The following is a 44,339-nucleotide window of genomic DNA, read 5'->3' on the forward strand; positions in this document are numbered from 1 at the left end:
GATCAAATCGCTCTGGGTCACGCAACATAACACCTTGCTCAAGCAACGTATGTGCATTCATACGCTGGTATGCTCGTTCAAGCTTGGCTAATTGAGCGCGATCATTCACACCTTCTACTTCGATTGGATTCGCTGGATGAACCGCTTCTACTGCACGACCTTCATCGTGAGCTGCAGCAATAACGTCCGTCAGGTAATACTCGCCTTGCGCATTTTCGTTCTTAAGATTCGCTAACCAACGTTTCAGATCACCGCCCGTCGCCACCATAACACCAGTATTGATTTCTTTGATCAGCTTTTGTTCTTCCGTCGCGTCTTTTTGCTCAACAATCGCCACTACTGGACCATTTTTACGCACAATACGCCCGTAGCCCATCGGGTTGTCTAACACCACGGTTAACAAGGCAATACCACCGTGAGGCTGTGCTTCTAATAGGTTTTCAACCGTTTGAGAAGAAATAAGTGGAACGTCTCCGTACAACACCAGTATTTTCTCATCATCGGCAAACTCAGATGACGCTTGATTGACCGCATGCCCTGTACCTAACTGCTCAGCTTGCAGCACCCAATTGACTGGCTCTTGCGACAACGACGCTTTCATTTGATCACCACCGTGTCCATAAACAAGGTGAATATTTTGAGCACCCAGTCCATTGCAGGTATCAATAACGTGTTTTGCCATTGGCTTGCCTGCTAGTGTATGTAGCACTTTAGGCTTATTAGAATACATGCGAGTGCCTTTACCCGCAGCGAGGATAACCGCGCTGAATTTCATAAATAGTGGTTCCTAAAAGACGTTGTCGTTTAAGTGGTAGATTTTAGCTTGAATTAGCCGAAGAGTTAAAGATTCAGAGTGGTTTTCATGCCAAATGATGACTTGGTTTAACAAAAGTAGGACAACAGCGCTTAAGGCGGTAATGAAATAGGTTGAATTAATCAGGAATTAAAGCCAGAAAAAACAAAGGCGACCCTAAGGTCGCCTTAATCGCTGCGCTAATGATTAGCGTACTTTTTTGGTCAGTTCGATTACTCGAAGCTGAGCAATGGCTTTAGCCAGCTCACTGGCCGCTTGTGCAAAGTCCATGTCGCCATGCTGATTATGGATATTCTCCTCAGCCTTGCGCTTGGCTTCTTCTGCCTTAGCTGCGTCTAGATCTTCACCACGGATAGCTGTGTCAGCCAATACAGTCGCTGTACCAGGCTGAACTTCCATCATGCCACCAGAGATGTAAATCACCTCTTCGTGACCGTGTTGCTTCACAATACGCACCATTCCAGGCGTAATAGCGGTCAGCAGCGGTGTATGCCCAGGATAAATTCCTAGCTCACCTTCGCTACCGGTCACCTGAAATGTCTCAACAAGTCCTGAGAAAAGTCTTTTCTCTGCACTTACAACATCCAAGTGAAAGGTCATTGCTGCCATATCGCCTCCTAAATAGCCTTATAGCTTCTTCGCATTCTCGATAGCATCATCGATAGTACCGCAGTACATGAACGATTGCTCTGGAATGTCATCGTATTCACCAGATAGCAGACCTTTGAAACCACGTAGGGTTTCTTTCAGAGGTACGTATACACCTGGGTCGCCTGTAAATACTTCAGCTACGTGGTAAGGCTGAGTTAGGAAACGCTCAATCTTACGCGCACGAGATACGATTTGCTTATCTTCTTCAGAAAGCTCATCCATACCTAGGATAGCGATGATGTCTTTCAGCTCTTTATAGCGCTGAAGTGTCGACTGAACGCCACGAGCAATGTCGTAGTGCTCTTGACCAACAACCAATGGATCAAGCTGACGTGACGTCGAATCCAATGGGTCGATCGCAGGGTATAGACCCATAGCTGCGATGTTACGGTTAAGTACAACCGTTGCATCCAAGTGAGCAAACGTTGTTGCTGGAGATGGGTCAGTCAAGTCATCCGCAGGTACGTATACCGCCTGAACAGAGGTGATAGAACCTGCTTTCGTTGACGTGATACGTTCCTGTAGAACACCCATTTCTTCAGCAAGTGTTGGCTGGTAACCTACCGCAGATGGCATACGACCTAGAAGTGCTGATACTTCAGTACCTGCTAGTGTATAACGGTAGATGTTATCAACGAACAACAGTACGTCACGACCTTCGTCACGGAAACGCTCTGCCATTGTTAGACCAGTCAGTGCAACACGTAGACGGTTACCTGGTGGCTCGTTCATCTGACCGTAAACCATTGCTACCTTAGATTCTTCAGGATTCTCAACGTTTACAACGCCCGCTTCCTGCATCTCGTGGTAGAAGTCGTTACCTTCACGAGTACGCTCACCTACACCAGCAAATACTGATAGACCAGAGTGTTGAAGCGCGATGTTGTTGATAAGTTCCATCATGTTAACGGTCTTACCTACACCTGCACCACCAAACAGACCGATTTTACCACCCTTAGCGAATGGACAAACCAAGTCGATTACTTTAACACCTGTCTCTAGTAGAGCAGTTTCGTTAGATTGCTCTTCGTAACTTGGTGCTTGGCGGTGAATTGCATAGTGCTCTTCTGCACCGATTTCACCACACTCATCAATCGCGTCACCTAGAACGTTCATGATACGACCAAGAGTCTTAGTACCTACTGGTACTGAGATTGGAGCGCCAGTGTTTTCCACTGTCAGTCCACGACGTAAACCATCAGAGCTACCCATAACGATTGCGCGAATAACGCCACCGCCTAGCTGCTGTTGAACTTCAAGAACGAGACGCTCTTTTGCTTCAACAACGTTCAGAGCATCATATACACTTGGTACTTCGCTCTGTGGGAACTCTACGTCGACTACCGCACCGATGATCTGTACGATCTTACCTGTAGCCATCGTTAATCCTCTAACTTATTAGTTTTACCTATGCTTAAACCGCGGCAGCACCACCAACGATTTCCGACAGTTCTTGTGTGATAGCCGCTTGACGCGCCTTGTTGTACACAAGCTCTAGATCTTCAATCAGGTTGGTTGCGTTGTCAGTTGCAGCTTTCATTGCGATCATTCGAGCCGCTTGCTCACAAGCAAGATTCTCGACCACACCCTGGTACACTTGTGATTCAACGTAGCGAATCAATAGAGTATCTAGAAGTGGTTTTGGCTCAGGCTCATAAATGTAGTCCCAAGCATGTTCGCGCTGCATCTCTTCGCTGTCCGATTTTGGCAGAGGCAGTAATTGATCGATCGTTGGTTCTTGTACCATAGTGTTTACAAAGTGGTTGTACACTACATACAGACGATCCAACTCGCCTTCATCATACTTCTTCAACATCACGCTTACTGAACCGATCAAGTCTTCAAGACTTGGGCTATCGCCCAGACCAGAAACTTGAGCTGCTACTTTTGCGCCGCTGTTGTTAAAGAACGCTGTCGCTTTCGAACCAACAATCGCCAGTTCAACGTCTGCGCCTTTATCCGACCATTCTTTCATGTCTAATGTCGCTTTCTTGAACAAGTTAATGTTCAAACCACCACACAGACCACGGTCGGTAGAAACGATGATGTAACCAACACGTTTGGCTTCACGTTCCTCAAGATAAGGATGCTTATACTCAAGGCTACCGTTCGCCACATGACCGATCACTTTACGCATTGTTTCAGCATATGGACGAGAAGCTTGACGCGCGTCTTGTGAACGTCGCATCTTAGAAGCCGCTACCATTTCCATCGCTTTCGTAATTTTCTGCGTGCTTTTAACACTACCGATTTTATTACGTATCTCTTTTGCGCCGGCCATCGTATTACTCTCCGTTTATGGTAATAGGTGACCTTACGGCCACCGACCAATTACCAAGTCTGGGTTGCCTTGAAATCGTCCGCTAACTTCTTAAGCTGCGCTTCGATGTCATTGTTGTAAGCACCCGTTGCATCGATCTCTTTTACAAGATCAGCGTATTGACTGCGAGCATACGACAGTAGAGCTGATTCAAAATCAGCAAGCTTATCAAGAGCGATATCTTCAAGATAACCGCGCTCTGCCGCGAAGATAACTAGTGCTTGGTCAAATACAGACATAGGAGCGTATTGCTTCTGCTTCATCAGTTCTGTAACTTTTTGACCGTGATCTAGCTGCTTCTTAGTCGCTTCATCAAGGTCAGACGAGAACTGAGCAAACGCTGCAAGTTCACGGTACTGTGCAAGAGCGGTACGAATACCACCTGACAGTTTCTTGATGATTTTAGTTTGCGCTGAACCACCTACACGAGATACTGAAATACCTGGGTCAACCGCTGGACGTACGCCCGCGTTGAACAGTTCAGTTTGTAGGAAGATCTGACCATCAGTAATCGAGATTACGTTCGTCGGTACGAAGGCAGATACATCACCTGCTTGCGTTTCGATGATAGGTAGAGCAGTCAAAGAACCAGTCTTGCCTTTCACTTCACCGTTAGTGAACTTCTCTACGTACTCTTCGCTTACACGAGCTGCACGCTCTAGTAGACGTGAGTGAAGGTAGAAAACATCACCAGGGAACGCTTCACGACCAGGTGGACGCTTAAGCAATAGAGAGATTTGACGGTAAGCGACAGCTTGCTTAGATAGATCATCATAAACAATCAGTGCATCTTCACCGCGATCGCGGAAGTATTCACCCATCGCACAACCAGCGTATGGTGCTAAGTATTGTAGCGCCGCTGATTCAGAAGCTGATGCAACAACAACGATAGTGTTAGCTAGCGCGCCGTGCTCTTCTAGTTTGCGAACTACGTTAGCGATAGTCGATGCTTTTTGACCGATAGCTACGTAGATAGAGAAAATACCTGAATCTTTCTGGTTAATGATCGAGTCAATCGCCATCGCTGTTTTACCAGTCTGACGGTCGCCGATAACAAGCTCACGCTGACCACGACCGATTGGGATCATTGAGTCAACAGATTTGTAACCAGTTTGTACAGGTTGATCAACCGATTTACGGTCGATTACGCCTGGTGCGATAACTTCTACAGGAGAAGACAGTTTCGCTTCAATTGGACCTTTACCATCAATTGGCTCACCAAGTGTGTTTACAACACGACCTAGTAGTTCAGGACCAACTGGTACTTCAAGAATACGACCAGTACCTGTTACTTTCATGCCTTCCTTAAGGTCGGCATATGGGCCCATTACAACTGCACCAACCGAGTCACGCTCAAGGTTAAGTGCGAGTGCATAACGACCACCCGGTAATTCAATCATTTCACCTTGCATCACGTCCGCTAGGCCGTGAATGCGAATGATACCGTCGCTTACCGATACGATAGTACCTTCATTACGAGCTTCACTTACAACGTTGAAAGATTCAATACGCTGTTTGATCAGTTCGCTTATTTCCGTGGAATTAAGTTGCATGCTCCAATCCCCATCAAGACTGCAATGCATCGCTCAGGCGGTTCAAACGTCCACGCGCTGAGTTATCAATGACTAGGTCTCCGGCTCGAATTATAACCCCACCAAGTAGGGTCTCATCTATGCTGCAATTCAGCTTTACTTTGCGCTCTAGGCGTTTTTCAAGTTTGCTGCTGATTTCTGCTTGTTGTTCTTCAGAAAGATCGGTTGCTGCAATAACATCAACTTCGATTTCTTTCTCATGCTCTCGTTTAAGAGCAAAGTAACCACTGCAGACTTCAGGAAGGGCCTTTAAGCGACCATTCTGAGCCAATACCTTAATTAGGTTTTGGCCGTATTCATCAAACTGTTCGCCGCAAATCGCGATAAAAAGCTCAGAAAGCTTTTCAGCTGTCATTGACCCGTCTAGCAAGTCAGCAACATCATCATTTTTTGCGACTTCCGCTGCGAAAGTCAGCATCTGTCCCCATTGGTCCAGTGCGTCTTTCTCAACAGCAAAGTCAAAAGCTGCTTTAGCATAGGGGCGTGCGATTGTAGTCAAATCAGACATATGCTGCCCCTTGCATTAAAGTTTTGCAGTAATGTTGTCAAGAATATCCTTGTGCGCTGCATCATCGATAGAGCGCTCTAAGATCTTCTCAGCACCAGCTACAGCCAGAGTAGCAACTTGTTTGCGCAGGTCATCGCGCGCGCGGTTGCGTTCCGCTTCAACTTCTGCTTCTGCTTGAGTCAAGATTTTATGGCGTTCAGCCAAAGCATCTTCACGAGCTTCATCCAGAATTTGAGTCTTACGCTTGTTCGCTTGGTCGATGATCTCAGTTGCTGTGCGCTTAGCTTCTTTAAGTTGATCAGAAGCATTGGCTTGTGCTAGATCCAAGTCTTTAGCAGCACGTTCAGCCGCTTGTAGACCGTCAGTAAGTTTCTTCTGACGTTCTTCGATCGCTTGCATAATTGGCGGCCATACATACTTCATGCAGAACCACACAAACAGTGCGAACGAGATTGCTTGACCTAGCAGAGTTGCGTTCATATTCACAACAGCTACCCCTCTTATTAGACTTAGTGTTAATCAGTGACAAGCTAGTGCTTGTCGCTCAAAACCAATGATTAACCAGCTAATTGACCAACGAATGGGTTTGCGAAAGTGAATAGCAGCGCGATTACGATACCGATCATTGGAACCGCATCCAATAGACCAGCGATGATGAACATCTTAACTTGAAGCATTGGCGCCATTTCAGGTTGACGTGCTGCACCTTCAAGGAACTTACCACCCAGAATTGCGAAGCCAATTGCAGTACCAACTGCACATAGACCTACGATGATTGCTACTGCGATTGCTGAGAAGCTTAATACAGTTTCCATTACTATCTCCAATATATAGCGATTAACTAAAACTACTTAGAATAAAAAATTTTAATGATCATTGTCTTCGTGTGCCATGGACATGTAGACAATAGTCAACATCATGAACACGAATGCTTGAATCGTGATTACCAGAATATGGAAAATAGCCCACGGTAGTGAACCCATCCATTGTAGATACCATGGTAGCATTGCGGCACAAAGAATGAATACAACCTCACCAGCGAACATGTTACCAAACAAACGCATACCAAGAGATAGAGGTTTCGCCAGTAGCGATACCACTTCAATTAGAAGGTTGAATGGAATCATGGTCCAGTGATTAAACGGGTGTAAAGCCAGTTCTTTTGCAAACCCACCTAGACCTTTCACTTTGATGCTGTAATAAATCATCAGAGCGAATACGCCTATTGCCATAGCCATGGTGATATTAACATCAGCAGATGGTACTACTTTCAAGTAAGGAATACCGAGCCAATGCTCTGCTGGGTAAGGAAGGAAATCGATTGGAACTAAGTCCATCAAGTTCATTAGGAATACCCAACAAAAGATAGTCAGTGCCAAAGGTGCTATCAGAGGGTTGCGTCCATGGAACGTATCTTTGACGTTTTCGGCGACAAATTCTACGATCATTTCAACAAAACACTGCAGCTTCCCTGGTACACCTGCTGTCGCTTTTCTAGCTACTGCGTAAAATACTCCGAGGAAAATTAAACCAGTAAACCATGAAAAGAACAGGCTATCGATATGTACATTCCAGAAACTCGTCTCTTCCGCCACTAATCCCAACTTGTGAGTTGAAAGATTAGAAAGGTGGTGAGCAATGTAACCAGAAGGTGTTAACGCTTCGCCTGGCGCAGCCATAACTCGTCCTATTTTTTGTTGTTAATGAATAGCGCTGGAGCAAAGATATTTATCCCTAAAACCAGCAAATAGGTTAGTTTCAGGGGAACAAGTTCCACCTGTATATACATGTAGGCAACGGAAAACAACACTACTGTAATGAGAATTTTCAGTGCTTCACCCGTGTAGAAGGAAGCGGCGACGTATTTAGCTGCTCGCGCTCCAACAAACAAGAATGCACATATTGCGAAAACGGCATTGGCAACAACAAAGATGCTACCACCTATCAGCGCTGATATTCCCCATTCAACATCTACAGCAATTGTCGTTCCTGCTGCCACAAACATAACCGCGCCAACCTGGATCATTAACAATTGCTTTGCAAGCTCTCGTCCTGGTCTAGCTAACGCCGCTATCATGTATTCGTACCTCTAATAAACACTCGCATCACACCTAAACCGCGAGCGAAGAGAAATTGCCGAAAATTATACGGTGAGTCGCTTTTAATGCAATTAAAACGCAGCAAAAACTTACATTTTTGTTTACAAACCGACAACTTTCGCTCAAAAAAAACATTTTTTATAATTGACCTAAATCAATTATCTCACTTAACCTTCCAATATTGCAACGAGTTGCTCTAATTTGTGAGGTTCATCAACACTGATTGTCAGTTTTGCCTTGCCATTCGAAGATCGAACAATTGACACTTGAGAGCCCCATTTTTCACTCAATCTTTCAGATAAAGCTTGCGCTTCAGGGTCATTTTTGGCTTTTTTGGTGTCAACTTGTGGTGAAAGGTGTTTTTTCACTAACTGCTCGGTTTGGCGAACATTGAGTTTCTTCGCAATAACCGTTTCAGCGATATCAAATTGGTCGTCTTGCTCAACAGCAAGCAGAGCACGTGCATGCCCCATTTCTAGCTTCCCTGTTTGGACAAGTCGTTTCACATCCCCATTTAATTGGTTCAGCCTTAATAGGTTAGAAACGGTGGTGCGAGATTTTCCGATAACCTCTGCAACTTGCTGGTGCGTGAGTTCAAATTCGTCTTGTAATCGCTCTAGAGCTTGAGCTTCTTCAATCGCATTCAAATCTTCGCGTTGAATGTTTTCAATCAGCGCCATGGCGACAGCTGCGCGATCTTGCACCTTTTTCACTAAGCAAGGTACTTGTTTTAGACCGGCTTGTCTGGCTGCTCGCCAGCGACGTTCACCGGCGATAATTTCGTATTGTTGCTCACCCACTTGTCTAACAACGATAGGTTGGATGATGCCTTGAGATTGGATAGATGCAGCCAGTTCGCTCAGAGCTTCGGGTTCCATCTCTTTACGTGGCTGATACACGCCTGCCTGCAATTGTGCCACTGACAAGTCTTTCAGTTCCCCTTCAGAGGACAAAGACTGACTATGGTTGATTGTCTGTTGCTTTTCTCTCGCCATAGAGCTGGTCGCAAGCAACGCATCGAGGCCTTTTCCTAAGCCGCGTTTGGACATGACGCTTTCCTTCTAAATTGGATTATGCAGGCATTTCTTCACGACGAAGCATCTCACCCGCCAAAGCAAGGTAAGCTTTGGCTCCAGCGGAGTATTTGTCGTAATACATTGCAGGTTTACCATGGCTTGGGGCTTCTGCCAATCGAACATTTCTAGGGATGACGGTTCGATACACCTTGTCACCAAAATGCTTTTTCAATTGATCCGATACTTCATTTGACAAACGATTGCGTGGGTCATACATCGTTCGGAGCAAACCTTCGATTTTCAAATCTTCGTTAACGACAGCCGCCAGCTTACTAATGGTATCCATCAATGCTGTCAAACCTTCCAAAGCGAAATATTCGCATTGCATCGGCACTAAGACAGAATCAGAAGCCGCCATCGCATTGATTGTAAGGAGGTTTAATGAAGGTGGGCAATCAATAAAGATGAAATCATAGTTGTCACAGACCGTAGCCAATGCATTCTTTAAACGCATTTCACGAGCAAAAACTTCCATCAGTTTAATTTCAGCGGCGGTGACATCACCATTCGCGGCAATGAGATCAAAACCACCGGTCGTTTTGCTAACAACCACATCGTCAAAATGCGTATCTTCGACCAACAAATCATACGCAGAGGCATCAACGGAGTATTTGTCTACACCGCTTGCCATGGTCGCATTGCCTTGTGGATCAAGATCAATTACCAGTACTTTTCGTTTTGTCGCTGCCATAGATGCAGCCAAATTGACACACGTTGTGGTTTTGCCCACACCACCTTTCTGGTTGGCAATTGAAATGATTCTTCCCACGGATGACCTCGCTATTATCCCTTGCGCGATAAGATTACAAGATGTCGCTCACCTTCAAGCTCTGGAACGTTCAAAGCTTTGATGTCGATCACAGAACACCAGTCCGGAAGCTGAGCAAGCTCTGATTCAGGTTTTACCCCTTTCAGTGCTAAAAATACGCCGGATTCTGGTTTTGGTAAATGTTGACACCACTCTACCATGTCTAAAACCGAAGCAAACGCACGACTTAGTACTCCATCGAAGCCAATTTCAGGCTGGAATTCTTCCACTCGACTTTGTACAGGAGTGACATTTTCGATTTTTAGCTCATGAAGAACTTGTTTTATAAACCTAATACGCTTACCTAGGCTATCAAGCAGAGTAAAAGATTTTTCAGGATTCATGATAGCCAATGGAATGCCCGGTAAACCCGGTCCAGTACCAACATCGATAAAACGCTTACCTTCAAGATGGGTACTGACGACGATACTATCCATAATGTGTTTCACGATCATTTCTAGTGGATCTCGAACGGACGTTAAATTATACGCTTTATTCCATTTGTCGAGCAGTGTGACATAGCCAATCAACTGTGCTTTCTGCGTATCTGAAACGTCCAACGACGTTTCTTCCAATAACGCGTCCAGTTTGACTCTTAACGCTTCCACTAGGCTGCTCCTTTCTTCAATTGACCATTTTTCTTTAGGTAGACCAATAAGATCGAAATAGCCGCTGGGGTGATCCCTGAAATGCGAGACGCGATCCCAATGGTCAACGGTTTAGCATCAGACAGTTTTGCTACCACTTCGTTAGAGAGACCTTTCACACTGGAGTAATCAAAATCAGAAGGGATCTCTGTATTTTCATGGCGCAATGACTTTTCAATTTCGTCTTTCTGACGCTGAATATAGCCTTCGTACTTGACCTGAATTTCAACTTGTTCTGCTGCTTGCGAATCTTCTAACGCAGGAGAAAAAGCATCCAGTTGCGTTAATTGCTCGTAATTCAATTCGGGACGGCGAAGTAAATCTTCACCACTGGCTTCACGCGACATAGGCGTTTTTAGTAGCGCATTCAGGTCTTCAACTCCCTCAGACTTAGGATTCATCCACGTGTCTTTTAAGCGTTGACGCTCACGTTCCATGTTATCCACTTTCTCGTTAAAACGCGCCCAACGAGCATCGCAAACCAACCCTAACTCACGACCTTTTTCTGTTAATCGAAGATCGGCATTGTCTTCACGCAGTAACAGTCGATATTCAGCTCGAGACGTAAACATGCGGTAAGGTTCTTTGGTGCCCATGGTAGAAAGATCGTCGATCAACACGCCAACATACGCCTGATCACGACGAGGGTTCCAGCCCTCTTTTCCTTGGGTTTGTAAGCTAGCATTCAACCCAGCCATTAACCCTTGAGCCGCAGCTTCCTCATAGCCCGTAGTACCGTTAATTTGTCCAGCAAAGAACAAGCCATTAATAAACTTAGTTTCGTAGTTCGGCTTTAAGTCTCTAGGGTCGAAGAAATCGTACTCAATGGCATAACCAGGGCGAACAATATGCGCGTTTTCAAACCCTTTCATTGAATGCACAATCTCGACCTGAACATCAAATGGCAGACTTGTAGAGATCCCGTTAGGGTACAACTCATGTGTGGTTAGACCTTCTGGCTCGATAAAGATCTGATGGCTATTTTTATCGACAAAACGCATCACTTTATCTTCGATCGACGGACAGTATCGAGGACCGATCCCTTCAATCACACCAGCATACATTGGGCTACGATCAAGGTTCTGTCGGATCACGTCATGAGTTTTCTCATTGGTGTGAGTGATAAAACACGGAATCTGTGTTGGATGCTGGGTTCGATTACCCATGAATGAAAATATCGGTGTCGGATCATCACCATGCTGAACATCAAGTTCACTAAAGTCGACTGTGCGAGCATCAATGCGAGGAGGAGTACCTGTTTTTAAGCGATCGACACGGAAAGGCATTTCTCTCAAACGATCAGCCAATGCTATCGAAGGAGGATCGCCTGCACGACCTCCAGAGAAGTTTTCCATACCAATATGTATCTTACCCCCTAAAAACGTACCGACGGTCAGTACAACTGCGTCAGCTTTGAATTTCAGCCCCATTTGAGTCACTACACCCGTGACTCGATCGTTCTCAACAATAATGTCATCCACCGATTGTTGAAAAAGCGTTAGGTTGGGTTGATTTTCAAGTGCGTGACGAACAAAGGCTTTATACAAAGCACGATCCGCTTGCGCTCGAGTCGCTCGAACTGCTGGGCCTTTTGACGCGTTTAAGGTACGGAATTGAATACCTGCATGATCAATGGCTTGTGCCATTAATCCACCCAAAGCATCCACTTCTTTGACCAAATGTCCCTTACCGATTCCACCAATAGCGGGGTTGCAAGACATTTGTCCTAGGGTATCAATGTTGTGAGTGAGTAACAGGGTGCGTTGACCCGTACGAGCTGATGCGAGTGCGGCTTCCGTTCCTGCATGTCCGCCACCAACAACAATGACGTCAAAAGTTTCGTGATAAAGCATGAACCGACCTCAGGTATCCAATGAGTTTAGAGAGCTTAGTAAAAAGGAGCGATATTCTACCCTCTTTAGGGCAAGGAGAGAAACGATTTTGGATCGAACCAGAGGCTTTAATATATATAAGATCTTTATATAGATCTTTTATTAGATCTACTATTAAGGAAGCCCGATCTTGTGGGTAAGTCAAAAATGATCAACAAGATCATACTTTTTTATACGATCGTTTCTTGTGATCTACCTTTGATCTGATCGAGGATTAGCTGGGATCAAAATGCGTACTTATACACAAGGGGTGAAATGGTACGATCTTATTCTTGGGATAACTATAGGTTAATAACGGGATAGATCATCATTTATCCACAGATGATTTGGTTGAAAAAGCATCACTTGAAACACGTAAAAGGTCAAAATGTTATTCACAGGACGTAAATTTTTATGGAGAAGGTGAAAAAAAGGCGGGATTCCCGCCTTTTTATTAGAATTTAGATATGTGTTCTTGTAGCCATTCTTCGGCTGCATCTTCAGGGACAGGGGTTTCCAGAATGTTGATCGTTAGGCAATCAGTTATCGGAGTGCCACCAATGTCTTCAAGAAGTGCATAAGCATGTTTCCCTGCTGCACAGAAAGTATCGTAGCTAGAGTCTCCAATCGCTATTACCGCGAACTTTACCTCTGCCATCTTAGGGGGGGTATTTTGAAGAGCTTCAATGAACGGTTGAATGTTATCTGGGTATTCACCGGCACCGTGAGTTGACGTAATAAGAAGCCAAGTCCCGTTAGCGGGGATCTCTTCGAGTTTAGGTTCATTATAAATGGTCGTTTGGTGACCTTTTTCTCTAAGTAGATCACTAAGGTGGTCACCAACATATTCAGCTCCACCGAGAGTACTGCCGGTCATAATGTGGATCATAGACGCATCCTTTTCTTGTGAGGCATTTTTCGCCCCCTATTGGTTATTTGAAATAAGCTAACGTGTAATTTCTGCTAATAAACAGAGGTATGGTATCGGATTCGATTGTGGATAAACAGATGATAGAATGTGTGGTTAAACTAAATTGAGCGGTGCCTAGGCCCTTTAAACCTAGGATCCACAAGCGTTATAACGTATTTATTATTTTGTTCATTATATGTGTATGGATCGCGTTGACTCTAGGATCCTATTAGAAAGAAAAATTGATCGGAACCGTTAGGGATAGCTTAAGACCTGAAACCGAGCTGGGAGGCTTGACCAGCGGTTGGGCTCGAAACACAAGATCGATAGCCTCTTGATCCAGTGATTGGGTCCCCGAGCTTCTTATTAAGATGACATCCAGCACGTTTCCTTCTCGATCCATTGTGAATCGGATCACTGGCATACCTTGTTTGCGTAAACGCTTGGCTTTCCTTGGGTATCGCTTTTCTCTTTCTAAGTGAGCATGAAGTAACTGTTGCCACTGAAGCTTTGCTGCTTTCTCATGCTGGCTGGTTTTTCCTTGTTTTGGGGAGGAAGCAATTGCTGCTTTTATTGGTGCTTCTATGCTAGGTGTTGATGCCATTTGTGATGGAGACGAAGTCTGTGGTTTCTCACTTTCTTCTTCTTTCTCTTTTTCAGGCTCCGGTTTTGGTTGCTCAGCTTTTAGTGGTACTGGTTCTAAAGGCACTGTCTTGTCAGGTAGTGCAGGTTTTTGTGTTTCTGGTACTTTCTTGGGATTCTTGGTTTCTTTGTATTCAGGCAAATCCGAAGGAACAGGTGCTTTTTCTGCAATTAAAGGTGGCTTCGGTGTGATGGGGTTGGGATTGCGCTGATTCGTTGTCGATTTTAAAATTTGCTCGGGTTGATGGGCATTGGCTTGCTGCGCATCATTATTTTGTTCTGCAGGGGCTGCGAGGGGCGCGACCAGAGAGACTGAAATGGGGGATGCAGCCGGCGGCGGAGTGAAGTCAAAACTCGGTGTCCATAAATAAGCTGTAGCGGCACCAAGATGAAGTGCGATACTTGCTATCACGCCACATACTAACCAAGAAGAACTGTGGCTTTTTGTCGTTTTGTCGCCAGCTAGTAGGTTCACGGGTCGTCCCGTTTCGGTTGCTCTAGCCCCACTAAAGCAATTTGCGTATAGCCTGCCGCTGCCAGTTTATTCATTACCCTTAGAAGATCTTGATACACCAGCGCTTTATCTGCTCTTAGGTAAATCCTCTGCTCGTTTTCAGGCAGATTTGTCTTTAAAGCCGCTGTTAGGCTAGCTAAATCCACGGTATTACTCTCACCGATCACGATCGTTAAATCTTTTTGAATCGTCAGATAGACAGGATCGTCCTTCATTGGGGTAGGGCTGGCTGATGAAGTGGGTAAGTCAACAGGGACATTAACGGTGGCAAGCGGCGCGGCAACCATCACAATGATGAGAAGTACCAACATCACATCAACAAAAGGCGTGACATTTATTTCGTGGTTTTCTGCCATGTCCTCGTTAGATTGACTGGTTTTAAATGCCATGACTTACACCGCCTCTTTGAGCGGTGCTTTGGTATCGAGTTGTGCGGTTTGTATTGTTCGTCGGTCAAGATCGCGGCTGACTAAGATCATGATGGCGACGGAAAGGTCTGCTAATTGATTCTTATAGCGTCCTATCTGCCGCGTGAAGTGATTGTAAAATATGACCGCGGGTATGGCGGCAACTAAACCGATCGCTGTTGCCATTAACGCTTCTGCAATACCAGGTGCAACCACCGCTAGCGTGGTACTTTGCGATTTAGCAATACCAATGAAGGCATTCATTATCCCCCAAACGGTTCCAAACAATCCAACAAAGGGACCGACAGAGCCAACCGTGGCGAGAATTCCTGTGCCTGTGGTCATGTGCGAACTCATTGATACTCCGACGCGCTCTAAGCGAAGTTGAACACGTTCTTTTATGCCGTCTTCGCTGGCCGATCCTTGTGCTGATAATTTCAGCTCATGCTGGGTCGCAGAAAGTAACAATTGAGCCGGACCTTGTAAGTCTTCACACAAAGTTTCTGCCTCAAGTAGGTTATCGGACTGGGTTAGCGCATGAAGTTGGCGATGGGCTTTTTTGGATGCCAATGAGAGTTGCCACTGCTTTGCAAACAATACACCCCAAGTTAATACCGAGGCGATCACTAAACTTATCATCACCGCTTTTACGACCCAATCTGCTGCATGATACATACCCATAGGGGAGAGATCGTGCGCATTGAGTGGATTCGTCGGTGGGGTTAGCTGAGTCTCTGAAACCAAGGGGGTTGCCAGATCTTGATCCGGCGCTTTTTCAGCAAAGGCGAGGGGAGACATGAACAGAAACAGGGTAATGATCATGCTCAGATAAAGTGATTTACTCATTCGATTGCTCTTAGTTGGGCGTTCTTGCGCGCTTTTTGTCGAGTGTCTTTTCTTAATTCCTTATATGAATACCGAATGAGAGAGGAAAATCCGTAACAAAAAACGGGAGAAAATTTTAAATTAATTTTTTATTGTTAATAATCAGCTTCTTATGATTATTTTACACTAAAATCTTTTTTCCAGTTTGATGCTATATTCGTTTTGGCTGTAGCTGTATATCGCATCCAGTGTGCTGTCGACTTTTTGGTATTGCCAGGTAAATGTGGGGGTTAGCCCCCAAAACTCCAGCGGCTTCGCACTGATCAGTAATGTGTGGTTTTGCTCTTTATCTTCTCTTTTTCCGTTGAGAATTTTGTTGAATCCGTCGTGCTTTCGTTTTTTAACCGACGAAAACAGGCTGATGTTCCAGCCATCAAAGAATGTACGGTTTACACCCAGCCGTCCACCTAGGGACTGATAGGCAAAGAGTTCTATTTCACTTTGTTTTTTGTTCCAGTCGATGCCCCCGAAAACCAGCCATCTTTCGGGTAGCTGATACCAATAAGTTCCAGAAGCTGTCCACAGCCAGTCGCTGTTATGGTCAAGATCTGGATCTTTGTAATCTTGATACTCGGCTTTCAGTTCAACCTTCGCCGCGCTTTTATTATTGATGCTATAAAAGCCATCCATCTTCAACCCTGGAGCGATGTAAAGCGTGCGATCGCCAGAGTTGTTGTATTCAGCTTGCGGACCAATAGAAAATTGAACTTTGGCACTTTGATAGCTGTAGTTAAGACCCGTAATAAGGGTATGTTGGTTGTATTTTTTCTTACCATCATTCAGCAACCCATACGCTAACGTATTGAACTTTACTCCATGGTGGCCCGACAGTGAGAATCGTTTGTTCAGGCTGGCGTCGTAATCCATTCCAAAGCCGGATTCTTTATCTGGCGTTGTTTGGCTTATCCAACATTGCCCATTAGGCAGTGTCGCTAGGCAGACCGAACTTTCGGATGAGCTATTCAGATTATCATTGTATGAAGGACCAAAGCTAAAAGCCCCTTGCCAGCTGTCACGAACTTCGAGTGCTTCACTGAACGTATCAATGGTTCGGATAACCCCCGATGCTCTTGGATTGTCTTGTGGAATGCTGTGTTTGATTTCTCTAAACAGATCTAGGGAGTCTCGGTTTTTTTGATTTTCAAACTGTACTCGTGCCAGTTCCAGCTTGGCTGGCATGAATTTCGGAGTGAGGGCAAGAAGGGACTGATATTCCGCTTCTGATTCTGTAAGCTTTCCTTTCACTCTAAAAAGTGCGCCCTGAGCATAGTGCGCCAGTAAGGGATCATATCCTTCCAACGCTTTGTAGCGGGTCAGAAAACCTTGTGCCTGTTCCCATTGTCTTGTTTTCACCGCGATATGCAGGGCAGGGCCGAGTTCATCTAATGTGTCGCTCACCTCATAGGTGACGCCATCCACGGTTAACGATTGCTCTCTTTCCCGTTCTTCTTTCAAAAGTTCCTGTTCTTTTTCCAGCGCTGAAAGGGCATCTCGTTGTTGAAGACGCTGGTTTTTGTCTTGATCGGCTAACGTATGCGCGCTAAATAGAAACGTGAGCGCTAAAGGTGAAAGAGCAAAAAGGGATTTAAGCAAAGGAATAACCAAATGGTAAAGAAAGAAAAACAGAAGCAACGTAGGCTGCTTCTGTATGAGGGAGGTTCAACAATTAGTTTTTGCTGCCACCAAATGCTGTGTCTAGGTCTTTGTTAGTGAAGGTCGCAATACCTGCAAGAGCAGATGCGTTTGCACCAAAGAAATGACCTTGAGACGTACCATTTGTCGCTGCACCGCCATTTACTGAAGCGGTAGCAGAACCAGTAAATGCTGCAGTAGAAGCATTAATTGATGCGTTTACGCCGACAGACAGTGTGGAGTTTGCTATGTTGCCAGTAAGCGTTTGAGTACCAAAGTTCGCTGTAAACGTACCATTCAACTTGTTAGAACCAGAGAACTTGTTGATACCGGCTACTGAGTACGTCGCTACACCAGTCGTTGGAACCGTTGTGCCTGTATCATCACCGACGTAGTAAACGACGCGGTTGTTAAAGCCAGAATCTTGATCGCCTTCATACCACTCACCGAACCATACATCTTGATTCGCGGCTTTAGCAAAGTTGTAGTGTGTGTTACTCAAGTGATAGTTACCTGACGTATGGATACCATTACGCGTCGTACCAAAAATACCTGAAGCGCGATTTGCTAGGCTTTGGAAATCGACACGCTTACCGCCAGCTTTACCAATACCTGCTTTACCTTTTTGGTGGAAAAATGGGACATAAACTTCAGATACACCAACCTGGCGAACTGTATTGTCGCTGCTTGCGCCATCAAAACCTGCGTGTGCCATTGAGCTAAGACCAAGCATTGCCGCTGCAATCCATGAAAGTTGAACTGGTTTCATTTTCTCTTCCTTTATATGGTTTGAATTAGTACTAAGAAAACAACCAAAGAGCCTCTGGTGCGCACGACAGATCTCCTGTGTTGTCTTACTATTCCTACCGGATGAAAAAGCAAAACCCGTAATCTCGTGGGCTAAAAAATAAATAAGCCAGCTTATTAGCTGGCTTCAGTAGGAGTAAATAGTGGTTAGGCGAGTAGCTTTTAGTCGCTGGTGAAATGGTATCGGGCTCTGAAGAGCTCAGCTTTCGTGAATTTCCCCGGTCCTTTGATTCCCCAGTGAAACTCAAACTTAAGGTCGGCTTGCTGACCATTGGTCGAAGGTGCAATCAATTCAAAAGATAGACTTTCTCCTTTAGCTAGGGTGACCAATTTTGTTTCCTCTAGCCCCTTAAAGTATGGGGTAATAACACCATTGTTGTCTTGGGTGTGAATGTCTTGGATGCTTACATCGGCACCAACCGCCGTCAGGGTATAGCGCCCAAGGACATGGAGAGAACCTTGGCTACCACGTTTATCTACCGTAAATGTATTTTTGTAAGGCATATTTTCTGGCATTGAATGAGGGTGCTCATAAATGCGAAGTTGTGGATCGGAAGGGGTGAGGGCGATGGAGTATTCAGAATAGGGTGGATCGCTGTCGAGTTGACCATCGTTAACCGTTAAAGAGTATCTATATGTTCCTGCTAGATCTGCTACAAATGAGGGTTTTACGGCTGTCGTGTCATCAAAAGCCGCTTGGCTTCCTTCCGGTTTAGATAATAGCGTCCATTGGTAGGTTAATTGTTCACCGTTCCCATCGCTGCTGGCCGATCCGTCTATTTGGACTTGATGACCGACGTATGTGTAGAAAGGAGGTTCAAAGTAGGCAAGAGGTGCTACGTTTTCATAGAAAAAATAGAAAGTTGATGTAGAAGAAATAACTTCTACTCCATCGGAGGCGGTCACTTTTACCGTGTAGTCGCCTTCTACATCTGTTTTTAATGAAGAAGTACTTCCATTGTCTGTAAGTATGGGATTACTGTGTTGTGGCTTCTCTATTATTTCCCAAGAAAAATACAGCTCATCATCATCAATATCGTTTGCACCACTATCGATATGTAAGTAGTACCGTAAATTATTACGTTTTCCTTGAGTAAGGCTCAAAGTAGGCGCTGAGTTTTCACCGACGGTAACAGCAACAACTTTTACCTGATTAGTACGACTGTTTGCTTTGCCGTCATTAACCACGAGGTCGATTAAATAAGTGCCTGCGAGATCAGCATTGAAATCGGGTCTGGTTGAATTAGATGAATTTAAGTAAGCGGTGCTGTTTTCCGGTTTTTCTACCAGCGTCCATTGAAAAGACAGTGCGTCATTGTCTCGGTCTACGCTATTTGATCCATCCAATGTGACTAAATCACCTACCTTCACTTGTTGATTTATTCCAGCAATAGCTATGGGTGTACGGTTGCCACTGGCACTGTCTATCGACTCTGCCTCTCCACCGTTGCATCCGGTCATCAAAATAGCCAGAGTAGAAACAAAGCCTAGGTAGATGTTTTTCATTCTTTTTATTCCATAATCGAACTAAAGGAAAAGGTGCGGATTCCGCACCTCTTTGAGTTTAGTTTGTGATAAATGTATGACCTGTTGATACTAGGATTTCAGGGTTTAGACTGAATGCAAAACTGAAAACAAGCATTTTCATCGCGCCATTTGTTGGTTTTGCTTGCAAGCTGACTTCTATAACATCGCCTGCTCGAACCACTGTTCCTGTTTCCAGCCCTTCAATTCTTGGTGTGAAAGCTATCGCTGATGGATCTTGAGCGTCTAACTCCATAGTACTTGATTCAATAATTTTGAAGTCCGCGTTAATCGCTTCGAGTCGATACGAACTGACCTCAACAAAATCAGGGGTAGTTCCATTAAGAGATTTCGTAATCATATCGGTTGGCTTTTGTGGCCAGGTTAGCTCATTTCCATCTTTATCAAACAATTTGATTTGGCTAGAGTCAGTTTCAGTTGCCGAAACACGCACAAAGGCTTTTTCACTGTTCTCTTCTCCATCGTTAACAGTAAGTGAGAAGGTATATTCACCGATTACATCCGGAGTAAAGGTGGGTTTTTCTGCAGTGTTGTCGCTAAGTGCTGTTTTACTATCACTTGGTTTGGATACAACAGACCACTGATAAGTATGTATGTCTGTAGTATTGGCATCGTAGCTCTGAGAGGCGTCGAGTGTTGCCTCACCCCCTAACTCAAATGTTGCCGCGTTGGATCTATTAACGGGCTCGGAGGTATTCTCTACTGGTGTTGTAAAAGCAAATGCCTTAGCAATAGGGGCAACGTTGCCATCATTAACATTTACAGTAATGGTTTTACTGACAGTGTCAGTGCCGTCAGATACTGCAACTTGAACTTGGTATTCACCAATAACGTTACCCGTGAAAGCCGTACTCTCGCTTGTTTCGTTCGTTAAAGTTGGTGTAGCGCCTTCAGGTTGTTTTAAAACCGACCAAGCGTAGGAGAGTTGGTCTCGCGCATCGGCATCCTTCGCATTTGCACTTAGGTTGATGGCGGTGTCGGTAACCGCATTGACATTTGTAACAGGGAAGACGTTTGGAGCGGTATTCACCGCATCGGTAGATACGTTAAACGTTACCGAGGTCGCTTTACTGGTCTTTGAACCATTGCTCACTGTTAAGTCAACAATGTATGTCCCTGCAACGTCAGGATCGAACGTTGGAGAAATCGCATCGGCTTTACTCAGTGCCGCGTTGCTGCCATCTGGTTTAGTCGAGATAACCCAGTTATAAGTCAGTACACGACCCTCAAAGCTGTAACTGCTAGAGCCATCAAGACGAACTCTGGAATTTACCTTCGCATTCTCACCTTGGTTTGTAACGGCAAATAGCGTTGGTTTTGGCTCTATAACTGAAGGCTTGGTGTTATCTTTTGGTGAATCCGATGACCCTGAACCACCGCAGGCTATTAGGGCTGGAATCGTCAATGACAGAAGTGTCCATTTAATTTTTGAATTCATTGTTTCGTCCTGAGTATTTTTCTTGGTGCAGACGTTATGTGGGTATCTGCTAACAAGTTGGAATTAATGTCTCACCCCTTACACCGAGTTACTGCGTAAAACCCGTAAAAATTTTCTACCTTGATAGGTTGGGAATGGCGAAACGTTATTTGAACTTCAATTCAAAGTTAAAAGCTACCTTTCAGTTTTAGGCTTATAGTGCGTCCTGGGGCTGGCATTCCAGAGACTGAGCCAGGTTCTAGGTAGTACAAATCTAGAAAGTTTGTGCCCACTAGTTCTGCGTCGAGCCCTTTGTAGATTTCGTACTTCACATAAGCATCGAAGGTTAAAGTGTTATTTCGATTGACGACTTCGTCTTCGTGACTGCCAGATTGGTAGTTACCGCGCACACCCGTTTCCAATGCTTGATTGAAGAAACGAGAGCCTAACAACAGACTGGTGGAATATTCAGGTGCAGCATGAGCAGATAGGTAACTGACTTGCGAGAATCCGCCTCTCATGCATTGATTTGTTTGTGGTTTTTCACCATCAATGAGATCAACAACAAACTCTTGCGCCGCAGAGTTCTCATCGCAGACCTGATTGCGGAAGTTGTATGCGGCAGACAACTCGCCGAAATAGCGTTCATTGTCATAGGCAGCCTGCAATTCGATGCCACTTGTGCGCTGGTAGTTGAGGTTTGAAAACGCCATGTCACGGCGATCTCTATCCATAACGTCATCTATTTGTTGATCAAAATAAGCGATCTTGATGTTGGCGGTATCGAAGTATTGTATGTAGCCCAATTCAAACAGTTGAGCTCGTTCAGGTTGAAGGGGCGCGGATGCTGTTGGCGTAGCTGAAAAACCGCTTGTGCTCTCAAAAAGGCTAGGGAAGCGAAGCGTTTCTGCGTAGCGTGCGTATGCACGTTTATCATCGCTGATAAGCCAAGTGGCGGTAAGTGAAGGCATCCAACCGCTGCCTTTGGTTTCGTAGTTCGGATTGTAGGCTGGTATATCAGCAAGTCGAGCTATCTTACAACTCCCTTGAATGTAAGTTGGTTTTGTCATGGCTTGCGCGCAAACGTTGTTAGAAAGGCTCAAGTCATTGTTGCTGTCCGTTACCCAATCGTGAGAGTGTTCTTGAATATAGGTCTTATCATTTTGGGCAGTCGTGACACTCTCTCTGATCTTTTTCTCAAGTAGTGCATCAAAGTTGGTGAGTTCCAACAGGGCATTGGTTAGACGACTCTGGTATTTAGAAGCCTGATCAGGGAACAGTGCGATCAGATTTTGCAGGCGAGAAATTTCTTTTCTTAAATTATCGCGAGTAAAGGTTGTGCGTACTTCATGCTCCGCATTAGCAACTTTTTGTGCCATTTCTGCGGGATCGTAGATCTCTTTTGTTTGGTAGGTTAGCCTGTAGCCTTCAGTTTTGTACTCGCGCAGAGATTCTTTGTCTCCAGCTTCTACTCTATTTTTAATGTAGTGATCGATTGATTTGTATTTTCCATAGCGTAAACCTGCATTGAAGATCCACGAGTCGTTGGCTCGCCATTCCAGCTTGGCAGCACCGTTGTATTCTTCTCGTTCACCAGAGCGAACAGCACCGCCATAGAAGTCGATCATGTGCTGTAACCCTTCTTTTGGCACCAATTTATGATCTTGATAGTGACCTGATAGAGTGAGATCCCAGTTATCTGCCAGCAGCATTTTGTTTTTGAAATTAAACCCTATGCGCCGTTCTTTATTGAATACGGTGGCGGTATTGATGATGATATCTGGGTTAACGGGCTGAAAATGTGCAAAATTTGGGAACCCATATCCCGTATTGGTTTTTGAATCTGAAAACGTTGTCCACAAGTTGGTGCTTAAGTCGATATATGGATTGTCTGGATTGGTCCGATATTTAAAGCTGTAAGCTTGAATTTTCACCTTAGCCAATGGCCATTGCGGCATACCATCTGAGGTACGATAGTCTGAACGGCTCGCTAGAATCTCTCCGTGGATGCTTTCGGTGTAGCGCGCATTGAACTGAATTTTTTCAAAATCTGAAAACTTGTAAGTGGTTTTTAACAAGTATGAGTGCATTTCTGATGAAGTGTTGGAGACTTCATGTCCTGGAAGGTGATTTAAGGCGACGTGCTCCGGTTGCAGGTAAGGTATCCGTCCAAAGTTAGTGCCAGGGTCTTCTTCGGAATAAGGCTGTTGATAAAATTCCGCTTTTTGAGTACCAGAGTAGTAATTTCCGCGCTTGCGATAGGCGTAGGCACCTAACCATTCAAAATTTTGTTCTATACCAGACATCGCCAATCGAAATGCTACATCTTCACCGGCTAATGGGTTGTCGTTCTTGTTGTCTCGCGTTTGAAAGCGAACTTCGGGGTCTTGGTACAAAGGAACGCCACCAAGTTCATTGTAAATAGGAATATCTTGCCAATGTTTACCAGTATGAAGGCGTGCGACGTTGGGAGCGACAGAGTTGCTGCTGCCCTCTACCACAAATTCCATGCCAAAGGTTTCCCCTTCTTCGATGATATCTTGCGGTGACAATGTGGTGACTTCTACCGCTCCCCCCACTGACGTATTGATGTCTGAATTGAGCTGCGCCCCTTTGTGGACCTTCATGCCACCAATTAAATTGGGATCGATATAATTACGGTTCGATGCGCCGCGATACCCGTTGTAAACCGAAATACCTTGTTCTGTGCCATCAATCACAACCGGAATTCGTCCCGGGCCTTGTACACCTCGGATATTGGCGTCGATGCTGCTGCCACCGTTACGTGCTTCACCGCTGAACGTATTGGCCATGCCAGTGAACAAGTCGGCACCGCTTGCACCCTTGAAGCGTTCTATTTCTTCTTTGCTGATATAGGCGGTGGATGTGTCGGCGTCGTAAACATCCAGTTCGCCTGTTTCGTCCCGAGCGATTTCATCATCGAAATGGGTACGAACCTGAATGGCATCCAACGTCATGGCACTGTTGAGTGGCGTAAGAATAAAACTGCCATCTTCCTGTGGCTCCGCGACAAGACCTGTATTTTCTAACAGTAAAGTCAACGCTTGCTCTGGGTCGAAATGGCCTTGTATCCCTTGGCTGTATATATCTTCAGAAAGCGACGCATTCAGATAAAATTCAATATCTGCTTCTAAAGCGAATTGATTCAAAACTTGATCCAATCTGCCTGCCGGGATTTGAAAACTTTGTGCAGACCAAGCGATTGCTGGAACAAGAAGAGCGGTAAGACCCAGTTTGACACGTATTAATACGGCTTGACGTGTAAGCCTTGGCAGGAGCGACACCTTGCTATCCTTTTCGTTGATTTACTCACTGGTAATTACACCGAGTGAGAAGTCAAAATCCGTAAACATTCCTCAATGGTTTTGTTTGGGAGCGATACTTACCCAAAGTGGGGTGCGGTAGCGGATCTCAATGGGGAGGACTTGGCTGACGTTGTACAAGGTTTTATCTGTGTCTCGTGTGGAGAATACACCAGTGAGTTTTAGGTGATTAAGGCTAGGGTCGACCTTGATTACTCCCCGACGATATCGGGCAAGATCGTTAATGAAATCCGGTAATGGCGTTGCTTGAGCTAGGATTTTTTGCTTTAGCCACAATGCGTCAGTCGCTCGATTGACGGTTTTTTTATTGGTGTGATTGGCATTAAATGCAATGCTCTCACCAGAAAGGATATGAGTAGATTCAAAGCTTTGCTCAGGATAAACCGCCACTTCGCCTTCGTACACGCTGACTAAAGTTTGCTCTGCTTGCTGGTGGACAGTATAACGAGTGCCAATCGGAACGATTCTCCCTTGACCTGTAATCACTTTGAATGGGGTTAAGTGATGACCGCTGGTGATCAATATTTCCCCTTGAACAAGGTGCAAGATTCTTTCTGATTGATTGAAATCGACAAAAACGCGGGTGGCGGTGTTCATGATCAATTCTGTGCCATCAGACAGTGATAGTGAGCGCACTTCGCCCGTTGCTGTGGCGTATTCAGCGCCGGTTGGTTGGGTATCTTGTGTAGACATCATCAGAGCTAACGTACTAACAGAGACACCTCCCCAAAGGAGAACTTGCCTACGAGTGGCTCCACGACGATTGCGACCGAGCACCTTTCCACTGAGCTGTGGGTTTGGAACAGAGGCAAACTTTTTTTGCAGGTTTTCCAATTGCTGCCAAGCAAATTCATTGTCTGGGTGAGCGGTACGCCAGGTGTTGAATGCTTTTTTATCTTGCTCTGTGACGTCGTCTGCCCATAAGCGAGCCATCCATAGTGATGCTTGCTCTATGGATTCTCGAGAAATTCTATCCATCGACAAATCAGACCTCGAGCATTGCCATCATGCAGCCTTGCAAGGCTTTGGCGACGTACTTTTCAACCGACGAGACCGATACATCCAATTCTTGGGCGATTTGTTTGTAGCTTTTGCCTTCAAGTTGGCGCATCAACAAGGCTTGTCTCGCTTTGTGTGGAAGTTTATTCAATAGAGTGTCAATTTCGACCAGTGCTTCCACCACCAAAGTATGGGATTCGGGTGAGGAGGACACATCAGCCGGCTCACTTTCTAATAGCTCAAGATAAGCGGTTTCAATCCGACGTCTTCGGTAGAGATCGATAACCAAACCCTTGGCAATGGTTGTCAGGTAGCGGCGCGAATCTTTTTGTTCGGGAAGTTTGCCTTTGGTTAACAACCTTAGGTACGTGTCTTGAACCAAATCAGCAGTAACTTCAGGGCAACCAAGGCGTCGTTGAACGAATACCGAGAGCCAGCTGCGGTGCTCTTGATACATGTTATCAATGCGTTGCATGTTAGCTGGGTCAATTGCCACCATCGCTTGTTACTCCTATCACCTAGATTTGGCTTACTTAAATGATAATGGTTATCATTTATATTAATAACAGGCAACGAAATATAGCAGAATCTGGCGGTAGATCTAGATCAATAAATACTGAGAAAAGAAATAAATTGTGTAAATGAGAGATGTGGCAATTAAAAGTCGATTCTTTTTAATTGAAAACGAAAGGCTCGGGAACTTAGCAACTTTTCGCGCCACTATACGGTATTTTGAAGGGTATTTACCCTCATTTCGTTTAAATTAAATGAGGGTAGTTGAATATGAAAAGTGTTATTTTCCGATACAAAATGAAGAAAAAATTCGACCGAGTAAGTCGTCAGAACTGAATTCACCTGTAATTTCATTGAGGTGTTGCTGAGAAATTCGAAGTTCTTCCGCCAGAATTTCGCCTGCCATGTAACCTTCGAGCTGTTGTTGACCTATATCCAAATGCTCAGCCGCACGTTCCAACGCATCCAAATGACGGCGACGCGCCATAAACCCGCCTTCTTGATTGCCAGAAAAGCCCATTATTTCTTTTAAATGAGTGCGTAATGCATCCACACCTTCCCCTGTTTTTGCCGATAGGCGGATAAGTGTTGGCGTGTTGACGTGGCAGATCCCAAGATCTTCACTAGTTTGATCGGCTTTGTTGCGGATCACTGTGATGCCGATTTTTTCAGGTAGTCGATCCACAAAATCGGGCCAGATTTCACGTGGGTCAGTGGCATCGGTTGTCGTACCATCCACCATAAATAAGACTCGGTCGGCTTGTTCTATTTCTTCCCAAGCGCGTTCAATACCAATTTTTTCCACTTCATCGGACGCTTCACGTAAACCTGCGGTATCAATAATATGCAGTGGCATACCATCAATATGAATGTGCTCACGCAGGACATCTCGTGTCGTACCAGCAATATCGGTAACAATGGCGGACTCTTTGCCTGAAAGTGCGTTAAGCAAGCTGGACTTCCCTGCGTTTGGTCGACCGGCAATCACCACCTTCATGCCTTCTCGCATGATGGCACCTTGATTGGCTTCTTGGCGAACTGCGGCTAAGTTATCGATGATGGTTTGCAGATCGGTCGCCACTTTACCATCGGCAAGAAAATCGATTTCTTCTTCTGGGAAATCAATAGCGGCTTCGACATAGATGCGTAGGTGAATTAAAGATTCCACCAGCGTGTGAATGCGTTTGGAAAACTCACCTTGCAGAGATTGCAGTGCGGATTTCGCCGCCTCTTCTGAGCTTGCATCGATTAAGTCAGCAATAGCTTCTGCTTGAGTTAAATCCATTTTGTCATTTAGGAATGCACGCTCTGAAAACTCTCCTGGGCGGGCAGGGCGTACGCCGGAGATGTTCAGAATACGTTTTATTAGCATATCCATGACAACGGGGCCACCGTGCCCTTGAAGCTCTAACACATCCTCACCCGTGAACGAGTGTGGGTTAGGGAAGTAAAGTGCTATGCCCTGATCCAGTTCTAAGCCGTCTTGGTTCTTGAACGGCAGGTATTCTGCATATCGAGGCTTTAATGTTTTGCCTGTCACTTCTAATGCAACTTGTGTTGCGAGTGGACCGGATACCCGAATTATACCTACACCGCCTCGTCCCGGAGCGGTAGCCTGAGCGACTATAGTGTCAGTTGTCATAGCATTTACCTGAAGGGGCATTTCGCCCATAACTGTGTTGAATTCTTTGTGCGCAATTGTAATCAGCACTATTAAAAAAGGCGACCATTTGGTCGCCTTTCTTTCTATTATTTTGGCTGCATTAGTACTTATTTGGCTGTCTTAGTATGTAAGCCTTTCTTTTCCAGTGCTCGGTAAATCAGAGTTTGCTGAATAACCGTCACGACGTTGGAAACCAACCAGTATAGAACCAAACCGGAAGGGAACCACAGGAAGAAGAACGTGAACATCAATGGCATGAAGTTCATGATTTTCTGCTGCATCGGGTCAGTGATGGTTGATGGACTCATTCTCTGAATTAGGAACATACTTGCACCCATCAGAACTGGAAGGATGTAGTACGGGTCTTGTGCAGACAAGTCAGTAATCCAACCAAAGAACGGTGAGTGACGAAGTTCTACCGATTCCATCAAGGCCCAGTACAGTGCGATGAAGATAGGCATCTGAAGAAGGATTGGTAAACAGCCGCCTAACGGGTTTACTTTCTCTTTCTTGTACAGTTCCATCATTTCTTGGCTCATGCGTTGGCGGTCGTCGCCAATGCGTTCACGCATAGCTTGCAGCTTAGGCTGTAGCATGCGCATTTTTGCCATGGACGTGTACTGCGCTTTGGTTAGTGGGTACATAGCACCACGAACAATAAACGTCAGAACCATAATCGCCACACCCCAGTTAATCACAATGCCTTGAATGGCAGAGAGCAACCAGTGAAGAGGTTTCGCGATGAACCATAGCCAACCGTAATCCACAACCAAATCTAGGTGTGGTGCTACAGCTGCCATGTCGTCTTGAAGTTTTGGACCAACCCAAAGCTTAGATTCAACCGAGCCCGTTGCACCATCAGCAATCGTGATGTCTGGAATACGAACACCGATATCACCTTTGTTGCCGATAACACGCGTATACAGTCGAGTACCAGGTTGTTGCTCTGGGATCCACGCAGCAGCGAAGTAGTGCTGGATCATTGCTGCCCAACCTTGACCTGTTGTTAGCTCAATGGCCAAGCTGCGGTCTTGCATATCGTCGAAGCTGTATTTCTTGTAGTTAACGTCTTGTGATGAGTATGCGCCACCGCGATACGTTGGCATGGTAATACTGCCACCATCATCCATTAAATCTTGGCGAAGGTGTGCGTACATACCGAAAGTTGCGTTGGTACCAGAGTTGTTCACAACGTCGTATTTCACTTTAACGTCGTAATGACCACGCTTAACGACAAACGTTTTAACGTACTGTAAGCCGTTCGCTTCAAAGGTCATTGGAATGCTTAGTTCATCTTCACCATCAGCCAGTTCGAAGCTGTTTGATGCCACATGATAAACAGGGCGGCTTGTACTGCTTAGGTCAATGCCCTGAGGTCCAACAAGACCACTTTGAGCAATAAATGTTTGACCTTGGCTATTTTTCAACAGTTCAAATGGGTCTGCTGAGTCGAATTCTTTTGCGTATTGATTTAAATCTGCTTCAACCACGTCACCACCGAATGTATCGATAGAGAGCGTCAAGACATCTGTTTTTACGATTACGATTTGCGCTGAAGGCGTCGCTGCTTGAGGTACAGGGTCGGCAAGTGGGTCCGCAAAGTCTGGGGCAGGAAGAGTACCGCTGTTTTGTGCCTGCTCAACCTGTTGTTGTGGCGCGGGATTCTTTTCTACTTGCCACTGTTGGTACAGCAAGAAAGAAACCAGTGCCAAAGCGAGCAGTAGGATATTACGTTGAGAATCCATCGTTATTTATCTCTGTCTTGTTTTTGGTGTGGTGGAACGGGGTCATATCCCCCATCGCTCAAAGGATGGCATTTTAATAGACGTTTGCCTGATAACCAACACCCTTTTACAAAACCGTGAGCTTTCAACGCTTCAATCGCATATTGAGAACAGGTTGGTGTAAAACGACACCGTGGTCCGATTAACGGACTAATCACCCACTGGTAGATTTTTATCAGACCAATGGCTAACCACGAGAGGGGCGAGAAAGGCGATGCCATAACTTATCGAAGAGCTTGAATATTTCCTCATTGCTTAAATCTTGAGCGCTTTTCTTCGCAATCACAACAAAATCTTTGCTTGGTAGCTGATGTTGTGACAGGCGGAAGCTTTCTCTAGCCAGACGTTTGAAACGATTACGACCGACGGCAGTTTTAATCTGCTTTTTAGGGACAGCTAAGCCTAAGCGAGGATGTGAAAGAGAATTCTTTCGGGCAATGATGGTGAAATGAGGTGAGCCTGCTCGATGAGCTTGCTGGAAGACATTTTGATAATGCTCGGGAGTTAACAAACGTAACTCCCGATTAAACGCGTACTTGCTCAAAATAATTAAATATTATTTTGAAAGGCGCGCACGGCCTTTTGCACGACGTGCATTAATTACTTTACGACCGTTCTTAGTTGCCATGCGAGCACGGAAACCGTGAGAACGCTTGCGCTTCAGAACTGAAGGTTGAAAAGTGCGTTTAGACATTGTTATTACCTTTACTGATCAGTAGTTTTTAGGTTTATGTTAAACCCGGCGTGGGACTTAACTTCACTCTGGCTCTTTATTAGAAAGCCTGAGCAAAATCCGACGCCTCTCAACAAAGAGGCGGAATTGTAATCACTGACTCATTAAGAGTCAATCATTGGTCTAACGAAAATTCCGGTCGACGAATTATACGGATTGTCAGTTAAATCTCAAGGATCCTTATTCGATCCCCACCTGGCGAAGAAATTTTTGCAGTTTTGGATCCTGTGGATTACCAAAAATATCTTGTGGAGAACCTTGTTCCACAATGTGTCCATCTGCCATGAAGATCACGCGGTCTGCGACTTCTCTGGCAAATTGCATCTCGTGTGTCACGACAAGCATGGTCTGTTTTTTCGCGGCGAGCGATTTCATTAAACTGAGCACTTCACCAACCCATTCAGGATCCAGCGCTGAAGTGGGTTCATCAAACAACAGAAGTTCTGGCTGAAATGCCATTGCACGGCCAATGCCCACTCGTTGCTGCTGACCGCCTGAAAGCGCGGCAGGGTAGCTATCCCCTTTATCACCCAAGCCAATGTCGTCTAGAATCGCTTGAGCGCGCTCTAATGCCTGATCTTTCTTCCAACCACGGACAGTGATCAAGCCTTCAGCAATATTTTTCCGTGCTGTCATATGAGCAAAGAGTGCATAGCTTTGAAAAACAAAACCGGTTTTGCGACGCAGCGCCAGAACATCCGATTTGGTGTGCTTTTCTGCATCGACAGTGATGTCATCAATGGAGATCACACCTTTGTTGGCTTGCTCTAGAAAATTTACGCAACGCAGCAGTGTGGATTTTCCGGTGCCACTTGAACCAATGATAACGATGATTTCGCCTTGCTGGATCTCGATATCAATGCCTTTCAATACTTCAGTATCGCCGAAGCTTTTATGAATATTGTCGAGTTTTATCATCGTACGTATGCCTTATTGAGCTTTGCTTCTGCCCAAATTTGAACTCGGGTCAGAATTAAGACCACACCCCAGTAAATCAGTGCAACCGCTAAAAACGCTTCAAAGAATCGGAAACTGGACGACGCTTCCATTTGTGCTTTCGCCATGATTTCGGCGACACCTAGCGTAAAGGCCAGCGACGTCGATTTGATCATATCGATGAAATAATTCATCAATGACGGAAGAGCAACGCGGGTTGCCTGAGGCAAAATAATGCGTCTCATGGCTTGGCTGGTGGTCATACCTACAGATAAGCTGGCTTCCATCTGGCTTCTGTCGACGCCAATAATCGCAGCACGAATACTTTCCGCCATGTAAGCAGCAAAGTGCAGGGTCAAGCCGATAACTGCCGCACTAAACGCATCCAACCCCACCATGAACGGAAAGATCTGAGGCAATCCGTAATACAGTAAGAAAAGTTGAACGAGCAGCGGTGTTCCTCGGAAAAAGCTGATGTATAGCTGGCTAAGCTGATCCAGTACTGGCACTTTAAACACACGGATATTGGCAAGAATAACCGACAGTATCAAAGAAAACAGCAGTCCCCAGGTGGCCATAGACATGGTGGTGCCGAGATACTTCAGCAGTATCGGCATCAATTCCATCATGTAGTTAAAGTCGAAACCCATATGATTACCTGTACTTAAAATTCGGATGTAGCAGAGACAAGAAAAGGCGGAACCGTAATTCCACCTTTATCCTTGTGTATTGTGCTTTTTGATTATTGAGTGATGTCGTCGCCGAACCACTTAGTTGAAATTTCTTTTAGTGTGCCATCTTCACGCATCGATTTCAGTGCCGCATTAACTTCTTTCTGAAGCTTACGACCCGCTTCGTTATCAACGAATGGCCATGCGTTTTGAATGGTTTCGAATGGCTGACCTGCAAGCTCAAGAGGAAGACCCGTCTTCTTAATCAGCTCTAGTGCAGATAAACGGTCCATGATGAACGCGTCAGCACGACCAAGTGCAACATCGTGTTCAATACCTGTGTCGTAGGTTTTGATGTTGATTTTGTTGTCTTTATCGTAATCGCGTAGCAGTTGCTCAAAGTTCGAACCTAGGTTAACTGCAACTGTTTTACCTGCAAGATCAGCGATGCCTTTAATCTCATCGTTGCCTTTACGAACCGTAATTTGTGCACCGTCTACTACGTATGGGTCAGCAAAAAGGTATTTTGCTTTACGCACATCCGTCATAGTGATTTGGTTAGAGATGGTGTCGATACGACCCGTTTCTAAAAGACCAAATAACCCCGAGAAATTTGCCGTTACGTATTCAACATTATAATCGTTACGTTTGCCGATTTCGTCCCACAGGTCGACTTCAAAACCTTGAAGCACATCTTTTTCCACAAACGTGAATGGGAAGTAGCGGCCAGACATTCCAACTTTCACGTCTGTTGCAGCATGAACAGTTTGTGCGAAAGAAGCAGTTAGGGCGAGAGCAGCAAGAGCGGACTTAATCCAGTATTTCATTCGTTATATCCTCATTATTATGGAGGGGAATATTACTGTTAATTGTATTATTAGTGAAAATAACGAGTTGTTATTACAAATAACCAACTATCTTAAAAGAAACGACTTGTTAACATTTGATCTTGGGGATAAACCGTTATTGATCCACTAATTGTGGGTGATCATGTGGGTAATATTGGGGAAAAGTGTGTGGATCACTCGAATTGAGGATGAAAAATTGTGAATAACTTAGATCTTATTCACTGGATCTGCGATCATTTACTAGCGATCTCGCCAACAGAGCGCTAGAATTACCAACCTTTTCCAAATAACGATTACAAGAGTGAGGGCAACGTGTCATCTTCGCTTTGGTTGCAGTGTCTGCAACAGCTACAAGAAGAGCTACCAGCGACTGAATTTAGCATGTGGGTAAGACCGCTTCAGGCGGAGCTCAATGACAATACCCTGACTTTGTTCGCCCCTAACCGATTTGTGCTTGATTGGGTACGCGATAAGTACTTCGACAACATCAACCGCCTGCTTCTGCAATTTTGTGGGAATGATATTCCTAGCCTTCGTTTTGAAGTCGGCAGTCGCCCTGTTTCTGCCCCCGCACCTGCCGCTCGATCAAAAGCCGATGTCGCAGCAGAATCCTCTGCTCCTGCTCAGCTTCACGCGCGCAGACCTGTGCACAAAACATGGGAAAATGAAAATGAAGTGGTGGACATCAATCACCGCTCCAATGTCAATATTAAGCATAAATTCAATAACTTCGTTGAAGGTAAGTCGAACCAGTTAGGCTTGGCAGCGGCGCGTCAGGTGGCGGATAACCCTGGTGCAGCGTATAACCCACTGTTTCTTTACGGTGGTACGGGCTTAGGTAAAACTCACTTGCTCCACGCAGTGGGTAACGCCATTGTGGATAACAAGCCCAATGCTAAAGTGGTGTATATGCACTCTGAACGTTTCGTTCAAGACATGGTAAAAGCGCTGCAAAACAATGCGATTGAAGAATTTAAACGTTACTACCGTAGCGTTGATGCGTTGCTAATAGATGACATTCAGTTTTTTGCTAACAAAGAGCGTTCTCAAGAAGAGTTCTTTCATACGTTCAACGCATTGTTAGAAGGCAATCAACAAATTATTCTGACTTCCGACCGTTACCCTAAAGAAATCAATGGGGTAGAAGATCGATTGAAATCTCGTTTCGGCTGGGGTTTAACCGTTGCAATTGAGCCGCCGGAGTTAGAAACCCGTGTTGCTATTTTGATGAAGAAAGCGGAAGACCATCAAATTCACCTCGCCGATGAAGTTGCGTTCTTTATTGCGAAACGTTTACGCTCTAATGTCCGTGAGCTGGAAGGTGCGCTAAACCGCGTGATTGCGAATGCCAATTTTACAGGTCGCCCTATCACCATCGATTTTGTTCGTGAAGCGCTGCGCGATTTATTAGCATTGCAAGAAAAGCTGGTTACGATCGACAACATCCAAAAAACCGTCGCAGAATATTACAAGATTAAAGTCGCGGATTTGCTGTCTAAGCGCCGCTCACGCTCTGTTGCTCGTCCTCGTCAATTAGCAATGGCGCTATCCAAAGAGCTCACCAACCACAGCTTGCCTGAAATTGGGGATGCCTTTGGTGGTCGTGACCATACCACGGTGCTGCACGCCTGCCGTAAGATAGAGCAGCTTCGTGAAGAGAGTCATGATATAAAAGAGGACTATTCGAACCTAATTAGAACCTTATCGTCATAAGGCAAAGAGATACCAATGAAATTTACCATCGAACGCAGCCACCTGATCAAACCATTACAACAAGTTTCTGGCGCTCTGGGTGGACGCCCCACATTACCTATTTTGGGTAATTTGCTTCTGAAAGTCGAAAACAACTTGCTTTCACTAACCGCCACCGACCTCGAAGTCGAGCTGGTGGCAAATGTGGCGTTGGAAGGCGATTTTGAAGCGGGCAGTACAACCGTTCCTTCTCGTAAATTTCTGGATATCTGTCGAGGATTGCCAGACGACGCGATCATCACCGTGGTGATGGAAGCGGATCGTGTTCAAGTGCGCTCCGGTCGAAGCCGTTTTTCTCTTTCGACCCTGCCTGCGAGTGACTTCCCAAACATTGAAGATTGGCAAAGCGAAGCGGACATTACGCTTTCTCAGCAAGAGCTACGTAGCCTGATTGAAAAAACGCAGTTCTCGATGGCGAACCAAGATGTTCGTTACTACCTCAATGGTATGTTGTTTGAAATTGAAGGAACGACGCTTCGCTCCGTGGCAACAGACGGTCACCGTATGGCTGTTTCACAAACTCAGCTTGCAGCAGAACTAACGAATCAACAAATTATCTTGCCTCGCAAAGGTGTTCAAGAGCTCGTTAAGCTGTTGGATGCACCAGAAGCCGAGGTGACTTTGCAAATAGGCAATTCCAACTTACGTGCGGCTGTGAATAACTTCACTTTCACCTCTAAATTGGTGGATGGTCGATTCCCTGATTACCGCCGAGTGATGCCGCAAAGCAGTAATAAAACATTAGAAGCGCCATGTGATGAGTTAAAACACGCGTTTTCTCGCGCGGCAATTCTATCGAACGAAAAGTTCCGTGGTGTACGTGTGAATTTCATTGGTAATGAAATGCGTATTACTGCCAACAACCCAGAACAAGAAGAAGCAGAAGAAGTACTTGATGTTTCTTTTGATGGTGACGACTTGGAAATCGGGTTTAATGTCAGCTATGTTTTGGATGTATTGAATACCCTTCGCTGCGATAAAGTGCGAATCTCAATGTCAGACGCGAATGCCAGCGCACTGATTGAGAATGCCGATGATGACAGCGCCATGTATGTGGTGATGCCAATTCGCTTATAGTGGATTGGGTTTATGCCACTCACCAGACTGATTGTTCAGACATTTCGTAATATTGAAGCCTGTGACGTTGAACTGTCACCAGGCTTTAATTTTCTTATTGGCCCTAACGGCAGTGGGAAAACCAGCATCATCGAAGCAATTTATTTGCTTGGTCATGGGCGTTCATTTAAAAGCTCTTTGACGGGAAGAGTTATCCAAAACGACTGTGATGAACTCTTCGTACATGGTCGTTTTTTGAACCAGGATCAATTTGAGCTGCCAATTGGCATTAATAAGCAGCGCGACGGCTCAACAGAGGTTAAAATAGGCGGTCAGTCTGGACAAAAGTTAGCGCAGTTAGCTCAGGTTTTACCTTTGCAATTGATTCATCCTGAAGGGTTTGAGTTGCTGACAGACGGTCCAAAATTTCGACGAGCATTTATCGATTGGGGTGTTTTCCATACAGAGTCACATTTTTATGATGCATGGGGAAGATTCAAGCGGCTCAATAAGCAGCGAAATGCGTTACTGAAAACCGCCACCCATTACAAAGAACTCAGTTATTGGGATCAGCAAATGGCAACGCTGGCTGAAAACATCAGTCAATGGCGACAAGAATACATTGAAAACATGAAGAAAGTGGCAGAAGAAATCTGTCGCACATTTTTGCCAGAATTTGATATCCAATTGAAGTATTATCGAGGGTGGGACAAAGATACACCTTATCAGGATATCCTCGAAAACAACTTCGAACGTGATCAGTCACTTGGTTACACATTCAGTGGACCCAATAAAGCTGATTTGAAAATAAAAGTGAATGGAACGCCCGTTGAAGACGTTTTATCACGCGGTCAATTGAAACTCATGGTCTGTGCGCTGAGAGTCGCGCAAGGGCAGCATTTGACTCAAATGACAGGAAAGCAGTGTATCTACCTGATAGATGATTTTGCTTCTGAATTAGATAGCCAACGTCGACAGCGTCTTGCAGACTGCTTGAAAGCGACGGGGGCACAAGTATTTGTAAGCTCTATTACTGAGAGCCAAGTCGTTGATATGCTCGACGATAATGGCAAAATGTTTCATGTGGAACATGGCAAAATAGAGCAAGGATAAAAAGAGAGTAACTCATGTCAGAAAATTACGATTCATCGAGTATTAAAGTACTGAAGGGTCTGGATGCGGTTCGTAAGCGTCCGGGTATGTACATCGGCGACACTGACGATGGCACCGGTTTACACCACATGGTCTTTGAGGTGGTGGATAACTCTATTGATGAAGCGTTAGCAGGTCACTGTAATGACATCATTGTGACTATTCATGAGGACAACTCAGTCTCGGTACGTGATGACGGCCGTGGTATCCCAACGGAAATGCACCCTGAAGAGAACGTATCGGCAGCCGAAGTTATCATGACGGTACTTCACGCTGGTGGTAAATTCGATGACAACTCATACAAAGTATCGGGTGGTCTACACGGGGTAGGTGTTTCGGTAGTAAATGCACTGTCTAAGCAGGTAACGCTCACCATTCAGCGTGGTGGTGAAATTCACACCCAGACATACCACCATGGTGATCCTCAAGCGCCACTGACCGTGGTTGGTAAAACAGAAAACACGGGTACTGAAATCCGTTTTTGGCCAAGTGAAGAGACCTTCACAAATATTGAATTCCATTACGATATTTTGGCAAAACGTTTACGCGAACTTTCGTTCCTAAACTCTGGTGTATCCATCAAATTAATTGATGAGCGCGAAGAAGACAAAATGGATCACTTCATGTTTGAAGGCGGTATCCAAGCGTTTGTTGAGCACCTAAACACCAATAAAACACCCATTATTCAAAAAATATTCCACTTTGATTTTGAGCGTGAAGATGGCATTACAGTCGAAGTCGCCATGCAGTGGAATGATGGTTACCAAGAAAATATTTACTGTTTCACCAATAACATCCCTCAGCGTGATGGTGGTACTCACTTAGCCGGCTTCCGTGCTGCTTTAACGCGTACGCTAAATAGCTTTATGGATAAAGAAGGCTTTTCGAAGAAGGCGAAAACTTCGACTTCTGGTGATGATGCACGTGAAGGTCTAACCGCTATCGTCTCAGTGAAAGTACCCGATCCGAAGTTCTCAAGCCAAACCAAAGATAAACTGGTTTCCTCAGAGGTGAAGTCTGCGGTTGAATCTGCAATGGGTGAGAAACTGTCTGAGTTCCTTGTTGAGAATCCAGGTGAAGCGAAGATTGTATGTACCAAGATTATTGATGCAGCACGAGCTCGTGATGCAGCACGTAAAGCGCGCGAAATGACTCGTCGTAAAGGTGCATTGGATTTAGCCGGTTTGCCAGGTAAATTAGCGGATTGTCAGGAAAAAGACCCTGCACTATCAGAACTATACATAGTGGAGGGTGACTCTGCGGGCGGTAGTGCCAAGCAGGGCCGTAACCGTAAGAACCAAGCGATTCTGCCTCTGAAAGGTAAAATCCTTAACGTTGAAAAAGCACGCTTCGACAAAATGCTGTCTTCTCAAGAAGTAGCGACGCTCATTACCGCCCTTGGCTGTGGTATTGGCCGTGACGAATACAACCCAGATAAGCTGCGTTACCACAACATCATCATCATGACCGATGCCGATGTCGATGGTTCTCACATCCGTACGCTTCTACTCACGTTCTTCTACCGTCAAATGCCAGAGCTGATTGAACGTGGCTACGTGTACATTGCTCAGCCGCCACTTTACAAAGTGAAGAAAGGCAAGCAAGAACAGTACATTAAAGATGAAGATGCGATGAGCCAGTATCAAGTCTCTTTGGCTCTAGACAATGCCTCACTTCACGTGAATGCAGAAGCACCAGCACTTGCAGGTGAAGCATTGGAGAAACTGGTTCAACAGTACAATGCAGGCATCAAGTTAGTGGATCGTATGAGCCGCCGCTATCCACATGCATTGGTACATGAATTTATTTATGTACCTCGATTAAGTGCTGAACAATGCCAAGATACAGCAGCAGTAGAAGCTTGGGGTAAACGCCTCGTAGAGCAGCTTAACGAAAAAGAAGTAGGCGCAAGCCAATACAGTCTAGAAATCGAAAAACACGAAGAGTTGGGTATTAGCCTACCAAAGATCGTAGTTCGAACTCACGGTGTTACCCACGAGCATGTGCTCAGTGTCGATTTGTTTAATTCGAAAGAATACGGCAAGTTAGCGGAACTTTCTGAAGCGCTAGATGGGCTTATCGAAGATGGTGCTTACATTAAGCGTGGCGAACGTACTCAACCAGTAGTGAGCTTCGTTGAAGCCTTGAATTGGTTAATCAAAGAATCTCGTCGCGGTCTAAGTCTACAGCGATACAAAGGTCTAGGTGAGATGAACCCAGATCAGCTTTGGGAAACCACGATGGACCCAGAAACACGTCGCATGATGCAAGTAACCATCGAAGATGCAGTAGGAGCAGATCAATTGTTTACTACGCTGATGGGAGACCAGGTTGAGCCGCGTCGTAACTTCATTGAAGAGAATGCATTAAAAGTTGCCAACCTAGATGTCTAGATTACTTGGTGCTTAGCCCTTTCGATTCATTTCTTCGTCAGAGGTGCTCACATACGCTTGTATGCTCCGCGTCTCTTCCTTGAACTGAAGCGAAATTGCGTTGCCCCACGAAATCCAATTTAATAGATAGAAGATCGCTTTATTAGGCGGTCTTTTTTCTGTTCTAACTCAATGAAAAATAATGTTTTTAAAATTATTTTTGTTTTTTCTCTTGAAAGATTACGCCACTATCCACATATCTAGTTTTGAGAGAACGCCGTAAGGGTCTCTTAAAACGCTTGTCCAGTTTGTGTCTCGCCTAAAGGGCTAAAGAGAGCAAACAAATAAGGAAAGCACACAATTTAACTTTTGTTAGCGACCATGTCCCAGTGCAACCAATGCCAGTGGAATGGTAAGACTGACTCCTTGGCACCGAATTAAAATTGCCAAGGCTATTGCTTATCATAAGGATAGTATTATGCGTAATGTAGATTTCACTCCCCTATACCGTAACGCCATTGGTTTTGACCGTTTGTTGAACCTGATGGAAACCAATAATGCCAAGAACTCTTCTGGCGGCTACCCTCCATATAACATTGAGCAAAAAGATGAAAATAACTACCGCATTACTATGGCGGTGGCAGGTTTTGCTGATGAGCACTTAGACATCACTCAGAAAGAAAACATGCTGATTGTGCGTGGTGAACGTCAAGCCGAAGAAGGGAAAAATTACGTTTATCAAGGCATTGCTGAGCGTGACTTTGAACGTAAATTCCAGTTAGCTGATTATGTGAAAGTGGTTGGCGCAACCATGGAAAATGGTTTACTGCACGTCGACTTAGAGCGCGAAATCCCTGAAGCGATGAAGCCTCGTAAGATTGCCATCAACGGCAAAAATATCATCGAAAGCTAAGCTGTTAATCTTTAAATAGTAAAACGCCCTCATCTGCGGGCGTTTCTAGATTTAGACACAAAGGATCGAATCGAATAATGTAAAAAATGTAGGTTTGGATAAGTTTTCCCATGGGAAAATAGAAATATGTGCTAAATATTTCTATTAATCTAAGAAATGTGTCAATACTTAACAGTATAGGCTTTGAACAGAATTTTCGTTGAGAATTCACTATTAGTATATGATAAACTCCTGCTCTAACTTTGAACTAGCAGTCTCAATCTCAAAGTGTAAGGAAGGCAAGTGCACAATTCAATAATGAGTAAACAAGATACCCAGATGACCAACAATTACCAACAAAATGACGAGATTGACTTACGTGAGTTGTTTCAATCTATTTGGGCTGGAAAGTGGATTGTGTTTATCTCGACGATTACTGTTACTACGGTAGCATTAGTGTATGCAGTATTTGCACAAGAATGGTGGACTTCAAAAGCTAAAGTAGCACTTCCTCAGCTATACAACTTAGCTGAATACGAGAAGCAAGTCAGTCAATTTCAACCTATTTTTGATATTTATCAGGAGGATGGAACAGTATTAGTGAGTGATAAATTAGACACATTGACCGATCCTGAGATATTATTCGCGCAATTCATACAGGCATTTAACTCTTCTAACAATAAAAAGATATTTTTGTCCTCAAACCCAGAGTTTGTTGATTATCTGAAACAATATAATACAGATGAAGATAAAGAATACTTGGAACATTTTTATTCTCTGTGGTTCCAGAATATTTGGGCAGTGAAGGATAGTAAAAAGGATGACGAGCAGGTTTATGAGTTGAGCTTTACTGCCAAAACTCAGGAAAGTAGTGCACGTAACTTGCGAGATTACGTTCAATTTATAAAACTAAAAGCCCATGAATCTGCTTTGCGAAACTTACAGTCGATAATTGAGGCAAAACAAGATGAGCTTAATTTACAAAAAAGAATCTTGGTTGCTCAGGCTGAATCTCGTTTGGAAGTTGAAATTCAAAGTGCCGAGTATGCATTAAGGATGGCAATTGCTGCAAATGTTACTTCTCCTATTCAAACTAATAATGATAAAGAACGATTCCATATCGACTTAGGAGTTAATGCATTGAGAGAGAAAGTTGAGGTTTTGCGTTCTATCAAAAATTTGAGTGTTTTCGAGCCAAGACTTAGACAGGTTCAAGCTAAACTTGACTTGTTAGGTAAGCTAGAAATAAATAATGACATTCAGTTTGATAATTTTCGGTTACTGGATGATATAACTAAACCTAACACCAGAGATGAGCCCAAGCGAACTTTGATTTTGTTACTCGGTCTTATCTTGGGCTTTATTATAGGTGTAAGTATTGTTCTACTACGAGCGGCATTTAAACAGCCTCAGATTTTGAATGTAGTTTCTCGCGACCCAAGCCAGCAGAGCTAAATTACTGGCTTCTTACTTCCTATGCTGAGAAAGCTTATATATTTGTATAAGCTTTTTTTATCTCTTCAGCAATCACTGCAATGCCTTTTTGCATTGCTTCATCATCTTGAACGTAGTTCATGCGCAAACATTGATGAGCATGATCCCATTCATCTTTCTGACCTATAAAGAAATATTCACCTGGGACAATCAGAACGCCTCGGTCTTTCAGGCGTTTGTATAATTCCATTGTAGTGATAGGTAATTCATCGAACCATAGCCATAAAAAAATAGCACCTTCTGGTTTATGAATACGAAAACGCGGGTCATCGATGGCATCTTGCAGCAGTTGAACGGCGCGCTGAGATTTCTGTTGATAGAAAGGTTTGATGGTGTTTTGGCTTAGGTTGAGTAAATCACCGGATTCAATCATGTGCTTACCTAGCGCTGGACCTAAACTTCCTGGCGCTAAGCTGATGATGCCATTCATGTTTGCAAGGGCTTGAGTAACCTCTTCATTCGCAATCACAATGCCACAACGGAGCCCCGGCAATCCGAGCTTAGACATACTCATGCAAAGGATGGTGTTGTCATTCCAAAATGGCGTCACGTCTTCAAAAATGATGTTTGGGAAAGGGGTGCCATAAGCGTTATCGATAATCAGTGGAATATTGTTGTCCCGTGCTAGTTTATCCAGCTTGCGCACTTCTTCATCGGTTAACACGTTGCCTGTTGGATTTGTTGGTCTTGATGCGCAAATCGCTGCGATAGATTCATCCACTTTTAACTGTTCAAAATCCACATGATATTTGAACATGCGATTGTCCAACATTTCGATCTCTGGGTGGTAAGATACGAAAATATCATCGTCAATACCCGCATCTCCATAACCTATGTATTCAGGTGCAAGAGGAAGTAATATCTTTTTATGCGAGCCGTCGGCTTGTTGACCAGCAAATAGGTTAAAAAGATAGAAAAAGCCGCTTTGGCTGCCATTGGTTAGGCTGATGTTTTTTTCTGAAACGTCCCAACCATAAGTCTCCTTTAGCAGAGAAGCTAAAGCCGAAATGAACGCATTTTTCCCTTGGGGACCATCGTAATTTGCCATAGAGGCAACCAGTTCTCCATTTTCCAGCATTTTTGCACTGGCTTGATGAAAATATTCGAGCATTGCAGGAATGGCGGCTGGGTTACCACCTCCGAGCATGATGGCGCCTGGCGTACGGAGGCCATCGTTTAAGTCATCCATTAGTTGGGTAATACCTGAATATCGATTAAATTTTTCACCAAATGTAGAGAACTGCATTACTTCTTTTCCTAAATATTTTTTGTATTTTCTGTCATATGCCGTGTGTAGCGACTAAATTGCTATTGCTTGCCATTCAGCGCTGATACTTATGTTGATAATTTGTTGTGCAAGACTGCTCAACATACATTATCGAAACAGGAAGTAAAAGAGGGGAAGAAGCTTTGTTTTTCTGGGAAGAAAAGTGAGGTTAAATAGTGCAGATTTGTTAGCCCTGTGAGTTGTTGATTTACGCAAAATAACTCTTGTTTTTTTGTGTGGAGCGGGTAGTACAACAAATGGTGAGCATGTGTACTTTAAGGTTTTTATTTAATGGTTCTGCAAGAGTGTTGATGTGTACTGAAATATAATTTTCAACATACTAATCAACAGTTTGGATTGTCATGAAACACAAGTATTTACTACCATCACTTGCTGCTCTAGCATTGTCAGCTTGTAGCGTAACCAACTACCAAGCAGCCGAACCAACAGCAGCACCTGATGATATTAAGGAAGCCAAAGTTAAGCTGAGTGGCATAGACAATATGAAGGTTACGGACGAAGGTTATATTACGTATTTTGAATCCGTACCTCATAGCTACATGTGGGACACACAGGTTATTAAACAGATGAGCCAAGAAGGAGCATGCGAAAATCTGTATGACTTCTTAGAGCTTGGCTTTGTGGTGAAAATTGGCTTTAAAGGTGAAGGCGGTCGAGAAGAGCATTTTGATCTGGCTCGCTGTAGTAACTATGAGACAAATTAGATCTTTTTAGCTCGATTTATTATGTTGTTAATACTATTAACATTAAATAATTGTGGGCTAAATCCTCTCTCTAACTTTAATTGTTAAATATAATGCGGAAGTTACATTATAAAATTTATGGAAAACTATGAAACTTCGAACATTGGTTGTGACACTAGGAATTTTACTTACAGCTGGTTGTGGCATTAAAAGTTATGAACCTACGGCTCCAACTGCTAGCGAAAATGATATCAAAATGGCTCGTGAATGGTTATCAGATGTTAGCAATCTTAAAATTAGTGATGATGGTTACATTAATTACGTAGAGGCTTTGCCTGGAAGTAGTAGCTACAAATGGAATACCACTAACATCAAGAGAATCAGCCAAGAGTGGTCTTGTGGAAACATGTACCCTTTACTTGAAAAAGGGTTTGTCATTCGACTCCTTTTCAAAGGAAAAGGGGGGAAAGAAGAACTCTACGACAAAGCACGTTGTGACGCGGAAGAAACAAACTGATTTCCTCCTGTGAATAAATTAAAAAAGGAAGCTATATAAGGCTAATGCCAGTCAGTTAAGCTGACTGGCACTCTTTTTATTGGGGTATTTTCTATTCCTAGGTTTCACGCTTCTCGGGTATATTCTATCTTCTCTTTTTAGTGGTAAAACATGATGCGGTGTTTCGTCTAAAAGATGATTAATACGTTTGGGAATAGTACCTGCCGCTTCTAGCCAAAACCCATATATCAAGTGGATTATTGCGGTTGCACTTGTAGTGAAACTCAGTTGGTTAGGATAAATCCCCAGTATCGTCTTTGCCATATTAACCATTTGATATCGGATAATATTGTAGCCAAGTAGCACTCCCCACAGCTCTTGTTCTATCATATCGGGAAGTTTGCTTCTTAACGTGAACTCATTGTTGAGTAAAGAAGATTTGATTTCTCGGTAACCCACTTCTATTTCCCATCGGTGGCTATATAAGTCGACGATTTCTTCTGATGGGAAGCGCATGG

At 44.5% G+C, this 44,339-nt stretch carries 43 protein-coding genes (1 of these 43 only partly in view); 8 read left to right on the plus strand and 35 right to left on the minus strand.

The genetic code is table 11. The features are described 5' to 3' along the window. From glmU to VPNCDNU1_RS01010, 33 genes are all read right to left on the minus strand, one after another. Positions 1 to 775 carry the 5' portion of a bifunctional UDP-N-acetylglucosamine diphosphorylase/glucosamine-1-phosphate N-acetyltransferase GlmU gene (gene glmU / locus VPNCDNU1_RS00850; RefSeq protein ID WP_104398601.1) on the minus strand. Its footprint begins 587 nt before the window's first position, so the window shows 775 of its 1,362 coding nt (coding positions 1-775); its start codon is at positions 773 to 775; its stop codon lies beyond the left edge, outside the window. Positions 776 to 1,000: 225 nt separating this feature from the next. Continuing rightward, positions 1,001 to 1,423: a F0F1 ATP synthase subunit epsilon gene (locus VPNCDNU1_RS00855; RefSeq protein ID WP_101114842.1), complete on the minus strand. Its 423-nt coding sequence runs from the start codon at positions 1,421 to 1,423 to the stop codon at positions 1,001 to 1,003. Between the two features lie 18 nt (positions 1,424 to 1,441). After that, positions 1,442 to 2,845 carry a F0F1 ATP synthase subunit beta gene (gene atpD / locus VPNCDNU1_RS00860; protein ID WP_104398602.1) on the minus strand — a complete coding sequence of 468 codons (1,404 nt, stop codon included), beginning with the start codon at positions 2,843 to 2,845 and terminating at the stop codon, positions 1,442 to 1,444. Between the two features lie 34 nt (positions 2,846 to 2,879). Next, positions 2,880 to 3,746, minus strand: a complete 867-nt coding sequence (gene atpG / locus VPNCDNU1_RS00865; RefSeq protein WP_101114846.1) for a F0F1 ATP synthase subunit gamma — start codon at positions 3,744 to 3,746, stop codon at positions 2,880 to 2,882. 50 nt (positions 3,747 to 3,796) lie between these two features. Next, on the minus strand, positions 3,797 to 5,338 hold the full coding sequence (gene atpA, locus VPNCDNU1_RS00870; RefSeq protein ID WP_104398603.1) for a F0F1 ATP synthase subunit alpha: 1,542 nt from the start codon (positions 5,336 to 5,338) through the stop codon (positions 3,797 to 3,799). A 13-nt stretch (positions 5,339 to 5,351) separates the two neighbouring features. Then, positions 5,352 to 5,885, minus strand: a complete 534-nt coding sequence (gene atpH / locus VPNCDNU1_RS00875; protein WP_104398604.1) for a F0F1 ATP synthase subunit delta — start codon at positions 5,883 to 5,885, stop codon at positions 5,352 to 5,354. Positions 5,886 to 5,900: 15 nt separating this feature from the next. After that, positions 5,901 to 6,371 carry a F0F1 ATP synthase subunit B gene (gene atpF / locus VPNCDNU1_RS00880; RefSeq protein ID WP_104398605.1) on the minus strand — a complete coding sequence of 157 codons (471 nt, stop codon included), beginning with the start codon at positions 6,369 to 6,371 and terminating at the stop codon, positions 5,901 to 5,903. A gap of 71 nt (positions 6,372 to 6,442) precedes the next feature. Further along, entirely contained in the window at positions 6,443 to 6,700 is a 258-nt protein-coding gene (gene atpE / locus VPNCDNU1_RS00885) for a F0F1 ATP synthase subunit C (protein WP_004411110.1), read from the minus strand. A 51-nt stretch (positions 6,701 to 6,751) separates the two neighbouring features. After that, positions 6,752 to 7,564 carry a F0F1 ATP synthase subunit A gene (gene atpB, locus VPNCDNU1_RS00890; RefSeq protein WP_104398606.1) on the minus strand — a complete coding sequence of 271 codons (813 nt, stop codon included), beginning with the start codon at positions 7,562 to 7,564 and terminating at the stop codon, positions 6,752 to 6,754. Between the two features lie 8 nt (positions 7,565 to 7,572). After that, on the minus strand, positions 7,573 to 7,962 hold the full coding sequence (locus tag VPNCDNU1_RS00895) for a F0F1 ATP synthase subunit I (RefSeq protein WP_104398607.1): 390 nt from the start codon (positions 7,960 to 7,962) through the stop codon (positions 7,573 to 7,575). A gap of 189 nt (positions 7,963 to 8,151) precedes the next feature. Next, the gene (locus VPNCDNU1_RS00900) at positions 8,152 to 9,033 is read right to left on the minus strand and encodes a ParB/RepB/Spo0J family partition protein (RefSeq protein ID WP_104398608.1); all 882 of its coding nucleotides are present in this window, start codon (positions 9,031 to 9,033) and stop codon (positions 8,152 to 8,154) included. 22 nt (positions 9,034 to 9,055) lie between these two features. Then, positions 9,056 to 9,829 carry a ParA family protein gene (locus VPNCDNU1_RS00905; protein ID WP_104398609.1) on the minus strand — a complete coding sequence of 258 codons (774 nt, stop codon included), beginning with the start codon at positions 9,827 to 9,829 and terminating at the stop codon, positions 9,056 to 9,058. 14 nt (positions 9,830 to 9,843) lie between these two features. Then, positions 9,844 to 10,476: a 16S rRNA (guanine(527)-N(7))-methyltransferase RsmG gene (gene rsmG, locus VPNCDNU1_RS00910; protein WP_104398610.1), complete on the minus strand. Its 633-nt coding sequence runs from the start codon at positions 10,474 to 10,476 to the stop codon at positions 9,844 to 9,846. Beyond that, positions 10,476 to 12,368, minus strand: a complete 1,893-nt coding sequence (gene mnmG, locus VPNCDNU1_RS00915; RefSeq protein ID WP_104398611.1) for a tRNA uridine-5-carboxymethylaminomethyl(34) synthesis enzyme MnmG — start codon at positions 12,366 to 12,368, stop codon at positions 10,476 to 10,478. Before mnmG ends, rsmG begins: the two co-directional genes overlap by 1 nt. 472 nt (positions 12,369 to 12,840) lie before the next feature. Continuing rightward, on the minus strand, positions 12,841 to 13,275 hold the full coding sequence (gene mioC, locus VPNCDNU1_RS00920; protein ID WP_104398612.1) for an FMN-binding protein MioC: 435 nt from the start codon (positions 13,273 to 13,275) through the stop codon (positions 12,841 to 12,843). Between the two features lie 250 nt (positions 13,276 to 13,525). Continuing rightward, entirely contained in the window at positions 13,526 to 14,413 is an 888-nt protein-coding gene (locus VPNCDNU1_RS00925; RefSeq protein ID WP_104398613.1) for an energy transducer TonB, read from the minus strand. Next, on the minus strand, positions 14,410 to 14,841 hold the full coding sequence (locus VPNCDNU1_RS00930; RefSeq protein ID WP_104398614.1) for a biopolymer transporter ExbD: 432 nt from the start codon (positions 14,839 to 14,841) through the stop codon (positions 14,410 to 14,412). The genes VPNCDNU1_RS00925 and VPNCDNU1_RS00930 overlap by 4 nt, the downstream gene beginning before the upstream one ends. 3 nt (positions 14,842 to 14,844) lie before the next feature. Continuing rightward, on the minus strand, positions 14,845 to 15,705 hold the full coding sequence (gene exbB / locus VPNCDNU1_RS00935; RefSeq protein WP_104398615.1) for a tonB-system energizer ExbB: 861 nt from the start codon (positions 15,703 to 15,705) through the stop codon (positions 14,845 to 14,847). Between the two features lie 165 nt (positions 15,706 to 15,870). Continuing rightward, the gene (locus VPNCDNU1_RS00940) at positions 15,871 to 17,337 is read right to left on the minus strand and encodes a surface lipoprotein assembly modifier (protein WP_145959424.1); all 1,467 of its coding nucleotides are present in this window, start codon (positions 17,335 to 17,337) and stop codon (positions 15,871 to 15,873) included. A gap of 73 nt (positions 17,338 to 17,410) precedes the next feature. Next, positions 17,411 to 18,145: a Slam-dependent surface lipoprotein gene (locus VPNCDNU1_RS00945; protein ID WP_104398617.1), complete on the minus strand. Its 735-nt coding sequence runs from the start codon at positions 18,143 to 18,145 to the stop codon at positions 17,411 to 17,413. Between the two features lie 200 nt (positions 18,146 to 18,345). Then, entirely contained in the window at positions 18,346 to 19,689 is a 1,344-nt protein-coding gene (locus VPNCDNU1_RS00950; protein WP_104398618.1) for a PKD domain-containing protein, read from the minus strand. Between the two features lie 58 nt (positions 19,690 to 19,747). Then, positions 19,748 to 21,166 (minus strand): PKD domain-containing protein, encoded by a 1,419-nt coding sequence (locus VPNCDNU1_RS00955; protein WP_104398619.1) that lies wholly within the window; start codon positions 21,164 to 21,166, stop codon positions 19,748 to 19,750. Positions 21,167 to 21,333: 167 nt separating this feature from the next. Then, on the minus strand, positions 21,334 to 24,450 hold the full coding sequence (locus VPNCDNU1_RS00960; RefSeq protein WP_104398620.1) for a TonB-dependent receptor: 3,117 nt from the start codon (positions 24,448 to 24,450) through the stop codon (positions 21,334 to 21,336). 72 nt (positions 24,451 to 24,522) lie between these two features. Next, on the minus strand, positions 24,523 to 25,467 hold the full coding sequence (locus tag VPNCDNU1_RS00965; protein WP_104398621.1) for a FecR domain-containing protein: 945 nt from the start codon (positions 25,465 to 25,467) through the stop codon (positions 24,523 to 24,525). 7 nt (positions 25,468 to 25,474) lie between these two features. Beyond that, positions 25,475 to 25,987: a sigma-70 family RNA polymerase sigma factor gene (locus VPNCDNU1_RS00970; RefSeq protein WP_101114881.1), complete on the minus strand. Its 513-nt coding sequence runs from the start codon at positions 25,985 to 25,987 to the stop codon at positions 25,475 to 25,477. A 294-nt stretch (positions 25,988 to 26,281) separates the two neighbouring features. Then, positions 26,282 to 27,643: a tRNA uridine-5-carboxymethylaminomethyl(34) synthesis GTPase MnmE gene (mnmE, locus tag VPNCDNU1_RS00975; RefSeq protein ID WP_104398632.1), complete on the minus strand. Its 1,362-nt coding sequence runs from the start codon at positions 27,641 to 27,643 to the stop codon at positions 26,282 to 26,284. Positions 27,644 to 27,771: 128 nt separating this feature from the next. Then, entirely contained in the window at positions 27,772 to 29,409 is a 1,638-nt protein-coding gene (gene yidC, locus VPNCDNU1_RS00980) for a membrane protein insertase YidC (protein ID WP_104398622.1), read from the minus strand. A gap of 2 nt (positions 29,410 to 29,411) precedes the next feature. Beyond that, complete coding sequence (gene yidD, locus VPNCDNU1_RS00985; RefSeq protein WP_004400212.1) at positions 29,412 to 29,669, minus strand: membrane protein insertion efficiency factor YidD; 258 nt, start codon at positions 29,667 to 29,669, stop codon at positions 29,412 to 29,414. Beyond that, a complete protein-coding gene (gene rnpA, locus VPNCDNU1_RS00990; RefSeq protein WP_233448346.1) occupies positions 29,636 to 29,959 on the minus strand; it encodes a ribonuclease P protein component in 324 nt (107 codons plus the stop codon). The genes yidD and rnpA overlap by 34 nt, the downstream gene beginning before the upstream one ends. A 45-nt stretch (positions 29,960 to 30,004) precedes the next feature. Continuing rightward, positions 30,005 to 30,142, minus strand: coding sequence for a 50S ribosomal protein L34 (gene rpmH / locus VPNCDNU1_RS00995; protein ID WP_101114886.1), 138 nt, complete (start codon positions 30,140 to 30,142; stop codon positions 30,005 to 30,007). Between the two features lie 219 nt (positions 30,143 to 30,361). Next, complete coding sequence (locus tag VPNCDNU1_RS01000) at positions 30,362 to 31,099, minus strand: amino acid ABC transporter ATP-binding protein (protein ID WP_104398623.1); 738 nt, start codon at positions 31,097 to 31,099, stop codon at positions 30,362 to 30,364. Continuing rightward, a complete protein-coding gene (locus VPNCDNU1_RS01005) occupies positions 31,096 to 31,767 on the minus strand; it encodes an amino acid ABC transporter permease (protein WP_104398624.1) in 672 nt (223 codons plus the stop codon). Before VPNCDNU1_RS01005 ends, VPNCDNU1_RS01000 begins: the two co-directional genes overlap by 4 nt. A 92-nt stretch (positions 31,768 to 31,859) precedes the next feature. Beyond that, positions 31,860 to 32,615, minus strand: a complete 756-nt coding sequence (locus VPNCDNU1_RS01010; protein ID WP_101114892.1) for an amino acid ABC transporter substrate-binding protein — start codon at positions 32,613 to 32,615, stop codon at positions 31,860 to 31,862. A gap of 333 nt (positions 32,616 to 32,948) precedes the next feature. On the opposite strand from VPNCDNU1_RS01010, the gene dnaA reads away from it, so the two are divergent. From dnaA to VPNCDNU1_RS01040, 6 genes are all read left to right on the plus strand, one after another. Beyond that, positions 32,949 to 34,349, plus strand: coding sequence for a chromosomal replication initiator protein DnaA (dnaA, locus tag VPNCDNU1_RS01015; RefSeq protein WP_101114893.1), 1,401 nt, complete (start codon positions 32,949 to 32,951; stop codon positions 34,347 to 34,349). 15 nt (positions 34,350 to 34,364) lie between these two features. After that, the gene (dnaN, locus tag VPNCDNU1_RS01020; protein ID WP_104398625.1) at positions 34,365 to 35,465 is read left to right on the plus strand and encodes a DNA polymerase III subunit beta; all 1,101 of its coding nucleotides are present in this window, start codon (positions 34,365 to 34,367) and stop codon (positions 35,463 to 35,465) included. A gap of 12 nt (positions 35,466 to 35,477) precedes the next feature. Next, a complete protein-coding gene (recF, locus tag VPNCDNU1_RS01025; protein WP_104398626.1) occupies positions 35,478 to 36,557 on the plus strand; it encodes a DNA replication/repair protein RecF in 1,080 nt (359 codons plus the stop codon). A 14-nt stretch (positions 36,558 to 36,571) separates the two neighbouring features. Next, positions 36,572 to 38,989, plus strand: coding sequence for a DNA topoisomerase (ATP-hydrolyzing) subunit B (gyrB, locus tag VPNCDNU1_RS01030; protein WP_104398627.1), 2,418 nt, complete (start codon positions 36,572 to 36,574; stop codon positions 38,987 to 38,989). 457 nt (positions 38,990 to 39,446) lie between these two features. Beyond that, positions 39,447 to 39,881, plus strand: a complete 435-nt coding sequence (locus tag VPNCDNU1_RS01035) for an Hsp20 family protein (RefSeq protein WP_101114901.1) — start codon at positions 39,447 to 39,449, stop codon at positions 39,879 to 39,881. A gap of 282 nt (positions 39,882 to 40,163) precedes the next feature. Beyond that, positions 40,164 to 41,315 (plus strand): Wzz/FepE/Etk N-terminal domain-containing protein, encoded by a 1,152-nt coding sequence (locus VPNCDNU1_RS01040; protein ID WP_237324044.1) that lies wholly within the window; start codon positions 40,164 to 40,166, stop codon positions 41,313 to 41,315. 34 nt (positions 41,316 to 41,349) lie between these two features. On the opposite strand, the gene VPNCDNU1_RS01045 is transcribed toward VPNCDNU1_RS01040, so the two are convergent. Next, positions 41,350 to 42,600, minus strand: coding sequence for a valine--pyruvate transaminase (locus VPNCDNU1_RS01045; protein WP_104398629.1), 1,251 nt, complete (start codon positions 42,598 to 42,600; stop codon positions 41,350 to 41,352). A gap of 383 nt (positions 42,601 to 42,983) precedes the next feature. On the opposite strand from VPNCDNU1_RS01045, the gene VPNCDNU1_RS01050 reads away from it, so the two are divergent. Next, positions 42,984 to 43,346, plus strand: a complete 363-nt coding sequence (locus tag VPNCDNU1_RS01050) for a hypothetical protein (RefSeq protein WP_104398630.1) — start codon at positions 42,984 to 42,986, stop codon at positions 43,344 to 43,346. A gap of 127 nt (positions 43,347 to 43,473) precedes the next feature. Then, entirely contained in the window at positions 43,474 to 43,842 is a 369-nt protein-coding gene (locus VPNCDNU1_RS01055) for a hypothetical protein (protein ID WP_104398631.1), read from the plus strand. A 51-nt stretch (positions 43,843 to 43,893) separates the two neighbouring features. Here the strand turns inward: VPNCDNU1_RS01055 and VPNCDNU1_RS01060 are convergent. Continuing rightward, the coding region (locus tag VPNCDNU1_RS01060) for a transposase (RefSeq protein WP_145959425.1) at positions 43,894 to 44,339 on the minus strand (446 nt) is incomplete at its 5' end.

It is taken from the genome of Vibrio penaeicida (assembly GCF_002933855.1).
Classification (GTDB): domain Bacteria; phylum Pseudomonadota; class Gammaproteobacteria; order Enterobacterales; family Vibrionaceae; genus Vibrio; species Vibrio penaeicida_A.

Bases quoted from the DNA above. Each gene is read 5' to 3' on its own strand.
- VPNCDNU1_RS00900 (WP_104398608.1), bottom strand. From the start codon at position 9,033: ATGTCCAAACGCGGCTTAGGAAAAGGCCTCGATGCGTTGCTTGCGACC.
- atpB (WP_104398606.1), bottom strand. From the start codon at position 7,564: ATGGCTGCGCCAGGCGAAGCGTTAACACCTTCTGGTTACATTGCTCAC.
- VPNCDNU1_RS01000 (WP_104398623.1), bottom strand. From the start codon at position 31,099: ATGATAAAACTCGACAATATTCATAAAAGCTTCGGCGATACTGAAGTA.
- yidC (WP_104398622.1), bottom strand. From the start codon at position 29,409: ATGGATTCTCAACGTAATATCCTACTGCTCGCTTTGGCACTGGTTTCT.
- VPNCDNU1_RS01045 (WP_104398629.1), bottom strand. From the start codon at position 42,600: ATGCAGTTCTCTACATTTGGTGAAAAATTTAATCGATATTCAGGTATT.
- mioC (WP_104398612.1), bottom strand. From the start codon at position 13,275: ATGATCCACATTATGACCGGCAGTACTCTCGGTGGAGCTGAATATGTT.
- VPNCDNU1_RS00855 (WP_101114842.1), bottom strand. From the start codon at position 1,423: ATGGCAGCAATGACCTTTCACTTGGATGTTGTAAGTGCAGAGAAAAGA.
- atpG (WP_101114846.1), bottom strand. From the start codon at position 3,746: ATGGCCGGCGCAAAAGAGATACGTAATAAAATCGGTAGTGTTAAAAGC.
- VPNCDNU1_RS00930 (WP_104398614.1), bottom strand. From the start codon at position 14,841: ATGGCATTTAAAACCAGTCAATCTAACGAGGACATGGCAGAAAACCAC.
- VPNCDNU1_RS00955 (WP_104398619.1), bottom strand. From the start codon at position 21,166: ATGAATTCAAAAATTAAATGGACACTTCTGTCATTGACGATTCCAGCC.
- VPNCDNU1_RS01010 (WP_101114892.1), bottom strand. From the start codon at position 32,615: ATGAAATACTGGATTAAGTCCGCTCTTGCTGCTCTCGCCCTAACTGCT.
- VPNCDNU1_RS01005 (WP_104398624.1), bottom strand. From the start codon at position 31,767: ATGGGTTTCGACTTTAACTACATGATGGAATTGATGCCGATACTGCTG.
- atpH (WP_104398604.1), bottom strand. From the start codon at position 5,885: ATGTCTGATTTGACTACAATCGCACGCCCCTATGCTAAAGCAGCTTTT.
- mnmE (WP_104398632.1), bottom strand. From the start codon at position 27,643: ATGACAACTGACACTATAGTCGCTCAGGCTACCGCTCCGGGACGAGGC.
- VPNCDNU1_RS01050 (WP_104398630.1), top strand. From the start codon at position 42,984: ATGAAACACAAGTATTTACTACCATCACTTGCTGCTCTAGCATTGTCA.
- rpmH (WP_101114886.1), bottom strand. From the start codon at position 30,142: ATGTCTAAACGCACTTTTCAACCTTCAGTTCTGAAGCGCAAGCGTTCT.
- atpE (WP_004411110.1), bottom strand. From the start codon at position 6,700: ATGGAAACTGTATTAAGCTTCTCAGCAATCGCAGTAGCAATCATCGTA.
- atpD (WP_104398602.1), bottom strand. From the start codon at position 2,845: ATGGCTACAGGTAAGATCGTACAGATCATCGGTGCGGTAGTCGACGTA.
- VPNCDNU1_RS01035 (WP_101114901.1), top strand. From the start codon at position 39,447: ATGCGTAATGTAGATTTCACTCCCCTATACCGTAACGCCATTGGTTTT.
- recF (WP_104398626.1), top strand. From the start codon at position 35,478: ATGCCACTCACCAGACTGATTGTTCAGACATTTCGTAATATTGAAGCC.
- dnaN (WP_104398625.1), top strand. From the start codon at position 34,365: ATGAAATTTACCATCGAACGCAGCCACCTGATCAAACCATTACAACAA.
- VPNCDNU1_RS00895 (WP_104398607.1), bottom strand. From the start codon at position 7,962: ATGATAGCGGCGTTAGCTAGACCAGGACGAGAGCTTGCAAAGCAATTG.
- VPNCDNU1_RS00965 (WP_104398621.1), bottom strand. From the start codon at position 25,467: ATGGATAGAATTTCTCGAGAATCCATAGAGCAAGCATCACTATGGATG.
- exbB (WP_104398615.1), bottom strand. From the start codon at position 15,705: ATGAGTAAATCACTTTATCTGAGCATGATCATTACCCTGTTTCTGTTC.
- VPNCDNU1_RS00970 (WP_101114881.1), bottom strand. From the start codon at position 25,987: ATGGTGGCAATTGACCCAGCTAACATGCAACGCATTGATAACATGTAT.
- atpA (WP_104398603.1), bottom strand. From the start codon at position 5,338: ATGCAACTTAATTCCACGGAAATAAGCGAACTGATCAAACAGCGTATT.
- VPNCDNU1_RS00950 (WP_104398618.1), bottom strand. From the start codon at position 19,689: ATGAAAAACATCTACCTAGGCTTTGTTTCTACTCTGGCTATTTTGATG.
- yidD (WP_004400212.1), bottom strand. From the start codon at position 29,669: ATGGCATCGCCTTTCTCGCCCCTCTCGTGGTTAGCCATTGGTCTGATA.
- gyrB (WP_104398627.1), top strand. From the start codon at position 36,572: ATGTCAGAAAATTACGATTCATCGAGTATTAAAGTACTGAAGGGTCTG.
- VPNCDNU1_RS00945 (WP_104398617.1), bottom strand. From the start codon at position 18,145: ATGAAACCAGTTCAACTTTCATGGATTGCAGCGGCAATGCTTGGTCTT.
- VPNCDNU1_RS01055 (WP_104398631.1), top strand. From the start codon at position 43,474: ATGAAACTTCGAACATTGGTTGTGACACTAGGAATTTTACTTACAGCT.
- mnmG (WP_104398611.1), bottom strand. From the start codon at position 12,368: ATGCTTTATCACGAAACTTTTGACGTCATTGTTGTTGGTGGCGGACAT.